This is a genomic window from Micromonospora sp. DT228, from assembly GCF_049841595.1.
Lineage (GTDB): Bacteria > Actinomycetota > Actinomycetes > Mycobacteriales > Micromonosporaceae > Micromonospora.
Map to the genome: position 1 here is coordinate 414,686 of NZ_JBNCKO010000005.1, position 55,754 is coordinate 470,439.

Below are 55,754 nucleotides of genomic sequence, written 5' to 3' on the forward strand. Positions count from 1 at the left end.
GCAACGCTGCGGTCCGGCAGTTGCTGGCTCGGGCGTACTTCCAGTCGGCCCAGCTCAACCGGGCCGAGGAGCACCTGCGCGAGCTTGTTGAACGGGACCCGAGCGACCACTACGCGCACCACGTGCTCGGGCGGACGCTGGAACGGCTGAACCGGCACACCGACGCGCTGCGGCACCTGCGGATCGCCGCCGCCATGTACGCGACCAACGACGACTACCGGACCGCGCTGCAGCGGGTGGAAACCCGGGTGGGCGGCACGCGCTGAGCGTGGACGTGCGGGGGCGGTCCTTCGGGGCCGCCCCTTCGTCGTCCTGTGGTCGTGCCCGTCGTCGTCCGGCGGGCGGGCTCTTCGTCGTCCGGCGGGCGTGCCTCGTCGTCCGGCGGGTGGGCCACCTGGCATGCCTAGGATGGCGGGCATGGGACCTGACCGGGCGGGGGCCGTGGCATGAAGCTCAAGCTGGACCTGCACGAGATCTTCAACAAGGGGCAGGACATCGACCGCGCGTTGCGCGGGATCATGGACGAGGCGGTGGCGAAGAAGGCCACCCTCGTCGAGATCATCCCCGGCAAGGGGTCGGGTCAGCTCAAGAAGCGAGTGCTGCGGTTCCTCGACCAGAAGGACGTCAAGCAGCTCTACCACCGCGTGGAAAAGGACTCGAAGAACTTCGGCCGCCTCTTCGTCCACTTCCGCTGGAAGTAGCGACGGCGGAACTGAAGCCGTCAATGAGTCGCGGCAACCGTAGCTCAATTCCCTTCGCTGGGGCGCATGCGGGGGCGGGGGGACATGGCCCGTGAATACGTCGCCGACTGGCTGCTGCGTCATCCGGCCAGTGGCCCTCGGTCGGCGGGAGCCGCAGCAGCGCGGCGCTCGCAGCACACGTTCTGACCGGTCGGGGGCTGCAGCGTCGACACAACGGCCCTCAGCGTCGAGACGCGTAGCGGCCCCGCTCTCACCGCGAGCGGGGCCGCTTGCTGTTACATCGTGGGTCGGCCGGTGCCGGGGCACGTGCCCCGGCTGCCCATCGCCTGGTGGGCGGGGGCGGGCTTGCCGGGGGCTACGCCGACACGGGCTCCGGACGTGCCGCACTGGGACTGAGGTGCCATGACTGGACTCCCTGGGGGATTTGGTAGTCCGGGTGAGGGTCGGTCTCGGGTTCGCGCATCGAGCCCGAGGCCGCAAGGCCCCGCAGGTAGATCACCGAGCCGTCACGGGCGGCGATCCGGATCGCCGCGGCGACCGGCGCCTTCGTGCCTGGCTCACCGCAGAGTTCCCACGAGGCGAAGACCTCCGGGCGAGTGGCGTCCAGCAGGTGGTGCGCGAACACGAGCATTCGAGCTGCCCGGTGCTGCATCGACAGCGGCTCCGTGGGCAGCTGCACCGACGTGGCGTCACGCGGTGCGGGGAGGGCCGTGAGCAACGCCCGCGTGTCCGACGACCGGTGCAGCACCGAGATTCCGGGAGGGGACTGGCCCCCCACCTGAGCGTCCCGTCCGTACCGCTCGATCGCGGTGATGTCCGGGTGTTCGGATGCCCGCAGTAGGGCCTCCATCACGTCCAAGGCCTGGGATACCTGCACGGTGCTCCCCGATCTGATGGCGGGATCTGAGCAGCTCACGGGCCGGGTCAGTCTAGCCGCGGCAGTGGGCGGTCCTCTGCTCCTGGCCGTGGTGGCGGTCACCGAGTCCAGGACACGAACCGCTCGTGCAGCTCCGCCGCCGGGGTGTCCGGCACCTCGATGAGGGCGGCGTCCAGCAGCGACGCCAGGTACATGGACAGGCTGACCCGGTTCTCACCGTTCGGCGCGGGTCGCACTCAAGCCGTAAGAGCGGTGGGTTCGAGGGAACCTAGCGACCGAGCCTGCTGCACCTTCTGGTGCCGAACCCTTAATTCCTCCCGACGAGGTTCGACATGAGGTGGTGCCGAACCTTCGTGATGAGGCGCGGCAATGCTTACTCGCCAGTGGTCGGATACTGGGCGGGTGACGGAGGAGCAGGTTACCGAGTCGACGCGGTGGACGATTCACGGTGAGCGGGTGGTGGACGGCAGCCGGCGGGCGCGCTTGAGCATTGCCGACGTGGAACTGCCGGATGGGGTCCGTTTCGAGCAGTACGTGATCAGGGCACCCCGGTCAGCCATGGTTGCGGTGCTTGACGAGCAGGAGCGCCTGTTGCTGATGCGGCGGCACCGGTTCGTGTTCGACCGGTGGGTGTGGGAGCTGCCTGGGGGTTACGTCGACGACGGTGAACAGCCGGCAATATGTGCGGTCCGGGAGGTTGAGGAGGAGACCGGATGGCGTCCAGGTGCGGTGGAACCGATGCTGTCGTTCCAGCCGTGGGTGGCGACTGCGGACGCGGAGAATCTGCTGTTCCTTGCACGCGACGCGGTACATGTTGGTTCGCCGGTGGACGTTAACGAGGCCGAGCGGGTGGCCTGGATGCCGCTGGTGGAAGCGCGGGACCTCGTGTCCCGGGGTGAGATCGTGGGATCCGGCACAGTGATCGCGGTGTTGGAGCTGGTCGCGCGCAAAGCCCGGGGTGAGCTGTAGTCAGCGGCGTTGACCGAGGGCCACGTCGACGCGGTTGATGAAGTGTCGGACGGCTGGCCTGCGGCGGTGCACGGTGAGGTCGGTTTGCAGGTCGCGTAGGTACCGGACGGCTCGGGCCGATCGCAGCTGAGAGGTCAGCGTGAGCGCTTTGACCCCGATGGCGCTGGCGCGATCGGGCTCGCCGCGGTGGGCGTGAATGGAGGCGAGGAGGGTGAGGTTGAAGGCCTTCCCGCGTATGTAGCGTTCGTCCATGTCCAGTGAGCGGACGGTGAAGCGTTCGGCCTGCTGGTGGTGGCCGAGGGCATGGAAGCAGTGGCCGAACTTGGCTGACAGGTATGCCTCGTCGAAGTAGCCGAGCCATTGTGGGTCGCTGCTGCGGTCGGCGCGGTCGAGGGTCTGTTCTGCCTGGTGCAGTGCGGTGGTGCAGGCGCGTTCGTTGCGCGCGGCGGCGTGGGCATGAGCTTCCATGACCAGCGCCTCGGCGGTCAGCACCGCGAGGCCGGCGCGTTGTGCCGTCTGCCGGGCGGCGCGGGCGAGATCGACGCCAGCGGCATTGTGACCGAGGTAGGTGGCTTGGTGGCTCATCGCGGCGAGGATTTCGGCGCCGAGCCCAGCATCGTCGGCAGCTCGGGCGAGGTCGAGGGCGTGGGTGAGGTAGCGCTGGGCGAGGCCGTGTTCGGCCGTGTCGTATGCCTGCCAGCCGGCGAGCTGAGTCAGCTCGGCGACGGCGGCGAGTAGCTTTCGGCCGGTTGCCGGATCGTAGTGGCCCTCGGTTAACAGGGGCGTGACCTCGTGGTTGAGGTAGCGGGCGAGGGTTTCCCGGGCGTGGCCGCCTCCGTGCTGGTTGTCGAGTCGCCGGTAGGTGGAGGTCATCTCGCGGATGATGTCGAGGTCGGGCTGGCCGACTGATCGGTGACCTGTCTGTGTGACGGGTTGTGTGGTGGGGGCGGTGAACCAGCGCAGCGCGGGCAGGGCGTAGCCACCGGAGCTGAACATTGTCTGACGGAGCATGTCTCGGCGGTTTACGTCGCCTTCCCACAGCTGCGTGGCGGCGCGGACGCTCTCGCGCCAGGATTGGTCGTTTGGCACGTCACCCCGTGGGCTGCCGGAGGTGGGATGACGTGCTTGGTGGCGCGGTGCAAGGCCGAGTGACATCCGGGTCTCGTCAGGCATGTCGCAGCCGTCGGCGATCCGCTCCAGTACGTCGATGGAGGTCACCTTCCGGCCGGCGATCACCCGGCTGACGTAGCCCTGTTCTAGGCCGACCACGGCCCCGATACGCGTCTGACTCGCCCCCGTATGCCGGGCAAGCAGCCGGAACAGAGTGCCGATGTCGCGGACACGCACTGCGGTCCTGACGTCCGCGCGCGCCCAGAAGCCGTCCGGAGTCCGAAGATGGCCGAATAGCACAACCGCTCCAACCGTCGTCGAGTGACTACGCATCGTGCTCAACGTGGAGCCTAAGTTCGGTGACCGTGCAGGTCGAGCCCGCTCATGTCACCGTGACATGGCTAGCGGCCATGGCCGCGAGACCGCAGCCCGCAGGACCGTCTTGGGCATGTTGTTCAATGTCGATAACCCACCGGTCGAGCCACCTGACGGCTGCCGCCACCGGCTGCTGTGGCGTCTGTGCCGAGCGCTGTGGGAAGACCACCGCCCCGACCGTGCCGGCCACTACCTCATCGTCGGCTGCGTGCACGACGACCAGCTTGTGCCGTGCCGCCTGGCACGCCTCGCCGTAGAAGGTCTGCGAACCGCTAGCGGCGAGCAGGCCGACGCGTCACCGCTGTGGCGCGATGTTGCCCGGAGCCGCATCGCCACGGGCGACATCAACCTCGCTGCCCTCATTGCGGAGGCACGCTGGCACCGTCGCTGTGCAGACCTGGCGGGGTGAGGATGGCTGCCATTTACGGCCCAGAGGCCCTCATCGACCACGCCCAGGCTCAAGTCGACGCTGCCGACGAACTCTTGGCCCGCCACGACCAGGTCGGACTCGACCTGTGCCGGTGTGGTCGGCCCCACCCCTGCCCAGAGCGACTGCGGTGGCTCCAAATGCGGGCGCACTTCGGCCACCTTCTCGGCGGCCCACGGTGACCACCCACGGCCCGATGATGCCGATCTGGACCTGCGGGGGCTGCAACGCGCCCTGGCCCTGCCGGATCCGACAGCATGAACTACGCGTTGAGTACGAGGGCGCATCTGTCTCCCTGGCGCTCTACATGAGCGCTCAACTGGTCTGCGCCTCAAGGGACCTGACCTGGGTGCCGGCGGGGGTCCTGCACCTCCGCTTTCTCGGTTGGATCCGATGAGCATCCTTCGGCGGGGCGAACAGGTCCGCCAGCACAAGCAAGCCCACCTGAGGAACGAGCACCCGAAGGTACGCATCCAGCGTCTCGTCTGAGGCCAGCAATTGTGCAGCTCGTGCCAGCAGAAACGGGCCGGGATGCGCCCGACCAGGCGGATGGCCTCGCGGCGGGGTTTAGGTAGACAGAGCCGAAGTTAGATTGCATCTAGCTTCGCCCCGACGTCACTGCGGTGGCCGGGTGGCCGGAACCCCAGGTGGGCACTTGATCGCCACGGGAGTGATCTCGTGGGGCCCACTGGTTCCCCGGCGAACGTCGAACCGTACGCAGATGTTGTAGGACGTGTCCTCGCCTGGCCGGGGCTCCGGCATCGTCTCGGCGGTAGCTGTGGAGGGAGCGCCTCGACCAGAACGAGCCGGCATGAGCGGTGGCAGATCCGCGGCTTCGGTCCTGCGCTGGGCGTGGTTACCCGCATAGCTGCTGGTCGCTTAATGTCGGGCTATGGAGGACGTCATCGGTGGAATCGGTGGTTGGGTCTGCAGCATCATGGCTGTGCTGGCCACCACGTGGGGCGTGGTCGTACTAGTTACCGGTCGGGCTCCACGGCGAGAACTGCGCAATTTCCAATCCGTCGCGCAGTACGGATGGTTTTGTATCGGCCTTGGCGTGGCATCTGGCCTTCTGGCGCTGAGCGGTCTCGGCGGGTGGTTCGGAGTGCTGGCCATCGTCGGCCTCGGCTTGCTCGGTTGGATAACCCTTCGTACTCATCGCCTACAGCGCACGGCCACTCGCCAGCGCGGCACTACCACCGACAAGCCTTGAGGAGTCTCCGCCCGACCCGGCGGTCTGGTCTAGGTGAGGAGTTGGATGCGAGGCGCGTCGTGGCTGTGCGCGATGGGTGCCGCGCAGTGCTCGCAGGTGTGGGTCTGTGGGCGGACCAGGTTGGTCTGCGTGGAGAAGGTGCCCGACTGGACCGGTTCCGGGCAGAGATAGCCAAGATGCAGCCGGACCCAGGGGTAGCCGGTCAGCGCGAGCGAGGGCCGGTCCCGTTTGGCGTCGTGGAATGGCGCCCACCAATATTCCACCACCGCACGCAGGATCGTCCGCTCCCGTTCGGAGGTGCTGTCGAACGCGGAGATCCGCGCGGCCGCCGGGTGCCGGCGGGTCTTGCTGTCACCGGAGCAGGTGCCGTATTCCGCGCCGTGCGTCAAGCCGGTGGTGCGGCCGGTCCGCTGGCAGATGAAGCAGTCCAGGCTGAGTTCGACGTCGCTCTTCCAGTGCAGGTTGTGAAAGGACGATCCGGTGAGGGTCAGGGCGGCCGTTATCTCGACGGATCGCAGCATGGCCCGATCTTCGCAGGGGTGACGCTCAGCCGCACAAGGCGTACGGCTGAGCCGCGCCTCTCCTCCGGCCGGTTGTGCCGCTGCGGGTCAGAGTGCGCCGGCGCCGAAAACCCAGGGTGTGGTCTGGGCGATGAAGTCGGCCGGGAAACCGAGGTCGAAGCCGGTCGCCGATTCCAGCCGTGTAACCAGGTCCGGCGGCAGCGTGACCGACGTGCAACCCAGGTTGTCCTGTAGCTGGTCGAGGGTCCGCGCTCCGATGATCGGCAGCACGCCGTTGCGGTGCCGGGTCCAGGCGAGGGCGGCCTGAGCGGGGGTGACGCCCAGTTCGTCAGCGACGTCCTGCACGACCCGGGCCACACCGAGGTCCCGGTCACTTATCGCGTCCCGGTCGAGGCGCGTCTTCCCGGTCGATGGCGCGGCGGTGTACTTCCCGGACAGCACGCCGCCGCCGAGCGGGCTCCAGGCGGTCACCGTGAGGCCGTACGCCTCGGCCATCGGCAGCAGCTCCCGTTCGGCGTCGCGGTTGATCAGGCTGTACGGCACCTGTAGTCCGGCGAACGGAGTCCAGCCGCGCCACTCGGCCAGCGTGTTCGCACGGGAGACGACCCAGGCCGGTGTGTCGGACACGCCGATGTAGAGGACCTTTCCGGCGGTGACGGCGTCGTCGAGCGCCCGCATGGTCTCCTCGATCGGCGTGTGCCGGTCCCAGATGTGCACCCAGTAGATGTCGACGTGGTCGGTGCGCAGGCGGCGCAGGCTGGTCTCCAGCGACAGCCGGAGATTCTTGCGGTGGTTGCCGCCACCGTTGGGGTCAATCGGGTCACGGGTCACCGTGTACTTCGTGCCCACGACGAACCGATCGCGCCGGCCGGCCAGCAGCTCGCCGAGGATTTCCTCGCTGGTGCCGCCGCGGTAGTTGATGGCGGTGTCGACGACATTGCCGCCGGCCTCGGCGTAGGCGTCGAGGATGCGCCGGCACTCCTCGATCGGCGCGCCGACGCCGCCCTGCTCACCGAACGTCATGGCGCCGAGCACCAGCTCGGACACCCGCAGACCGGTACGCCCCAAGGTCGTGTACCTCATGCGAACATCGCCGCCACGTGCTCGGCCATCTCGTCGGCGGGGACGTCGCGCAGGTGCCGGTTGATCGCCCAGCGGTGCCCGGACGGGTCGAGGAACTGTGCGGTGCGGTCGCCCCAGAACGCGTCGTGCGGCGGCTCGAATGCGATGGCTCCGGCGGCGATCGCGCGGTCGTAGGCGGCATCGACGTCGGAGACCGGCAGGTGGAAGGCGGTCGGGCTGCCGCCCAGAGCCGCCGGCGTACGGAGGCTGCGGTCCGGCCACTCGCCCGCCACGGCGAGCACTGTGTCACCGACCCGCAGCTCCACGGTGAGCGGGCGGCCGTCGGGCAGCGGCACGCGACTGGTCTCCCGCGCGCCGAGCACCTCCGCGTACCAGGTGGCCGCAGCGTCGGGATCGTTCACCACGATATGGACGGCTATCTGTGTCATGCACCGACCATACATGCTGTCTGGTCAACTCGTCCAGATGGTTCGTACGGTATGCTCGGGACTGTGATGGCCCGACGCGACGAACCCGCGCGCGGCGACGTCGAGCTGCGCGAGCGCATCCTCGACGCCCTGCGTGAGCTGCTGCGCGAGCGCACCTTCGACACGCTCAGCGTCGCCGAGATCATTGCTGCGGCAGGGGTCTCCCGGGCGAGCTTCTACTTCTACTTCGCGGGCAAGCAGGCGGCGCTGGCCGAGCTGGTGCGTCGAGCGGTCGGCGCCGGCCACGAGGCCGCGCAGCCGTGGGTGCGGGGGAGCGCCAGCCCTGGTGACGCTCTGCGGGCTGGCATCGACGCGGGCGCCGACCTGTGGCTGTCAAACGCGGCGGTGTTGCGCGCCATCGTGGAGAGCTGGGCGTCCGACCCGCAGCTACGCGAGCTGTGGCTGGCCCAGATGGCGACGTTCACCGATGCGGCGGTCACCCGGATCGAGGCCGAGCGCCAGGCCAAGCCGGCCGTCGCGGCTCGGCTCGACGGCGTCGACGTCGGTGCGCTCGCCGCATCGCTGACGTGGACCGGCGAGCGGCTCTACTACCTGGCCGCGTGCGGCGTGCCGCCGTTCGACGACCGGAGACTGTTGGTCGACACGATGACCCACCTGTGGGTGTCCGCCCTCTACGACTAGTGCAGTGGCCGGCGGTGGTCCGGCGGGGAGCGATCCCCGCCGGACCACCGTCCGACCCGTCAGAAGGTGTACGTGCGGGCGACCGCCAGCATCTCGGAGCTGTGCGACCCGACGACGCCCACGCCCGGCGGTCGGGGGCGGAAACCGGGCAGCGCGTCCAGCCCGTCGCTGGCGTCCATCGCCCGCAGCGACACCAGCGGTGCTCGCGGCACCACGGTCAGCGTCACCTCGATGCCCTCCGGCGGCGGGGCGTGGAAGACCACCCCGAAGCCCCACCGGTCCAGACCCGCCTCCTCGACGGTCGGCTGCCGCTCCACCGGAACGGCCCGACCCGCGACCTCCGCCCGCTTCACCTCGGCGGTCTTCGCGTCCACGTGCAGCGACACGAGGCGCACCTGTCGCTGCGGCACGACCTTCACCCGCAGCGTGCGCTCACCGCCGACGGTGCTGTCCGACAGCAGTTGCACGGTCGGCGCCGGCAGGTTGGCGTTCGGAGCCGTGCCGACCCGCAGCGACTCGTCGCCCAGGGCGGGGAACCACCAGCGCAGCGACTCCCGCGCGACCGGGTCGACGTGTTCGGCCGTCCACGGTTGCAGTTCCTCCTCGTGGCTGACCCACTGCGCCTGGCCCGTGTCGGTGTCCAGGGCGTACATCAGGTGGGTCGGCGCGGGATGGGCGGCGTCGAACCGGTCGACGCCCAGCCCGACCCCGGCGAGCACCACCGTCGCCACGGTGGCCGCTGCCGCCGGCAGCAGCCCGAGCCGGCGGGCGCGCAACGCCCGCAGGCCGCGCTGGCCGCCGGCCTGCGGGTGCAGCAGGTCGACCACCGGCAGCGCGGTCAGGCCGAGCAGCACCGCGACCAGCGCCGCCACCCCGCCCATGCCCATCCCCAGCGCGGGGAAGAGCAGCACCACAGTGGGCAGCAGGATGACCACACCGACCGCCGCGGCGGCGGTCACCGCCACCACCGGCCACGGCCCGGTCTGCCGGGTACGCAGCGCGACCAGCCCGCCGAGGGCGCCGGCCAGCGCCGGCAGGGTGGTGAGGTACGCCCCGCCCGGCACCGCCACGGCGAGCAGCACCCCGAGCAGGGCCAGCCAGGCCAGCCCGCCCACGGCCAGCGCGGCCGGGCCGATCCGGCGGCGCAGCAGCGCGTACCAGGTGAACAGGGTGGCGGCGGCGAGCGCCACGACGGCCAACCGGTACCAGATCGGCCGGTACGGGTCGAGCAGTTCCGCGTACCCCGGTCGGATCTTGGTGATCGCCAGCCAGAGCAGTTGCGCGGCGACCGGCGCGACCACGATCGGCACCAGGGCCAGCCCGAAGCCGGCGGCCAGCCGGCCGGTGCTGGCCCGGCCCCGCCGACGGACCAGCCAGCCCAGCGCGGCCACCGCCGCCACCGCGAGCAGGGCCAGCGGCAGGGTGAGCGTGCCCGGGTAGCGGACCAGGCCGCCGGGGACCGGGAAGTAGGTCGCGTCGTGCCCGGAGCGCAGGTCGGTCAGGTCGGTGCGGCCGAACTCCCGGGCCAGGCCCAGCGCGTTGTCCCCGTGCTGCTGGAGGCTGCTCCGGTCCATGGCCGCCGGCGTGTCCAGCGGCGTGTGGTAGATCGCGCCGCCGTCGATGTACGCCGAGTTCAACCCAACGAACTTCTGGTCCAGGAACGCGGTGAAGTCGGTGTCGTTGGGCAGCGCCCGGTAGATCTCCACCGCGAACGAGGTGCCGACCGGGTGCGGGGCGGCCCGACCGAAGGCGTCCACCAGTTTCGCGTTGTTCCGGGACGTCTCGAACATGATCACTGGGCCGGTGGAGCCGCGCGCCTCCAGGTTGAGCACCACCCCGCCGTCGGCGGCCAGCGGGTGGCTGGCGGCGAACGCGGACGCGCCGCAGAGGCACGCCTCCTCCGCGTCGGTCAACACGAAGACGATGTCGTTGCGGGGCCGCGGGCCGGTGGTCAGCGCGCGGGCCACCTCCAGGATGGTCGAGGTGCCGGCCGCGTCGTCGTTGCCGCCCGGCCCGGTCTGCACCGAGTCGTAGTGGGCGACCAGGAAGACCCGGCCGGTCGAGTCGGTGCCGGGCAGCCGGGCCACCACGTTGCGGACGCGGGCCAGGGTCGCCCCGCCCGCCGCGCCGCTGAGCTGCCCGGCCTCCGGGGCCACGGTGTCCTGCACCTCGGTCTCCAGGCCCAACCCGCGCAACTGCTGCTCGAGGTGCGCGCGGACCTGGTCGTTGGCCGGGCTCCCGGCGACGTGCGACCGGGCGGCGATCACCTGCACGTCCTCGTACGCGCGAGCGGCGCTGAACTCGCCCACCGGGGCGTCTGCCGGTTTCGGCGTCGGCGTGCGCAGGTCGAGCAGGCTGCCGGCGCCGACGGCGGCCAGCGCCACGAGCGCCGCCGCGGCGGCCACGAGCCGGCGGTGCGGCCTGGTCAGCGCACGATCCGCAGGGGGTACGCCCGGAGTCGGACGGGCCGGTGTGCCCGTCGTGGCCGGGGTGGGGGGTGCGCCCACGGAAACTCCTCGGGGGGTGGTGGGGCCTGGGGTGGCACCATCCTGCCCTCCGGCGGTCCCGGATGGCATGGCCGGTCGGCCGGGCACCGATCACCCGCGTGGTTTGTCCGCCGGCGGGCAGTGATGCGGCCCATCCCCGCCCGTGCCACGGGCATCGTGTTGTGTGCGACCGTTGTCTAATACAGGATCAGCAGGGCACTCGGAAGGAGCCCGACATCACCAGCGAACTCCCGCGTCTCGCGGCGGTGACCCGGCCGCACCGGGGGTCCGGCTCGGCCGGGTCCCCAGTTGTGCCGTACCCGCACGGTGGCCTGGCGCGGCACGCGAACCTGCCGCCGGGCGAACGGTTGCGGGTGCTGCTGGTGGAGGACGACGAGGGCGACGCCTTCCTCGTCGGGGAACTGCTCGCCGAGACCAACTCGATGATCGACCTGCTGGTCGCCACCAGCCTGCGCGAGGCGCGGCAGCGGATCAACGACGTCGACTGCGTCCTGCTCGACCTGGGCCTGCCCGACGCGCAGGGGCTGGACGGGCTGCGTCAGGTGCTGGAGATGTCCAGCGGCGCCGCGGTCTGCGTGCTGACCGGCCGCTCGGACGAGCACCTCGGCGTCGTGGCGGTCGCCGAGGGCGCACAGGACTACCTGGTCAAGGGTCAGGTCGACGGGGTGCTGCTGACCCGGGCGCTGCGCTACGCCGTGGAGCGCAAACGCGCCGACGAGAACGCCCGCCGGCTGCGGGAGGTCGAGCTGCGGCAGGCCGAGTCGGCCCGCCTCGAACGCGGTCTGCTGCCCCAGCCGCTGATGACGACCGACCAGGTGGCGGTGCACACCTTCTACCGGCCCGGCCGGCACGCCGCGCTTATCGGCGGGGACTTCTTCGACGTGGTGCAGACCCGTCCGGACCGTCTCGACCTGATCGTCGGCGACGTCTGTGGGCACGGGGTGGACGAGGCCGCGCTCGGCGTCGAGCTGCGGGTGGCCTGGCGGGCCCTGGTGCTCGCCGGAGTGCCGGACGACGAGGTGCTGCCCGCGCTGGAGCAGGTGCTGATGAGTGAGCGCCGCCTTCAGGAGATCTTCGCGACGGTGGCCACCACCAGGCTGGACCTGGACGCCAACCGCGCTACCGTCCGACTCGCCGGGCACCCGCCGCCGCTGCTGCTCTCCGGCGGCCGGGTCGCCCCGGTGCCCGCGCCCGGCGGCCGACTGCTGGGCGTACGACCCCGCCGGCCGATCGCCTACGACCTGGAGTTCGACACCGATGACTGGTCCCTGCTGATGTACACCGACGGCCTCATCGAGGGGCGGGTGGGAGCGGGCAACGATCGCCTCGACGTGTTGGGGCTGAGCGGGCTGCTCGACGAGCCGGCCAACCGTTCGGTGTCGCTGCCCGAGCTGCCGGCCTGGCTGGTCGGCAGGGCCGAGCGGCTCAACGGCGGCGCGCTCGCCGACGACGTGGCAATGCTGCTGGTGAGCCGTGGTGGTGGCCGGTGAAGCCGGTGGTTGGCGGCTGGAGTCTGCGCCGCCGGGTCATCACGCTGCTCACCGTCGTGGGGGTGCTGCTGATCGCCCTGGCCGGCGCGGAGGCGGCGATGGCCGCCCGCAACCGCACCCAGATCGACGCCGTCCTCAACGAGACCGGCCCACTGCGGGTGCAGTCCCAGGAGCTGCTCAACGCGCTGCTCGACCAGGAGACGGCGATCCGTGGGTACGCGGTCAGCGGTGACCCGGACGACCTGATCCCCTATCGGGAGGGGCTCGCCCAGGAGCAGAGCGTCAGCGTCTCGATGCGGGCGCTGCTCGACGACTATCCGCAGATCAGCCAGGAGCTGCGGACCGTCGAGGAGCGCACCGCGCAGTGGCGGCAGTCGGTGGCCGAGCCCGTGATCACCACCACCGAGCGCAGCGGCACCAGCGCGGGTCAGGCACTCGTCACCGAGCGGGCCCGGCAGCAGTTCGACGAGGTGCGCACGGCGGTGAACGACCTCCAGGAGGAGGTCCTGGCCGCCCGGGAGCAGACCGCCGACAACGTGCGTACCAGCAGCAACGTGCTTGTCGTGCTGCTGATCGTCGCCGCCCTGGTGGTGGTCGTGGCCGGCGCGGTGCTGCTGCTCTCGCTGGACCGGATGGTGATCCGGCCACTGACCGGCCTGGCCACCCAGGTCCGTGAGGTTGCCGAGGGCGACTACCAGCACCGCATCGCCACCACCGGCCCACCGGAGTTCATCCGGCTCGGCGACGACGTGGACGCGATGCGGCAGAAGATCGCCGCCGACCTGGCCGAGGTGCGGGGTGCCCGCGAGCGGATCGAGTGGGTCAACAGCCAGCTCCAGAAGCAGGCGGAGGAGTTGACCCGCTCCAACCGTGACCTGGAGCAGTTCGCGTACGTGGCCTCGCACGACCTGCAGGAGCCGCTGCGCAAGGTGGCCAGTTTCTGCCAGTTGCTCCAGCGTCGCTACGCCGGGCAGCTCGACGAGCGGGCCGACCAGTACATCGCGTTCGCGGTGGACGGCGCACAGCGGATGCAGCGCCTGATCAACGACCTGCTCGCGTTCTCCCGGATCGGCCGGCTCACCACCGGCTTCGTCGAGGTCGACCTCAACAAGGTGATGGGCGACGTGGCCGGCCAGACCGAGGCCGCGCGGCAGTACGCAGACGCCGAGCTGACCTGGACCGATCTGCCGGTGATCTCCGGTGAGGAACCGCTGCTCACCAACCTGCTGGCCAACCTGGTCAGCAACTCGATCAAGTTCCGCCGGGCCGACGTGCCGCCCAAGGTGCACGTCTCGGCCCGGCTGGTGGACTCCGAGTGGGAGATCACCTGCCAGGACAACGGCATCGGGATCGAGCCGGAGTTCGCCGACAAGATCTTCGTGATCTTCCAGCGGCTGCACTCGAAGGACGCGTACCCGGGCACCGGCATCGGGTTGGCCATCGTCAAGAAGATCGTCGAATATCACGGCGGCCGGGTCTGGGTGGACACCGACGTGCCGGAGGGCACGGCGATCCGGTTCACCCTGCCGGCGCTTCCGGCGGACCTGGAGGCGGCCGCCCCCGTCGACTCGTCGGAGCAGCCGCAGGCCCTGCCGGCGGGCGACGCCACGCCCTCGAACGAGACTCCGGCAGCGCCGGCCGAGCAGTCCGAGGGGTCGGACCGGCCGGACCGGGCCGACAAGTCGCCGGAAGGCGGTAGAACGGGTGACATGAGGGAGACGGTGGGATGACCGCGCCTGCGGATGGCAAGAGCCCGATCGAGGTCCTGCTGGTCGAGGACGATCCGGGCGATGTGCTGATGACCCAGGAGGCGTTCGAGGAGCACAAGCTGCGCAACCGGCTCACCGTCGTCTCCGACGGCGCCGAGGCGCTGGCCTACCTGCGCCGGGAGGGCCAGTACGCGGACGCGGTGGCGCCCGACCTGATCCTGCTCGACCTCAACCTGCCCCGGCGCGACGGCCGGGAGGTGCTGGAAGAGATCAAGAACGACCCGGAACTGCGTCGGATCCCGGTGGTGGTGCTCACCACCTCGCAGGCCGACGAGGACATCCTGCGCAGCTACCAGCTGCACGCCAACGCCTACGTGACCAAGCCGGTGGACTTCGAGCGCTTCATCGCGGTGGTCCGCCAGATCGACGAGTTCTTCGTCAGCGTGGTCAAGTTGCCGCCGCGTGGCTGACACCCTGCTCGACGACGTCGGCGACCTCCTGCGGGAGGCCGCCGACCAGGTCGTGCTGCCGTTGTTCCGCAAGCTCGACGACGCCGACGTGTCGGAGAAGGCGCCCGGCGAGGTGGTCACCGTCGCCGACCGCCGGGCCGAGGAGTTGCTGTCGGCGGGGTTGCGCCGGCTGCGGCCCGGCTCGACGGTTGTCGGTGAGGAGGGTGTCGCCGACGACCCGGGGTTGCTGGGGCACCTGCGCGACGCCGGTGATGTCTGGCTCGTCGACCCGGTCGACGGCACCGCCAACTTCGCCGCCGGTCGCCGGCCGTTCGCGCTGATGGTGTCGTTGCTGACCGACGGACGGCCGGTCGCCGGCTGGATCCTCGACCCGCTCGCCGACACCCTCGCCGTCGGCTCGGCGGACGACGGCACCCTGCTCAACGGCCGACCTGTCGACGCCACCGCCGCGCTGCCGCCGCTCGGCGAGCTGCGCGGCGCGGCGATGACCACGTTCCTGCCGCCGGACATGAGGGACCGGGTCCGCGCCGGCGGTCGCCGCCTCGGTGAGCTGCTGCCCGGCCAGCACTGTGCCGGCCGCGAATACCTGGACATCCTCACCGGTGAGCAGCAGTTCGTCCTCTTCTGGCGCACCCTGCCGTGGGACCACGCTCCGGGCACCCTGCTGGTCCGCGCGGCCGGTGGCGTCGCCCGCAGGTTCGACGGCGCCGACTACCACCCCTCCGACGACGGCCGCGGGCTGCTCGTCGCAGCTAACGAGCAGATCTGGGACGAGGTACGCGACGCCCTTCTCGCCCCCTGATCCGGGCACTGCGCGAGGCGTCTGAGGGGCTTCTGGACGCTCTGCGTGAGGCGTCTGGACGCTCTGGGCGATGGCGCTGGAACGCTCCGTCGACATCGGGACGTCCCAGGCGTCAGGGGGCTGGTCACCGGCTCGCAGTCCGGTATCGTGACCGGCGGTCTCCGCCAGCAGGCCGCCGACCGGCGCCGGCGGGGACGCCGCCGCGCAGTTGTTCACCGGGGGCCGGCGGTCGACGGAAGGACGCTTTCGTGCCCAGGACCAGGCTCCACCCGCGGCTCGGTCGCCGCGCCCTACTCGCCGTGCTCGCCGCCGTCGCCCTGGTGCTCGGCGGTGCCGCCGTTCCCGCGTACGCCGAGCCCGGTGAGGGCGGCAGCAAGAAGCTGCGGGACGCGTTGGAGCTGACCGCCAAGGGGCACATCGAGGCCAAGGCCAAGCTCGACAACTCCAAGCGCCGCCAGACGGCGTTGACCGGCGAGCTGACGGCGATCGAGGGCCGCATGGGTGGGCTCACCGCCCAGGTCGGCGAGGTCGCCGCACAGTCCTACCGGATCGGTCGGCTCGGCCCGGCGTCGATGTTGCTCAACACCGCCACGCCGCAGGCGTTCCTGGAACGCGCCAGCGATCTCGACCTGATGGCCCAGCGGGACAGCAAGCGGCTGCGTGATCTCGTCGAAGCCCGGCAGGAGGCGCAGCAGGCCAAGGTCGCCATCGACGCCGAGGTCCGTGAGCAGCAGAAGCAGCTCGCCGTGATGGCGAAGAAGAAGAAGGAGGCCGAGGAGGCGCTCGCCGAGGTCAGCTCGGGCAGCAGCAACGGTTTCAGCGGGGGCAGTTCCGCCTCGGCGAAGCCCGCCCCGCGTAACTCCGACGGATCCTGGCCGTCGGAGTCCTGCTCGGTGAAGGACCCGACCACCTCCGGCTGCATCACCCCGCGCACCCTCAACGCGCTCAACCAGACCCAGGCGGCCGGCTACAAGCGGCACGTCTCCTGCAAGCGTGAAGGTGGCGGCGGCGAGCACCCGAAGGGGCGTGCCTGCGACTTCGCGGCGGCCACCAACGGCTTCGAGGATCGCAACGCGACAGGCGGCGACAAGGCGTACGGCGACAGCCTGGCCGCCTGGCACGTGCGCAACGCCGACCGACTGGGCGTGCTCTACGTGATCTGGTACCGGCAGATCTGGCATCCCGGCACCGGGTGGCGGTCGTACAGCGGCAGCGGCAGCCCCGCCGCGTCCCACACGAACCACGTTCATCTATCGCTGTACTGACCCTGAACGTCAGCTTCGCTGCGTACCATCGCGACGATGAGTTCCCCACCGCCCGACGTCGCGGCCCCGCCGGCCGCCGCAGCCCCGTCCGTGCCGGTCACCGGCCGGGCGCTGCCCAACGGCCTGGCCGCCTTCCTGGTCTTCTTCTCCAGCGGCGCCGTGCTGGTGCTGGAGACCGTCGCGCTGCGCCTGGTCGGCCCGTACGTCGGGGTGACCCTCCAGGTGACCAGCTCGGTGATCGGCGTCGCGCTGGCCGCGATCGCCTACGGGGCGTGGACCGGCGGCTGGCTGGCCGACCGGCGTAACCCGCGTGGCCTGCTGGCCCCGGCGCTGGTCCTGGCCGGCATCGCCACCGCCGTCACCCTGCCCGTGGTCCGGTACGCCGGTGAGGTGCTGCGCGGTGGCGCGGCCAGCGGCATCCTGCTCCTGGTCTCGCTTGCCGTGTTCGTGCCGGCCGCGCTGTTGGCCGCGGTCACCCCGTTGGTCGTGAAGCTTCAGTTGGCCGACCTGCGCCGCACCGGCCAGGTGGTCGGTCGACTCTCCGGGATCGGCACCCTGGGCGGCATCACCGCGACCCTGCTCACCGGGTTCGTGCTGGTAGCCGCGCTGCGCAGCACCGTCATCCTGGTGACCCTGGCAGTCGCGCTCGGGTTGGTGGGCATCGGCCTCGGCTGGTATCTGCGCCGGCAGGAGCCCGCCGACGTGCCCGGTCCGGCGCGGACCCGGGCCGCGCTTGCCGTGCTCGGCCTGGTCGGGGCGGGCCTCAGCACCGTGGCGCCGAACCCGTGCGACATCGAGACCGCATACCACTGCGCCCGAGTCACCACCGACCCGTCCCGGCCCACCGGCCGGACGTTGCTGCTCAACTCGGCCCAGCACTCGTACGTGGACCTCGCCGACCCCACACACCTGGAGTACGCGTACACGAAGTGGATCGGCGCGGTCGCCGACGTCGCCGCGGCGGCCGGTCAGCGGCTGGACGCGTTGCACCTGGGCGGCGGCGGATTCACCGTGCCGCGCTACCTGACCGCCACCCGGCCGGGCACCGAGAACGTGGTGTTCGAGATCGACGGCGGGCTGGTCGAGCTGGGCGAGCAGGAGCTGGGCGTACGGACCGGGCCGGAGCTGCGGGCGGTGGTGGGCGACGCCCGGATGCTCGTCGGCGGCGAGCCGACGGACAGCCGCGACCTGGTGGTCGGTGACGCGTTCGGTCACCTGGTGGTGCCCTGGCACCTGGCCACCCGGGAGATGGCTGCCGAGATCCGCCGGGTGACCCGCCCCGGCGGAATCTACGTGCAGAACGTCATCGACTACCCGCCGCTGCGGTTCATCCGCGCCGAGCTGGCCACGGTGGCCGCCGAGTTCCGGCACGTCGCGTTGATCGCGCCGCCGGAGGCGCTCGCCGAGGAGCAGGGTTCCAACTTCCTCATCGTCGGCTCCGACGCGCCGCTGCCGCTGGCAGCCGTGCGGACCCGGCTGGACGAGGTGGATCCGAAGGTCAGCCTGCTGTCCGGCCCGGCCCTCACGGACTTCGTCGGCGGGGCCCTGGTGTTGACCGACGACTACGCCCCGGTGGACCAGTTGCTCGCGACCGCCTGATCGGGTGACAACTCTGACCGATTCCGATACTCCAGGTGTAGGACGGTTGATCCTGGGCAACATCGGTCACCATGGGTGGTGGGGACCGAAACGGCGCGCAGCTCCTCGATGAGCGGTACCGACTGATCGAGCAGCTCGGCGCGGGCGGCATGTCGGTGGTGTGGCGCGGCTACGACGAGGTGCTCGGCCGTCAGGTCGCGGTGAAGGTGCTGGCCTCCAGGCTGGCCAGCGACCGGGCGTTCCGCCACCGGATCCGGATCGAGGCGCAGGCCGCCGCGCGCCTCTGCCACCCCAACATCACAAACGTGTACGACTACGGCGAGTCCGAGCAGGTCGGTCTGACCGTGCCGTACGTCGTGATGGAGCTTGTCGACGGCACGTCGCTGGCCAGTCGACTGGGCCGGGAGAGCCAGCTCCCCTGGCGCGAGGCGGTCACGATCGGCGCGGAGGTCAGCTCGGCGCTGACCACCGCCCACGCCCGGGGTGTGGTGCACCGCGACGTCACCCCGGGCAACGTCATGCTCACGTCGACCGGGGTCAAGGTTGTCGACTTCGGCATCTCCGCGCTCGTGGGGGAGAGCGAGAAGGGGCCGGACGGCGCGCTGTTGGGCACTCCCGCGTACCTCGCCCCGGAACGGCTGGACAACGGCCAGGTGTCCCCGGCCACCGACGTGTACGCCGTCGGGCTGCTGCTCTACCGGATGCTCACCGGCCGGCTGCCGTGGCGAGCCACCACGACCACCCAGATGTTGCGCGCCCACATGTACAACGACCCGGAGCCGATGCCCGCCGTCGACGGCCTGCCCGCCGAGGTGACCGACCTGGTGGGGCGCTGCCTGGCGAAGGGGCCCGCCGATCGACCGGCAACCGCCGAGGTGGCCCGGATCCTCGCCGACGCGGCCGGGATGCTCGCGGCCGTGCCGGTCTCCCCGGCCGCCGGCCCCCTGGACCCGGCCCTGCTGGGCAGTGCGCGTACCACGATCCTGCCCTGGTCGGCGGCGACCGACGCGTTGCCGCTGTCGCGTACCCGCAATCGCGACCGGCGCGCCCGGCAGCGGGTGACCAGGCGTCGGCGCGTGGAGGCCGGGGTGGCTGCCGTCGGGCTGATCGCGGTCACCGGGGCGATGTGGGGGTTCACCTCACGCAGTCCGGCCAGCGGCGAGGGCCGGCCGACGACCGAGGCCCGAATGGGCCTGCCGACGAAAGTGCCGTGCGAGGTGGCGTACGCGCTGCGCACGGACTCCGGCACCGACTTCGCCGCGGACCTCACGCTCACCAACACCGGTGACCGGGAGCTGCGGGACTGGGCGATGAGCTTCAGCTTCCCCGGTCAGCAGACGGTGACGAAGTCGGAACCCGCGCCCGTGCACCAGCAGGGGAGCACCGTGGTGGTCCGGCCGGCGGACCAGCGCGCCGCACTGGCACCCGGCGCCGCCGAGAAGCTGACCCTCACCGGGACCTACAGCGGGGCGAACCCGCTGCCTGTGGAGTTCCGGCTCGGCGAGGTGGCCTGCGGGGTGCGCGTCTCCGGGGTCGCCGGCAGTACGCCGTCCACGGCCCCGCCGACGATCAAGGCGGCCACCACGCCGAAGAAGGCGACGGCACCCGGCGGCGCCGGCGGTGGCGCGCCGAAGGCGAAGCCCCCGAAGGGTCCCGCGAAGCCCGGTCACGGCAAGGGGCCGGGTGGTCCGGGAAAAGGGTGAAAGCCCCGGAGGGGCACCGCGGTGGGCCCAGGAGATGACCGTCAACGTCGTTCCGCGAACCGTTGCACCTGGTTGATGCCACCCTCCACCACCAGCAGCCCACCCTGGGCCAGCGCCGTGTCGTCCGCGGCGTACCGGAAACGCTCACCGGGCGCCTTCGCGCCGATCACCCGGACCCCGGAACGTTCCTCCGGACGTAGGTCGAGCAGGGTGCGCCCGACGAGCGACTCCGGCACCCGGACGGTGGCGATCGCGAAGTCGTCGTCGAACTCGATGAAGTCGAGCAGCCGGCTGACGATCAGGTGCGCCACCCGGTCGCCGGTCTCCGCCTCCGGAAAGATCACGTGATGCGCGCCCACCGACGACAGGATCTTGGCGTGTTTCTGCGAGGTGGCACGTGCCCAGATCTGCGGCACACCCAGCTCGACCAACGCCAGCACGGTGAGGACGCTGGCCTCCACCGACGCCCCGATGGCCACCACCGCCCGGCCGAAGCTGGTGACGCCGAGCTGCCGTAACCCCCCCTCCTCGGTCGCGTCGGCCTGGACCACCCGGTCGAGTTGGTCCGAGAAGCGCTGCACCTTCTCCGGGTTGCGGTCGACGGCCAGCACCTCGCGGTCCATCCGGGTGAGCGACGCGGCCAGATGGCAGCCGAAACGACCCAACCCGATCACCACGACGCCGCCGCCGTCCGATCGTCTCGCCGACACCTCGACCCTCCTCGCTTCCTGAGCCTGCTCCATAAGGGCGGTCGGCCAGTGCTTGTGAAACAGGCCTCAGCCGACAATTGGTTGTTCCTGCGGATAGCGGTAGAGCTTGCGCCTGGTGTTCAGGGCGATCGCCGACCCGAGGGTGAGCGGCCCGACCCGGCCGATGAACATCAACACCGTCAACACCAGTTGACCACTGGGCGGCAACTCGCCGGCCAGACCGACGGTGAGGCCGGTGGTGCTGAACGCGGAGGTGACCTCGAACAGGGCCGCCACGAACCGCACGCCCTCGGTGAGCAGCAGCAGGAGCATGGTTCCGACCGTGACCAGCGCGACGCTGAGCAGGGCCACGGTCACCGCCTGCCGCTGGCTCGCGGTGGCCACCCGGCGGTGCCCGACCGTCACGTCGGGCTCGCCGCGCAACTCCGCCCAGATGGTGAACGCGAGCAGGAAGAACGTGGACACCTTGATGCCGCCGGCCGTGCTGGCGCTGCCGCCGCCGATGAACATCAGCACGATCAGCAGCGGGTAGCTCTCCTCCTGGAGTTCGGCGATGTTCAGCACGTTGTAACCGCCGGTGCGGCTCAACGCGATCTGGGTGAAGGACGCGAGCACCTTGCCTCCGGCGTCGTACGAGCCGATGGTGCTGGCGTTTGTCCACTCGGCGGCGAGCAGGCCGACGAAGCCGAGCAGCAGCAGGGCGATGCTGCCCCAGATGGTCAGCTTGGTGGCCACCGCCCACCCCGCCGGCTTGCGCCACTCCCGGACCGCCTCGAACAGGGCGGGGAACCCCAACCCGCCGACGATGGCCCCGAAGGCCAGCGGCAGCGACACCCACGGATCGCGGTCGAAGGCCAGCAGGCCGTCGGTGTAGAGCGCGAAGCCGCCGTTGTTGAATGCCTGGACGGCGTGGAACACGCCCGACCAGAGGGCCCGTCCGGGTGGATAGTCGTACGCCCACCAGAGCCGGCCGGCGACCAGAGCGGTCATCACGGCCTCGCAGGCGAAGACGGTGATCGCGATCCGGCGCAGCAGCCGGCCCACGTCACCGATGCCGAACTCCGCCGACTCGGCCTGCACCAGCAGCCGGTTGCGCAGGCCGAGCTGGCGCGCGACCACCAGGATGACAAGCGCCGCCGCGGTGAGGATGCCGAGACCACCGAGCTGGGTGAGCAGGGTGATCACCAGCAGTCCCCAGCCGGACCAGTAGTTGGGGGTGTCGGTGATGGCCATGCCGGTGACCGACACCGCCGAGGTGGCGGTGAAGAGGGCGGTGACCAGCGGGGGGCGCTGGTGATCGACAGTCGCCCACCGTGCCATCAGGAGCCCGGCGCCGAGCAGGATCGGCACCAGGAAGGCGAACGGCACCAGCCGCACGGGGTTGCGGAAGAACCGGCGCACCAGACAATCTTCCTTTTCCGCCCGTCGCCCGGCGGGGGAACGCGCATTCCGGAGATTCACCTTCCGGCCAGCCATCGACCAACTGCCGGTCAACCCGGGGCGATCTGCTGAAGCGGCTTCCCCCGACGACAGGAGACGGCGATGCGACGTACCCTTCCGACCCTCGGCCTGGCCGGCGTGCTGCTCGCCGCCGCCGTGGCCGTGCCCACCATGGCCGAGGCCGGTCCGGCGACCGACGCGGACCGCTCCCGGCCGAACGCCCGGCCGATTGTGATCGCTCACCGGGGCGCCAGCGGTTATCGACCGGAGCACACATTGGAGGCGTACCGGTTGGCGATCCGGATGGGCGCCGACTACATCGAGCCGGACCTCGTCGCCACCTCCGACGGGGTGCTCGTCGCCCGGCACGAGAACGAGATCTCCGGCACGACCGACGTGTCGACGCACCCGGAGTTCGCGGCCCGTCGGGCGACGAAGACCATCGACGGCGTCGCCGTGACCGGCTGGTTCACCGAGGACTTCACCCTGGCCGAGCTGAAGACGCTGCGGGCCAAGGAGCGACTGCCGCAGGTCCGCGTGGCGAACACCGCGTTCGACGGCCGCTTCGAGGTGCCCACCCTCCAAAAGGTCATCGACCTGGCCCGGACCGAGGGTCGGGCACGGGGCCGCACCATCGGCATCTACCCGGAGACCAAGCACCCGACCTACTTCACCTCGATCGGCCTGCCGTTGGAGGAGCCGCTGCTGAAGGTGCTGCGGCAGAACAAGCTGGACCGGAAGAACTCGCCGGTCTTCATCCAGTCGTTCGAGACGGCCAACCTGCGTCGCCTCAGCCGGCTGACCGACGTGAAGCTCGTCCAACTGCTCGACGCCACCGGCCGCCCGTACGACTTCACCGCCGCCGGTGACACCCGCAGCTACCAGGACCTGGCCACGCCGGCCGGGCTGAAGTGGATCGCCGGGTACGCCGACGGCATCGGCGCGAACAAGAACCTGATCGTGCCCCGGAACGCCGCCGGTGCCCTGCTCGCCCCCACAAACGTGGTACGCGACGCGCACCGCGATGGGCTGCTCGTGCACTCCTGGACGTTCCGCGCGGAGAACCAGTTCCTCCCCGTGGACTTCCGCATCGGCACCGACCCGAACGCGCGCGGCGACATCACGGCCGAGTACGAGCTCTTCCTCGGTCTGGGTCTGGACGGCGTCTTCAGCGACCACCCGGACACCGCCGTCGCCGCCCGCGCCGGCCTCTGACCCAGTCCGAGCCCCGGCGGGCGTCTCCGCCGAGCTGACCTCGGCCCGGAGCTGATCAGCTCCGAGTCGACCGTCGGGCCGATCACGCCCGGCCCACCCGCTGGCCCGTCGTCCGCCACCCGGACGACGGGCCAGCGACACATTCGGCCCGCCCAGGCACCCGCCGAGGTGCCCGGTCAGGTGGCCTCGTGGGCGTGGGCAGGTGGCTTCGCGGGCGTGGGCAGGTGGCTTCGCGGGCGCGGGCCGCACTTCGCGGACGCTATGGAGCTGATGCCGTAAACGAATCGCACTCGATCTTGACGAGGCGAGGCGAGAGGATCCTGCGGCAGCAAATTCCTGGATGTTGCCGTCTCGCCGTGGGCCGGGCAACGACATCGGTGCAGCTTTGACGGTCTTCGAGCGCGCAGGTCTCATTCGGTCTGCGCAGCCCGCCCCGCGTGCTTTGCCGGCGCATGGCTGGCGGTCTCGTAGCCAGTGAAGATGACGGGCCGACACGCCGCGCAACCCTTCCCATGCGTACGGTTGTTCGACAGTATTGGCCCGTCGAGTGGAAGGAGAGGTGCATGGCAGACAAAAGCGCCATCGAGTGGACGGAAGCAACCTGGAATCCCACCACCGGTTGTGACCGCATCTCGTCGGGCTGCGACAACTGCTATGCCATGACTCTCGCCAAGCGCTTGAAGGCCATGGGCTCGGCCAAGTATCAGACCGATGGTGACTCCCGCACCTCTGGGCCGGGTTTCGGTGTGGCGCTCCACCCTGACGCCCTCGATATACCGCGACGCTGGCGTGACCCCCGGACGGTCTTCGTCAACTCGATGTCGGACCTCTTCCACGCCAGGGTTCCTTTTGCTTACGTGCAGCAAGTCTTCGACGTCATGCGCGAGACGCCACGCCACACCTTCCAAGTGTTGACGAAGCGCGCAGCTCGACTCGCCAAGGTTGCTCACGATCTTGACTGGCCGGCGAACGTCTGGATGGGTGTAAGCGTCGAGGACGACAGTCAGCGATCCCGGATTGATTTTCTTCGGCAGGTGCCGGCGGCGGTTCGCTTCATCTCGGCCGAGCCCTTGCTTGGTCCGCTGCCGCGGCTCGACCTCGCCGGAATTGACTGGTTGATCGCGGGTGGCGAGTCGGGCCAGGGCTGTCGCCCGATGAACCCGTCTTGGGTTGCCGATCTCCGCGACCAGTGCGGCCAGGCGGGAACCGCCTTCTTCTTCAAGCAGTGGGGTGGTCGCACACCCAAGGCGGGCGGTCGCAGTCTCGATGGCCGGACCTGGGACGAGATGCCGACTCCTCGGACCCTTACCGCAGCTTGATCCTGGTCCTGAGAGCTCTTCCCGTCGTTAAGGGCGTCGCAGCACAGCGTTCCAGAATTTACCCGTCCCCGAGTTGATGACCCGGCCTTCTCCGTAGAGCTGGCGGATCGCTGCTCCGACGTTGACCGCCGAGGCCTGTCCGAGCACCTTGCCGTACACCTCGGGAACGCGGTCGGCAGCCCGAAACGGGTGGTCCCGATCGAGGAGCGCATCAAGGTTCTGCTTGATCTCCCGCACCCAGGCCGGGGAGTGTGCCTGTACGTACTCAGCCGCGTCGAACCGTGGCATGCCAAAGAGTGGAGGGGCGTCGGCCTCCCCGCGTCGCCACTGTTCCTCCTGCCATGCCTCTTCCCACTCCACCCCCGCCTTGCCGAGCGCGTCTGCGAAGTGCCACGCCCCTTCGCTGTGGGTGGTGAACAGAGCGAGGACGTACTTCGGCGCGAGATCAGGGCGTGGCCGCACAGGCATCCGAACGGCGCTGTACCTCGTGCCGCCCGTCAGCTTCTTCTCATATTCCTGCCACACCTGTAGGGCGACGTCGGTTGCACGCTTGTCGTCGCGGTCGTCGGTCACCTTGGCAAAGTGATCCCGCCACCACCCACCGCCGAGGAAGCGGTCGAGTTTGTCGGCGTTCTTCCGGTCGGCTCCAGTGAGCTCATCTTGCTTCTGCTGGGCTTTGTGGACCGCGCTACCCATGCGAGCCACCGACAGCACGCTGAAGTGGAGCAGAACCTCAGTCGGCGGCCACTTTTCACGGCCAAGCAGATGAGTCTTGATGAGGTTGAAATCCAGGGCGGGTCCGAACGGATCCAGGAACGCGAAGAGGGAAGCGCCCTTGGCCAAGGTGAGCAGTTCGGGGAGATGCCGGTCCAAGCTGCCTTGGCGTAGCTCGCGTTGCATGGCCCCACCCTGCTTGGCAAGAACCTGCTGCAGGTTCTGAAAGTTGCCGGGGTCTTGCTCGACGAAGAAGCCTCTGACGTCACGGTACTTGCCAACGAAGTCCGCGCACTGGCTGAGAAGTAGAGGGGAGCCCGGCTGGCCATCGTCGTACTCGCCGGCTCCGGCGTAGCCATCGAGGAATACGACCGGATTCTCTCGGCCGGTCTTGGACGCGAAGACGACCGGGTAGCGCTTCAGGATGCCGTGCTTGAGTACGGCGGCGGCCTTGCGGGACCGGAAGAAGTCGTCATTCGCCGACATCGAGCCTCCCTCGCGTCACCAACGGTGATGCAAAGGTAGCGAAGAGTGTGATTCTCTTTGGCCCCGCTGTTCGCGTCGAGCGCGGCACCCGACACTGTCACCCCGCCTACCAGTATCGATGGCAATGAGTGTTAGTTCGAGGCACCCGCCAAGTCCTTGATCTGACAGTGCGACGAGTCAGTCGCGTGGTCGCTCGGCTACGTAGGTGCCGCGGCCGGACTGACCGATGATGAGGTTCCGGTCGTGCAGCAGCGAGAGCGCGCGATAGACCGTGCCCGTGCTGACGTCATACATGTCGGCGAGCTGGCTGGTCGAGGGCAGCTTGTCGCCAGGCTTGAGGTCGCCGGTCCTGATTCGTTCGGCGATCTCGTCGACGATGCGACGGAACGACGGCTGTGCAGTGGGCATGGTGAGGACTCCGGTTGGTTCGGCACCTCTGATCATGCCCGACCTGCTCTAGCTACTGCAATAAGTCGCCCGGCGATTGCGCTGCGGGGTCGACCTACTACACCTGCTGTAGTAGGTTGCTGGTGTCCGGCTCCGGTTGGTTCGGCAAACCCTCGGGGCGCGGGCGTGAGATGGGCTCCGCGTTCGTACCGCCGTCTGGGCTGCGGGTGTGGGGCCGGGCGGTCCGGTGGGCGTCCCCTACCCGCACACCGGACCGCCCACCAAGCCGACGAGGAGCCGACGAGGCGAGGGTGGACGAGGTGAGGATGGGCGCGGGGCGGGAACGGTTCGTGGTGCATCTGCCGGTGGTCGCGGAGGACCTGTCGGGAGCGGTGCGCTTCGCTCGAGCGATCACGCGGGCGCTGGGTTTCCTCGCCGACGTGGACCGTGCCGAGACGACGGTGTCGGAAGAGGATGCTCAGGGCGTACGACATCGGGTTTTCTGTGACCGTTTGCTCGGCGGGCGTCGGCGGTGTCCTCGACCGGCCGACCACGACGGGCCCTGCGGTTGACCGGGCGGGCCGGATGGCGCGAGGCGACACACGGCTCGGACTGTCCGTGGCGGTTCGGGCCATCGAGGGCGCGGGTCGCCGGGTTGATAGGGCCGCAGGCTGTAACCCTCGGCCATCCCCCTCCCGTTACTTGTGTGTTTCCGCCACATAGCCCGTGGGTGACGTCACTTCTAGCGTGAGCCGACAACACAGCATCCTGTCCTCACCCTGGAGTCGCGATGACGGTCCGGCACACGCGGCGGGCGTTCCTCTCCGCCGCCACGATGATGGCTGCGGCACTTGCCGCCACGGCCTGTGGTAGCCCGCAGGACACCGCCACCGGCGGCGGCGACAACGCCGCGCCGGTAAAGGTCGGCCTGGTGTACTCCCAGTCGGGAGCCCTGGCCAGCTACGGAAAGCAGTACATCGAGGGGTTCAAGGCGGGGTTGGACTTCGCCACGAAGGGCACCGGCAAGGTCGGTGACCGGAAGATCGAGCTGACCGAGGTCGACGACGCGGGTGACCCGGCCAAGGCGGTCTCCGCCGCGAAGGACCTGATCGGCAAGGGCACGAAGATCATTGCCGGTTCCACCGCCTCCGGCGTTGCGCTTCAGGTCGCGCCGATCGCCGCGCAGAACAAGGTCATGTTCATCTCCGGCCCGGCCGCCACCGACGCGGTGACCGGCGCGAACAAGTACACGTTCCGGTCCGGGCGGCAGTCCTACCAGGACGTGGTGACCGCCAAGTCGTTCATCGGCGACCCGACCGGCAAGAAGGTGGTGGTCTTCGCCCAGGACGGCGCGTTCGGCGACGCCAACGAGGCGGCCGTCAAGGCCGTCATCGGCGGCGCGGGCGCCAGCGTGAGCAGCGTCCGGGCACCGGCCAGCGCCACCGAGTTCACCCCGTTCGCCAGCCAGATCAAGGCGGCCAAGCCGGACCTGCTCTTCGTGGCCTGGGCCGGCACCACCGCCCCGGCGATGTGGCAGAGCCTCGACCAGCAGGGCGTGCTCTCGTCCACCACCGTCGTCACCGGCCTGGACATCCGCTCGTCCTGGCCCACCTTCGGCGCGGCCGGCACCAAGATCTCCTTCCTGTCGCACTACTTCGACGGCGCCAGCGACACCGAGGCCAGCAAGGCGCTGAAGGCCAAGGTCAGCACCATCGACCTGTTCCACCCGGACGGCTTCGCCGCCGCCCAGATGGTGGTCCGCGCGGTGCAGGAGGGTGGGGACGACGTCGACAAGATGGTCACCGCCCTGGAGGGGTGGAGCTTCGACGGGGTCAAGGGCAAGATGACCATCCGCGCCGCCGACCACGCGCTGCTCCAGCCGATGTTCCAGGCCAAGCTGACCGGCAGCGGCACCGCGTTCACGGCGACCGCGCAGAAGAGCCTCACCGGTGACGAGACCGCGCCGCCGGCCGTGGCCATGAAGGGCTGAGCCATGCTCGCCACCCGCGGTCTGACCTGGCGGATCGGTGAGGTCGCCATCGTCGACAGCGTCTACCTCGACCTCGCGCCCGGGGAGTTCCTGGGCGTGATCGGGCCGAACGGCGCCGGCAAGACCTCACTGTTCAACCTGATCACCGGCCTGCGCCGGGCCACGGAGGGCCGGATCGTCCTGGACGGGCAGGACATCGGTGCGCTTCCGCCGCACCGGCGGGCCCGCCTCGGGCTGGGCCGTACCTTCCAGGCGTCCTCGGTCTTCGGCTCGCTCAGCGTGCGGGAGAACGTCCGGCTCGCCGTGCAGGCGCACCGCGGGGGCTCGATGGCACTGTGGCGGCGGGCGGCGGCCGACCGGGAGGTCGCCGCCGCCGCCGACGCGGCGCTCGACCGGGTCGGCCTCGCCCACCGGGGTACGGCACTCGCCGGCACCCTGGCCCACGGCGAGAAGCGCAAGCTGGAGATCGCCCTGCTGCTCGCCGGTGAACCGCGGGTGATGCTGCTGGACGAACCGATGGCCGGCGTCAGCGCCGAGGACATCCCCGAACTGGTGGCCGTCATCAAGTCTCTGACCGGCGACAGCGGCCGGGCGGTGCTGATGGTCGAGCACCACATGGACGTCATCCTGGAGCTGGCCGACCGGATCGCCGTCATGCACCACGGCGCGCTGCTGGCCTGCGACACCCCGGAGACGGTAATGGCCAACCCCACTGTGCAAGAGGCCTACCTCGGGGAGTCGCTCTGATGGAACCAGTTCTCACGGTGGAGGACCTGTCGGTCCGGATCTCCGGGCTGCACATCCTCCAGGGGGTGTCCTTCACGGTCGCCCCGACCGGCGTGACAGTCCTGCTCGGCCGCAACGGCGTCGGCAAGACCACCACGCTGCGCGCGATCGTCGGCCTCACCCCACCCGCCGGAGAGGTCCGCGGCACCATCCGGATGGGCGCGCAGAGCCTGCTGGCCCAACCCACCCACCGGCTGGTCCGCGGTGGGCTCGGCTACGTGCCCGAGGACCGGTGTGTGTTCGCCGGCCTCACCGTCGCCGAGAACCTGCGGCTCGCCGAGCGGCGCGGCACCAGCCCGGCGTACGACAAGGTCTTCGCGCTCTTTCCGGAGCTGGACCGGCGCGGACGGCAACGGGCCGGTTCGCTGTCCGGCGGGCAGCAGCAGATGCTCGCCATCGGGCGGGTGCTGCTCAACGGCAACCGGCTGCTGCTGATCGACGAGCCGACCAAGGGGTTGGCGCCGAAGGTGGTGACCGAGGTGGCCGAGGTGTTGGAACGGGTCGCGGAGTCGGTGCCGGTGCTGCTCGTCGAGCAGAACCTGGCGGTCGTACGCCGGCTGGCCCGCGACGCGGTGGTGCTGGCCGCCGGCAAGGTGGCCTGGACCGGCGACGCCCACGAGTTGCTGTTGGAAACGGCGCTGACCAAGTCGCTGCTCGGGGTGGGCTCGGCGGAGGTGAACCACTGATGGGCACCGTGATCCTGTTGGCGTTGACCGGGCTCGGCCTGGCGGCGCTGTACTTCCTCGTCGCGTCCGGCCTGTCGCTGGTCTTCGGCCTGGCCGACGTTCTCAACTTCGCGCACGGGTTGTTCCTCGGTGTCGGCGCGTACGGCACCTGGTGGGCGGCGGGCAACCTGCCGGGCGCGGGCTCCGACGGGTTCGGCTTCGTGCTCGCGGTCGCCTTCGGGGTGGCCGCCGGCACGCTCGTGGCGATCCTGGTCGAGCTGGTGCTGATCCGCCCGCTCTACTCCCGCACCATCGAACAGGTGCTTGTCACCGTCGGCCTGTCCCTGGCTGGGGTGGCGTTGTTGCAGGCCACCTGGGGTGCGGACGCCAGGCCGTTCCCGCGTCCGGACTGGACCCGGCAGGTGACCGGCATCCTCGGCGCGCAGGTGCCCAACGGGGGCCTGCTGCTGATCATCGCGGCGGTGCTGGTGCTCGGCGCGATCCTGGCGTTCCTGCGCTGGACCCGGTACGGCCTGGTGATCCGGGCCGGGGTGGAGAACCGGGAGATGGTGACGGCGCTCGGCATCGACGTGCGCAAGGCGTTCACGCTCGTCTTCGCGATCGGTGGGGCGGCCGCCGCGCTCGCCGGAGCGCTCGGCGGCGTCTACTTCGGCACCGTCTCGCCCGGCCAGGGCAGCTCGCTGCTGATCTTCGCGTTCATCGTGGTGGTGATCGGTGGGATGGGCTCGGTGGTCGGCTCCGCGTACGCGGCGGTCGTCGTCGGGCTGGTGCAGCAGTTCGTCAACTACTACGGCACGTCCGGACTCGGCGACATCTGCGTGGTCGGGCTGCTGGCCGTGGTGCTGCTGCTGCGCCCGCAGGGCATCGCCGGAAAGGTGGCAACGGCATGACGCTTCTCGACGTGACCCCGGCACCGGCACCCACGTCGCCGCGACCAGGCCGGGTGCACCGCATCCGCCCGTTCCTGCCGCTGGTCGCGGTGGTGGTGTTGGCGATCCTGCCGTACTCGACGATCTCCCTGCCGGGGATCTTCGAGGGACCGGTCAACTCACCCGGCACCCTGCAACTGCTCGCCATCTGCCTGATCTTCGGCGGCCTGGCCGCCGGGTACGACCTGCTCTTCGGTCGGACCGGCATGCTGTCCTTCGGGCACGCGCTGTACTTCGCCGCCGGCGTGTACGGCACCGACATCCTCATCACCAGGGCCGGCCTGCCGCTGTGGCAGGCGGCGCTGTTGACCATCAGCGGCGGCACGATCCTCGCGGCGCTGCTCGGCGCGGTGGCGTTGCGGACCGTGGGGATCGCGTTCGCCATGGTCACGCTCGCCTTCGCGCAGGTCGGGGCGATCCTGGTGGCGCGGGACTTCGGTGGGCTCACCGGTGGCGAGGAGGGCCTGCCGCTTGACGTGTCCGGGTTGCCCGCCGGGCTGGTCGGGGTGACGAACACGGTGAACCTGTACTGGCTGGCACTCGCGTACCTGACGCTTGTGGTCTTCGTGGTGCACCGGGTGAGCGGTTCGCCGACCGGCCGGGTGCTGGCCGGGCTGCGCGACGACGAGCGGCGAATCGGTGTGCTCGGGCTGGACCCGTACCGCTACAAGCTTGTGGCGTTCACCCTGGCCGGCGGGCTGGCGTCGGCGGGCGGGGTGGTCTACGTCCTGATCGTCGGCGGCGCCTCACCGCACATCACGTCCTCCGAGCTGACCCTGTCGCTGCTGGTCATGGTGGTGCTCGGCGGGCCGGGCACCCGGTGGGGACCAGTGCTCGGTGGCGTCCTCTACATGTACCTGGACCACCGGCTCACCGCGTTCGGCACGAGCGACGCGGTGGACAACCTGCCGGCCGTCCTCAGCCGTCCGCTGAGCCAGCCCCTGTTCGTCCTGGGCACGGTCTTCATCCTGGCCGTCTACTTCTTCCCCGGAGGCCTGACCAGCCTCGCCCCCCGCCTAACCAAAACCCTCCGCCGCCCCCCACCCTGACCCCTGCCCCCTTTTGACCCCGTCGATCATGGCGTTATAGCCACGACACGCCGTCGCGAATGGCGATATCGTCATGATCGACGGGGTTCTCTGTCTGGGGAGGTTGGGACCATGGGCGCGCGGGTTGCTGTTGTCAGTGGGGGCGGGACCGGGATTGGGGCGGCCGTTGCGGGTTCGCTCGCGCGGGACGGGTACGACGTTCTGATCGTCGGGCGGCGGCACGATGTGGTGACTGCCGCCGCCGAACGGATCTCTGCCGAGTGTGGGCGGCCGGACGCCGTGACGGCCGTGACCGCGGACCTGACCGAGGCGGCGCAGCTCGACCGGGTGCTCGCGGCGGTCGACGGTCGGCCGGTCGACGTGGTGGTCAACAACGCCGGTGGCTACCTGGGCGGGGACACCGGCACGTTGGAGGGGACCGCCGCGCACTGGCGGGCCAACCTGGACGCCAACGTGCTCACCGCCGTGCTGCTGACCGAGGCGCTGCGGCCGGTCCTGCGTCGGCCCGGCGGGCGGGTGATCCTGGTCAGCTCGATCGCCGCCCAGCGTGGCGGCGGTGGGGCGTACTCGGCCGCGAAGGCAGCCCTGCACGGTTGGGCGTACGACCTGGCGGCCAAACTCGGCCCGGACCAGATCACGGTAAACGTGGTGAGCCCCGGCTATGTCGCGGAAACCGAGTTCTTCGGCGACCGGATGACCGCCGAGGGGCACGCGCAGCGGGTGGCGGCGACCCTGGTCGGGCGGGCCGGGCTACCTGATGACATCGCCGAGGCAGTCCGCTATCTCACGAGCCCGGCCGCCGGTTATGTCACCGGCCAGGTCCTCGGCGTCAACGGAGGATCGGTCCTCGGCCGCTGACCACGCGAGCACAGACGGACGCGGAGGACGGCGACCCCCCGTGTGGTCGCCGCCCTCCTACGTGGTCGGTCAGCCGTTCAAGATTTCGTACGCCATCTTCGGCGCGATCGTCGCGGCGGCGCCGGTCGGCACGCTGATCTTCGGCGCGGTGCCGTAATCGGCGTAGTTGACGACGTAGTCGTACGCCTTCGTCTTGCCGGCGGCCGGGATCTTCAGCGTCAGTGAGGACAGGCGCTTGTCCGCGCCGACGACAGCGGTGAACGGCACCGTCTTGCCGGCCTCGCCAAGCGCCGCCGCCTCACCCTCCTCCAGCACCTCAGCGGCGTTACCGGTGCTGACGTCGATGAGCCCGGCGTACTGCCCGGGGCTCTTCTCCTGCACCGAGGTGGCCGCCTGGATGAGCGGACCCGCGTTGCCCTGGTCGACACCGTCGTAGGCCGGAATGGTCTCGCTGTCGGCGAGCTTGGTGCGGTCCAGCTTCATCCACTTGTCCGGGAACTTCGGCAGGCCCGCCTGGCCGGTCAACTTCATCTTCATCCAGGCCTCCTCCGCAATGATCAGCACCGACATCTTGACGGAGATGCCATCGGCGCCGGCCGGAATCGTGGTGTTCAGCTCGACGCCCTTCGCCTCCGGGTCGACTCGTCCGCTGATCGTGCTGGACGCGTCCCTGCCACTGAACCGGAATGTCCCCTCGGCCCCGTCCGGAACGGCATCGAGGAGTGCCTGCTTCGGATCGGCGGTCGGGCTGGCGCTCGGGCTGCTCTGCGGTGCCGAGGCCGGTTCGGTCTTGGGCCCGCACCCCCCGAGCAGGGTGGTCGTGGCCAGCATGGCGGCGATCACGCCGACCGTGCGTCGGGTGGTGCTCGCGCTGCCCGTTGCCTGTGTCATCACATTTCTCTTTCTCGCTGCGTGGCTGGTGCCGATGACCATGGTGGCGGCAGGCACGGCGGTGCGGCTGCCGATATGCTGCCGTCCGGCTGCCGGGCACTGCCGTCCGGCGCTGCCGGAGGTGTCAGGAGCGGAAATTCGCATGTCAGGAACGCTGCGTTTCGAGATCCTCGGGCCTCAGCGGGCCTGGTACGCCGGCCGCGAGATCGACCTCGGTCCCGGCAAACAGCGTGCGGTACTGACCGTGCTGCTGCTCTCGGCGGGCCGTCCGGTGTCCACCGGGCAGATCGTCGAGGCGGTCTGGCCGGAGGATCCGCCCGCGAACGGCCCCAACGTGGTGCAGAAGTACGTCGCCGGTCTGCGTCGGGTGTTGGAGCCGGACCGGTCGCCGCGTACACCGGGGCAGGTGTTGAGCCTCACCGATGCCGGATATCTGCTCCGCGTCGATCCGGACGCGCTCGACGCGGTCCGTTTCCAACGGGGAATCCACAGCGCCCGGCAGCGACGGGCCGAGGGTCGTGCTTCCGAGGCGCTTACCGAGTTGTCCACCGCCCTGGCGCTCTGGCAGGGAGAACCGTTCACCGGCTTCACCGGGCCGTTCCTGGAAGCGGCGCGGCAACGGCTGGTCGAGCTGCGGGCCGTGGCGTTGGAGACCCGGGCCGATCTGATGCTGGACCTCGGCCGGCACCGGGAGATGGTCGGGGAACTGGTGGAGTTGGTGGCCGAGTTCCCGGTCCGGGAACGACTGCGGCAGCAGCTCATGCTGGCGCTCTATCGCAGCGGGCGGCAGGCGGAGGCGCTCGCGGCCTACCGTGAGTTCGGCGGCCTGCTCCGGGAGGAGTACGGCATCGGGCCGGGCGAGGCGCTTCAGGAACTGCACCGGCGCATCCTCTGCTCCGACCCGACCCTCGCCGTGGCGAAGCCGTCGAGCGAGCCGCAACCGCCCCACCCCCCGCCCGCTCCCAGCCCTCGCCAACCAGCCGACCCGCCCGCGCCACCGGCTGTGCCGCCGCCCGCGCCAATGCCGCCCGCGCCCGCGCCGGCGACAACGCCGGCCGCGCTTCCCGTGCCGCCCACGCCACCGCCGGCCGCGCCGACCGCACCGCAGGCCGCGCCGACCGCACCGCAGGCCGCGCCGACCGCACCGCCGGCCGCACCGCCGGCCGCGCCGCCGGCAACGCCGAACGCGCCGCCGCCGACCGCGCAGCCCAACCCGCCCGGGCCGCCGGCTGTCGCGGTCACCCCGCAGCCCGTGCCGTTTCCGGTCGCGGTGCCCCCGAATGGGCATTCGTCCCGGGACACCCGGGGGCAGTCGGCGCCGAGCTGGCTGAGTGTCAGCGTGACGGTCGTCGGCACGCTGACCGCCGTGTTCTCCTTCGGTCTGCTCACCTGGCTGGTGGTGCTCCTCTACGCCAGTTGGCGGCGAAGCTGGCGCAACGGGCTCACCGGTGTGGGTTACCTGTCGCTGACCGCCACGATCATCGTGATATTCGGCAACAGCGACTCGGAGGAGATGAGCGACTCCGAAGGTCTCCTGATCGTGGCCTGGATGCTCGTCTGGCTAGTCGGGGTCGTGCACACGATCCTGCTCAACGGCGCGCTCTGGTCGGCCCTCTCCAATCGGATCGCAGGGTCGCCCCCACCGGTGGTCGACGACCGTCGGGTCCGTCGTGAGCAGGCTCGCTACCTCATGTACCACTACCCGGCAGCGCGGCAGGAGCTGCACATCGGCCGGCCCGACCTGCCCCGCACCTTCGACGACGGTGGCCTGGTGGACGTCAACGCGGTCCAGGAGCAGACGATCGCCGAGCTGCCCGGAATGACCGCCGGGCAGGCGCGGCAGGTGGTGATGGACCGTTGGCTCCGTGGCCCGTTCGGCTCGATGGAGGACCTGGCGGCCCGGTGCCTCCTCCCGCCGGTGCTCACCGACTCCCTGCGCGACCTGCTCGTCTTCCTTCCCCCGCCGGCCGTGCCCGCCCCGCACACGGCCCCGCCCGGCCGGGGCGAGTGAGGCGACCCGCACAGGGCGCGACGGGGAGGGATGTCTCCCGTTGCTGGTAGAAATGCCGGATGGGCGACGAGCGGGCAGCGGTACGGGAGCGGGCCGAGGCGGTGCTGCGTCGGCTGGCCGGCGACCACGCCCGGCTGCGTGAGGATCAGTGGCGGGCGATCGAAGCCCTGGTCGTCGACCGGCGGCGGGTGCTCTGCGTGCAGCGCACCGGTTGGGGCAAGTCGGCTGTCTACTTCGTGGCCACCGCCCTGCTGCGGGAGGGCGGCGAGCACGGCCCGACGGTCATCGTGTCTCCGCTGCTGGCGTTGATGCGCAACCAGGTCGAGGCGGCCGCGCGGGCCGGCATCCGGGCGCGCACGATCAACTCGGCAAACCTCGACGAGTGGGACGAGATCACCGCCGAGATCCAGACCGGTGCGGTGGACGTGCTGCTGATCAGCCCGGAGCGGCTCAACAACCCGGACTTCCGCGACGGTGTGCTGCCGAAGCTTGCCGCGACCACCGGGCTGCTGGTGGTCGACGAGGCGCACTGCGTCTCCGACTGGGGGCACGACTTCCGGCCCGACTACCGGCGGCTGCGCACGTTCCTCGCCGAGCTGCCCGAGCGCACGCCCGTGCTGGCCACCACCGCCACCGCCAACACCCGGGTGACCCAGGACGTGGCGGAGCAGTTGGGTGACGCCCTCGTCCTGCGCGGGACGCTGGACCGCGAGTCGCTGCGCCTCGGCGTGCTCGACCTGCCCAGCCCGGCGCACCGGTTGGCGTGGCTCGCCGACCACCTGGACCAGCTGCCCGGCTCGGGCATCGTCTACACGCTGACCGTGGCAGCGGCGGGGGAGACGGCCGAGTTCCTGCGCTCCCGCGGCTACCCGGTCTCCTCGTACACGGGACAGGTCGAGGACGCCGACCGGCGGGCCGCCGAGCAGGACCTGCTCGACAACAAGATCAAGGCGTTGGTCGCGACAAGCGCCCTCGGCATGGGCTTCGACAAACCCGATCTGGGCTTCGTCGTCCACCTGGGCGCGCCGCCCTCGCCGATCGCGTACTACCAGCAGGTCGGCCGCGCCGGTCGCGCCGTCGAGCACGCCGAGGTGCTACTGCTGCCCGGCGTCGAGGATGCCGCGATCTGGCGCTACTTCGCCTCGCTGGCGTTCCCTCCGGAGCAGCAGGTGCGGGCCGTGCTGGCCGCCCTGCACACCGACCGCCCGCTCAGCACCCAGGCCCTCGAACCCCTCGTCGACCTGCGCCGGGCCCGGCTGGAGCTGATGCTCAAGGTGCTCGACGTGGACGGCGCGGTCCGCCGGGTGCGCGGTGGTTGGCTCGCCACCGGCGAGCCCTGGGTCTACGACGAGGCCCGGTTGCGGCGCGTCGCCGAGGCGCGCACCGTCGAGCAACAGGCCATGCGGGAGTACGCGACCACGTCCGACTGCCGGATGCGGTATCTACGGGAGTGCCTGGACGACACCGGGGCGGCCGACTGCGGGAGGTGCGACAGGTGCGCCGACCCGCTCTTCGCCGCCGACGTGTCGACGGCCGCGCTCGCCGCCGCGCAGACGTTCCTGGGCCGACCCGGCGTGGAGATCGCTCCCAAGAAGCTCTGGCCGACCGGCTTGGACGCGGTGGGCGTACCCCTGAAGGGCCGGATCGCCCCCGCGGAGCAGGCGCTGCCCGGCCGGGCCGTCGGGCGCCTCTCCGACCTGGGCTGGGGTGGCCGGCTGCGTGATCTCGTCGGCCCGGAGGCGCCGGACGCGCCGGTGCCCGACGACGTCGCCGGCGCGGTGCTGGAGGTGTTGAAGGCGTGGGCGCACGGCGACGACCCGTGGCCGCGCCGGCCGGTGGGGGTGGTCGCGGTCGGTTCCCGGCGACGGCCCCGGCTGGTCGGCTCGTTGGCCGAGCGGATCGCCGCCGTGGGCCGGCTGCCGCTGCTCGGCGAGGTCACCCCGGCCGGTCCGGGCGGCCCGGCCGGGCCGCGCGGCAACAGCGCCCAACGGGTACGCGCGCTGCACGACACGTTCACCGTGCCGGCCGACCTGGCCGACGCCGTGGCCGGCCTGGACGGCCCGGTGCTGCTCGTCGACGACCTGGTCGACTCGGGCTGGACGATGACCCTGGTGGCCCGAGCCCTGCGCCGGGCGGGCGCACCCGACGTGCTTCCGCTCGCCCTCGCCGTGGCCGGTTGACCCGCCGGCACCCCGGCGGACCGCTCCGCGCACGTCGGTGCGGGAAAGTTCCCGGGCCGCGGCGAGTGCGACAGTCGCCACGCCGTCCGGGCGTCAGCCTGGGGTGGTCCGACTCGGCGGTACGGTGGGCGGCATGACCGACCAGCACCCCGCCGCCGTGCCGGTGGTGCCTGACCAGGTCCCCGACGAGGCGGCGGTGTCCGAGCCGGTCTCCGGCGGGGCGGTGGGGTCCGACCCGGAGCACGGCGGGGTCGTGGTGCCTGACCCGGTGTCCGCAGCGCCGGACCGGAGCACGCTGCGGCTGGCGTTGGTGGTCGGCGGGCTGGTGCTTGCGGTGCTGCTCGGCTTCGGCCTCGGCCGGGTGAACGCCACCGGGACCACCACCGGCGGCCCGTCCCTGGCCGCCGAGCACTCCGACCCCCCGGGCACCGGGCCGCACAGCCACGGCACCACCACGAGCACCGATCAGGGCGCGGCCACCGAGCTGGGCGGGCTGGCGGTCAGCTCGGCCGGGTTCACCCTGGCCACCCTGGCCCCCCTGGCTGCCGAGTTCGCCGCCGGTCGCCCCGGGCAGCTCCGCTTCCAGGTGCGGGACGCGCAGCGCCGGCCGGTGACCCGCTTCGCGGTCGTACACGACAAGCCGATGCACCTCATCGTCGTCCGCCGCGACCTGACCGGCTACCAGCACCTGCACCCGACGATGGCGGCCGACGGCACCTGGTCGGTGCCGTTGACCCTCGCGCAGCCCGGTGTCTGGCGCGCGTACGCCGACTTCACAGTGGTCGCCGACAACGGCGCGCAGACCGCGGTGACCCTCGGCGCGGACCTGGTCGCGCCCGGTGACTACCAGCCCCGGTCGCTGCCCGCGCCGGCCACCTCGACGACTGTGGACGGGTTCACCGTCGGCTATCAGGGCACCCCGCAGGCCGGGACGACCGTGCCGTTGACCTTCCGGATCGACGGGGCCGGCGGTGCCGCCCCGCTGGAGCGTTACCTCGGGGCGTACGGGCACCTGGTGGCGTTACGCGAGGGCGACCTCGGTTACCTGCACGTGCACCCGGAGCCGGAGCTGGTGAACGGCCAGGTCAAGTTCTGGTTGACCACCCCCGGCCCCGGCCGTTACCGCCTCTACCTCGACTTCCAGGTAGGAGCCGACGTCCATACGGCCGAATTCACCCTAACTGTCCCCTAGTCCCGCCCCACCCCCTCCCCGCGCCCACCCCCCTCCCGCGCCCACCCCCCTCCCGCGCCCTCCCCGCGCCCACCCCTCCCGCGCCCTCCCCGCGCCCACCCCTCCCGCGCCCTCCCCGCGCCCACCCCCTCCCGTTGATCATGAGGTTATTGCCACCTACCGCGGCGTGTCGGGGCAATAACCTCATGATCAACGGGGCCGGGCCGGGCCGGGCCGGGCCGGGCCGGGCCGGGCGGGGCGGGGCCGGGCGGGGCGGGGCCGGGCGGGGCGGGGCGGGTGGGTTAGCTGGCGCGGCGGATTGGGCGGCGGGCCAGGTAGCGGAGGAGGTCGCGGATGTGGTGCTTTTCCTCGGCGGGGACCGTGGGGTCGGCCAGTCGGTCCAGGATGGCGCGGACGTCGGCCTCGACCGGGCCTTCGTCGTGGCGTCGGCGGGGCGTGGGGCCGGCGTCGGGCAGGCCGAGCGCGCGGAACGCGGCGGCGACCGGCAGATCCAGTGCGGCGCAGAAGCCGCGTACCTTTGCCAACTCGGGATAGTCCTGCCAGTCACCGGCCAGCCAGCGGAACACGGTGGACCGACCCACACCTGTGTGCGCGGCAAGGTCGGTCACGGTCCAGCCACGTTCGTCGCGAGCGTCGTCAATGGCGCGCCGGACGAAGCGGGCGAAGGCCATCTGCGGTGTTACGTCGGCTGATCCCATCCCTGTGTGTCTTTCCCCCTGCCGGAACACCGGGACAATGCGCCTTCGAGGGTAGTACGCCCGGGGCCCGAAACAATTGACTGAGCGCACAAACTGTCCCGTGGATGAGACTTTCTCTGCAGCGTGTGTGCAGAACGAAAATTGCACTGAGCGATCATCATCGTTCTTCTACTAGGCTCGGTGCCCGTCCCCGGCGTGGCGTCCGCATGCCAGCCGTGTTCGACCGGACCACCGCCGAGGAGCACCATGGCCGAATCGAGCCGCCCCCAGCCGTACCAGCCCGGTGCGGTCAGCCTCTTCTTCGTCGCCAAGGCTGGCGTCTTCGCCGCCGGGTTCTGGATCTGGTTGCTGGTCCTGGTGCTCCGCACCGATTCCGCGACCGGCCAACACGTGCTGGCGGCCACCGGCGCGATCACCACCACGCTTGTCGGCGTGGTGCTGGGCGCCCGGATGGCGTTGCAGCACAACGCGGCCATCCGGCACGCGGAGATGAAGAAGCTGCTTGTGGACATCTCCTGGAACGCCTTCGCGGCTGCCGGCAACGCCGAGAGTGTGGGCAAGGTGGTGCCGTTCCCCACCGCGCCGGCCGATGGCGGATGGGCCGGCCAGCGCAGCGGTGGTGAGCGGGTGACTGTCCTCGACCGTGGTGCCGGCGAGCGCACCGGCCGGGATCGCGGCGGCAGCGGCGAACGGCGTCGCTAGCCGCCGCCCGGGCGCCGACTACGCCGCCCGGGCGCCGACTACGCCGCGGGCTGCCGATCCGTCGGCTGTCCGTCGGCGGCCAGCAGGGTCGCCAGCCGGGGGGTGACCCGCCACTGGTCCACCAGCTCGCGGTACTCCTCGTGTTGTGGCCCGGTCGCCTCGGCGCCGGTGCGGCGGGCGCGGATCAGCAGGTTGCGGGGCGTGTGCTGGGAGTCCACGAACTCCACCACCTCGGCCCGGTAGCCGTGCGCCCGCAGCAGTCCGGCCCGCAGCGCGTCGGTGAGCACGTCCGCGAAGCGCTCGCGCAGGATGCCCTGCCGGGTCAGCAACTCGTACGGGGTCGGGGCGGGATGGGCGCGGAGTTGCTTGGCCAGGTCGTGGTGGCAGCACGGTGCGGCCAACACCCAGCGGGCCTCCCAGCGCACCGCGCGGGCCAGTGCCTCGTCGGTGGCGGTGTCGCAGGCGTGCAGCGCCAGCACCAGGTCGGGGGCGGGGTCGACGACGGCGTCGGCGATCGTGCCGGCCACGAAGCTGATCCGGTCGGCCCAGCCCAGCCGCTGCGCCAGCTCGGTGTTGCGCCGCCGCTGGTCCTCGCGGACGTCCACGCCGACCAACTGGACGTCGAGCCCACGACTCGTCAGGTAGCGGTAGGCGGCGAACGTCAGGTAGGCGTTGCCGCAGCCCAGGTCGACCACCCGGAGCGAACCGGTCAGCTCGTCGGGCAGGGTCGCGGCCAGAGCGCGCAGGAACGCGTCCACCTGGCGGCGCTTGGCCGCCGAGCCGCCGATCTCGGCGAAGATCGGGTCACCGGGGTCGAGCAGATATTCCTTGGCCCGGTCATTGCCAGCGGGTGTCGCCGCCGGACGGGCGGTCGCGGCCCGGTGCACCTGCGCCTCACCGGACTTGGTCACCCGTAGTTGCAGCGTCGCGGCGGTCGTCTCGACGTGCCAGTTGCCGAACGGCTCGGCCAGCAGTTCGTCGACCGCCGCAGCGGCGTCGGGACCGGAGGCGATGTTGCGGGTGTACGGGCGAGCGCCGTCAGACGTGGTGATCTGCATGCGGGGGCCGGCCTTGAGCGTCACCGGCCGCAGTTCGGCCCGCGCGACGGTGGGGCGGCGCCCGCGGCGACGTCCGGCGGCAACCGCCCGGGTCAGCGCGGGGTCGAGCAGCAACGCCCGGACCTCGGTCAGGGCGGCTTCCAGTGATTCCGGCATCGTTCCATCTTCGGCAGGTGGGGTGGGAGAAGGGAACATCCCCCGTACCGCGCGAGGCGGTGCGGGGGATGTCAGGTGTGGCTGGTGGTCAGTCGGCGGTCGCCTCGGCCGGCGTACCCGCGTCGGAACCGCCACCACGGCGGCGTCGACGGCGGCGCGGCTTCGACGGCTCGCCGTCGGACGCTGCGGCCGGCTCGCTGGGGCCGGCGTCAGCGGCGATCACCGCGGTCGGCTCGCCCGCGACCGCCTCGCCGGCACGGCGGCGACGCCGGCGGCGGGGGGTACGGGTGCCTTCCTCGGTCGCGTCGGCGACGGGCGCCTCGGCGACGGCCGGGGTGCCGGAGTCGGACCGGTCCCGACGACCGTCACCCCGCCCACGGCGCTCGCCGCGGCCCTCGCCTCGGCCGCCCTCGCCGCGGCTCTCCCCGCGTCGGCCACCCCGGCCAGCGCTGTCGCCCCGGCGGGAGCGGGTCGTGCCACCCAGATCCTCTTCGATCTCGGCGGACAGCCCGGCCCGGGTGCGCTCGGCGGTGGGCAGCGTGCCGCTGACCTCGGTGGAGATGTGCAGGTCGGTGTAGAGGTGCGGCGACGTGTGGTACGTCTCCGGCGGCTCCGGCATCTCCAGACCGAGGGTCTTGTCGATGATCCGCCAGCGCGGCATGTCGTCCCAGTCGACGAAGGTCACCGCGACGCCCGTCGCGCCGGCCCGGCCGGTACGACCGATCCGGTGGGTGTAGGTGTCCTGGTCTTCCGGGCAGTCGTAGTTGATGACGTGGGTGACGCCTGTGACGTCCAGCCCACGGGCGGCCACGTCGGTGGCGACCAGGATGTCGATCTTGCCGGCCCGGAAGGCGCGCAGTGCCCGCTCGCGGGCGCCCTGGCCGAGGTCACCGTGCACCGCGGCGACCGCGAAGCCGCGGAAGTCGAGGTCCTCGGCGACCCGGTCGGCGGCCCGCTTGGTACGGGTGAAGATCATGGTCAGGCTGCGCCCCTCCGCCTGGAGGATGCGCGCCACCACCTCGACCTTGTTCATCGAGTGGGTGCGGTAGACCAACTGCTGGGTCTGCGGCGACGGGCCGGTCTCGGCGGTGTGCCCGGCGTGGATCGTCATCGGCTGGCGCAGGAAGCGCCGGGACAGCGTGACGATCGGGTCCGGCATGGTGGCCGAGAAGAGCATCGTCTGGCGGTCTTCCGGGAGCATCGCCAGGATCTTCTCGACGTCGTCGAGGAAGCCCAGGTCGAGCATCCGGTCGGCCTCGTCGAGGACGAGCGCGTGCACCCGGTCCAGCCGGAGGTGCTTCTGCTTCTGCAGGTCCATCAGTCGGCCGGGGGTGCCGACCAGGATCTCCACGCCCTTGCGCAGCGCGTCGATCTGCGGCTCGTACGCCACGCCGCCGTAGATCGGCAGCACCCGGACGCCGCGCGTCCGACCGGCGGCGGCCAGGTCCTTGGCGACCTGGATGCCCAGCTCGCGGGTGGGGACGACGACAAGCGCCTGGGGGACGCCGTCGCTGCCCTCGCCCGGGGCGAAGACCCGGTCCAGCAGAGGAACGCCGAAGCCGAGGGTCTTGCCGGTGCCGGTGGGCGCCTGACCGATCAGGTCGACGCCGCGCAGCGCGATCGGGATCGCGTACTCCTGGATGGCGAAGGCGCGGGTGATGCCGGCCGAGGCCAGGGCCTCGACGGTCTCGGCGCGTGCGCCGAGTGCGGCGAACGTGGGGGCCTCCGGTCGGACCGGGGCGGTGGGGGCCAGTTCCTGGCCGTCCAGCAAATCTTGAGTCAGGTCGCTCATGTGGATGTGGGGGTGCCCTCTCGTGGGTGCGCCCGTCATGTCCTCAGGGCGCGTTCGGTATGACGCGGGCCACACGGTCGGCGGCAGATTGCCGAGCCGGACCGGGCCGCACGCGCGCCGCGGGCTGAGCTTCGATCAGATCGGCGCCCACGGCAACTGCTCCATGCTACCTGAACAGGCATGGCTTCGTCCCGATTCCCGGTCGGCCAGGCGACACGCGGGGGCGGGGATTGTGACCTGTGTCACAGATGTGTCGCTGGGGCGTACCCCGCGCGAGTCGCCGGCGCGCGTTTCACAGCGCGGCGGGCGTCCCGGTCGGGCGGGGGTGGTGCGACGTCATCCGAGCGTTGCGCGGGAACCGAGCGGGCCGTGCCGGGCGAGGTGTCGGCCGTTCGCGGGCGCAGCGTCGCGCGGAGGGTCGTTGCCCGCCGGAACTGTCGAGCACCGGCACCGGCCCGCGGCAGGTGGTCGAACGCCTACCTGCCGCGATGGCCGGACCGGTCAGCGGACGGTGAAGCCGACCGCCCGGGACGACGCCTCGGCGATCTCGACGTAGGCGACCTTCTCGACCGGAACGATGATCCGCCGGCCCTTCTCGTCGGTCAGGGAGAGCGTGCCGCCGTCACCGGCGAAGGCGTCGGTCACGATCTGCTCGATCTCGGCCGGCGACTGCGCGCTGTCCACTACCAGCTCACGCGGCGCGTACTGCACGCCGATCTTGACCTCCACTGTGCCTCCTCAACTGGGGCGAAAGAACCGCCCTGGAAAGGCTATCCGATCACGGGGTCGGCGGTCAGGCTGACTCACCTTGCAGCGGGAAGCTCGCGATGCCCCGCCAGGACAGCGCGGCAACGAGTGCCTCGGCCTCGGCCTTCGGCACCTGGCGTCCACCGGCCAGCCAGAACTGCGCGGCCGTCTCTGCCGCGCCGACCAGCCCGGAGGCGAGCAACTCGGCGTGGGCCCGACTCACCCCGGTGTCCGAGATGATGGTGTCGGTGATCGCCGCGATGCAGCCCTGCTCGACCCGCTCCACCCGCTGCCGCACCGCCGGGTCGTTGCGCAGATCCGACTCGAAGACGAGCCGGAACGCCTCGCTCTCGTGGTCGACGAAGTCGAAGTACGCCCGCACCGACGCGCCGACGCGTTCCTTGTTGTCGCTGGTGCCGCGCATCGCATCTTGCACCTGAGCGACGATGGCGTCACAGTGCGTGTCCAACAGTGCCAGGTAGAGATCCATCTTCCCCGGAAAGTGTTGGTAGAGCACCGGCTTGGAGACCCCGGCCCGCTCGGCGATGTCGTCCATCGCGGCGGCGTGGTAGCCCTGCGCGACGAACACCTCCTGCGCCGCAGCCAGAAGCTGCTTACGGCGCGCGGAGCGGGGCAGGCGGGTGGGCCGGCCAGCGGTCTGTGCACCGTTCCCCGCAGCGGTCATGGGATCCTCCGAGTTCTCCGTACGAGCCGGCATTTTCCCCCCAGACCGGGCGAGGCCCGTGACCCCCGTCGTGGAAATGGCCCGCCGCTGTAACTTATCGCCACTGTCGGCACACGGTAGCCTCAGCGGGGGCGACCAAGGAGCGCGCGGTGAGTGAAACAGGGCAACCCGGAGCCGCCACCCCGGGAGAGCACGGTGACGGAGCGGGTCAGCACGACGACCCGGGCCGTTCCGTCAGCGGGTGGGCGCCCCCGGCGGGTGGGTGGCCCCGAGCCACCGATCGCGAGGATGCCCGGGACGAGGCGCCGCGCTGGCAACCCGACCCCGCGGCTGGCTGGCGCACCTCGTCCAGCCGACACGGCGACCTGCCGGCGCCCCTGGTCGGGCTGCCGGCTGACCTCGATCCGCCGACCCGCGCCAACGGCCACCACACGAATGGTGTGCACCACCCGGACGACGCCAACGGCGTCCGCCATCCCGGCCTCGCACCACCCGCCGGCCGCCCCGCGCCGGTGAGCGCACCACCGGGGCTGCCCGCCGAGGGTCGGCCCGAGGCGTCCGGTGACCGACTGGTGGTGCCCGCCCAACGCCCCGTGCCGCCGCAGGAGCAGGGCGCCGGCGAGCCCGATCGGGGCGGCGCCCCACGCTCCACCGTCGATCCGTCCGCCGGGCACCGCGCTCGCTGGGCCGAGCCCGGCCTGCCCACCTCCGCACCACCGGCCGTGCAGGTGCCGCCCGTCGGCACCGCCGCGTCGGGCTTCGAGGTGCCGCCCGGCTTCCGCGCGCCGACAAGCGAGCGGCTGGCCGCCGACGAACCAGCCGCGCCGCGGGACTGGCGGGACCCGCTCGCACCCGAGCAGCCGGCAGCGCCCGGCCGCCCACCGGGGCCGCCCGGGCACGCCGACGCCGCCGAGCCGCAGCGCGCCCCGGACACCTCCCGACCAGGCGAAACGCACCGTGCCGGGGAGTCGCCGGCCATCGAGCCGGACTGGTCGGGGCCGAACTGGAACCGCCCGAGTTCCGGCGGATGGGCTCCGCCCTGGTCCCGCCCGGACGACGAGCCGGCCGGCCCTCCGGCCCGCGACGAGCCCGCGCCGGGCTGGGTCGCCGAGCCCCAGCAGCCGTACGAGCCGGTGCGCGCCGAGTCGCCCCGCCCGTACGAGCCGGTGCGCGCCGATCCGCCCCGCGGGTACGACGTCAACCGGGGTGAGTCCGGGTCCGAGGCCGCGCCCGTGCGTCCCACCGAGCAGATCAGCTCGCCGCCGTCCGATCGCCCGTCCTGGGCCGCGCCGCCCGCTGTCGGGCCCCGGGCTGTCGACGCGGACGCGTCCCCCACCAGTGGGCCGCCCGCGCCGTCGTCAGGCCAGACACCACCGGTCGCCGAGCGCCCGTCCTGGGCCGGTGGTCCGACGCCGACAAGTGGCCCGCCGGCCGATCGTCCGTCCTGGGCCGGTGGTCCGACGCCGACAAGTGGCCCACCGGCCGATCGCCCCTCCTGGGCCGGGTCCGGTGCGCCCCGACTCGACCGTCCGTCCTGGGCCGGGGGGTCAGACCCCGGGCCCGCCAGCTCGGCGCCGGCGCTGCCGTCCTGGGCCGGGGGAGCCGATCCGACGCCGACAAGTGCGCCGCCGGTGCGGCCGTCCTGGGCCGGCGGGTCCGACCCGACACCGACAAGTGCCCCGTCGGTACGCCCGTCCTGGGCCGGTGGGTCCGAGGCGGCGACAAGCGTCCCGCCGGTACGCCCCTCCTGGGCCGGCGGGTCCGCCCCCGAGCCGAGCAGCCCGACGCCAGGGCGGCCGTCCTGGGCCGGCGGGTCCGACCCGACGCCGACGAGCGCCCCGCCGTCGCGGCCCTCCTGGGTCCCCGGAGCCACACCCGCCGACGCGCCACCTCCGGCACCGGCCGGGCCGCCTCCCACGCTGGCCGACGCGCCCCCGGCCCCGGCGGGCCCGCCCCTGGTGGCGGAGCGCCCCTCGTGGGTCGGCGGTTCGACAGCGAGCAACTCCCCGGCCGAGAGGCCGGACTGGTCCGAGGGTCGGATCCCCGCCGCCTCCGCCGAGCGCCCGTCCTGGCCAGCCAGCCAGCTGACAAACGCGGCCGGCGGCGGCGAGGCGGGCGAGACGTCCGGCCCGCCCCGTCCGATTGCGCCATTCCGGCTCCGGCCGGCGACACCCGAACCGCCTATCGTCGAGGCACCCCGCGCGACCGCGCCGACGAACGCCGAGACGGCGTTCTCCGCCACCGGGGCGGTCCCGCCCTCCGCCACGAGCGGGTCCGGGCGCCGGGACCGGCCGGCAGCCGCTTCCACCTCGCCCTACGCGGCTCGCCGATCCGCCCCCGACCCGACGTCGTCGACCGAGCCGGCCGACGACGGCAGGCAACCAGACCCAAGGGCGGTGGTGCTGCCGCAGCGCGTCCCCGCGGAACCGGACGTGCCCATCGTGCCGGAGCCGCCAGCCGTGGAGCCACCCGCCGAAACCCCGGAGCTCGCCCGCATCGCGACCCACCTCCGCCGTGACGACGAACCAGCCCCGCTGCGGGAGCGCCCCGAGGGGTTCGACGTCAACGCCATCCTGGACGCCGTTCGGGAGGTCGCCGGTGTCCGTGACGCGGCGCTGCGCCGTACCGCGGCGGGGGCGCACAGCCTGCGCCTGGACCTGGCCGACGGCGCCGACCCGGCCGAGGTGAGCCGACAGGTGGCCCGGCTGCTGCAGGAACGGATGGGGCTGGCCGCCGCCCCGCAGAACGTGCCCGGCCTGCCCAGCACGCCACCCCCGCCGGTGCGCCGACGCCTGGCCGAGCCCCGACCTGCCGAGCGGCGTACGGCGGAGTCACCCGGCGCGGCCCCGCGCGACGGTGGTCCGGATCCCCGTACCGGTGAGATCCGGACAGCCGAGCCGACGGCGTCGGGTCGTCCGTCGGGCGCCCCGGTGGAGGCCACACCGGCAGGCCCGGAGCAGTGGACCGGCACGGACGCCTCGCGCCGCCGCCGGCCGAACGCGCCGCACCGGGGTCGCGCCACTGTCGAGGAGCCGGGATCGGTCTCGGCCGCGCCGGCCGGCGCGGCGACCGGCAGCCCGGCCACGCTCGGCACGTCGTACTCCGGTGGTCAGGTGACCACGACGGAGTCGGCGCCGTCCCGGCCGCTGGACACCGGCGGCGTGCCGGGGCCGCGGGTGGTCATCGACCATGTGCAGGTGAGCACGTTCGGGCTGGACGCGAACGTGGAGGTCCGGCTGCTGGCCGACGGTGACAGCGCCTCCGGGTACGCCACCGGGCCGGCGGTGGACGGCTACGTGCTGCGGCTCTGCGCGGTGGCGGCGGCCGCCGCGGTGGACGAGTTGCTGCGGGGCACCGACAACGCCGAGCGGGGGCGCTGCTTCGTCGAGCACGCGGCGGTGGTGCCGTTCGGCAACTGCGAGGTGGCCACCGTGGTGGTGCTGCTCGTCTGTGCGGGCTGGGTCGAGCAACTCGCCGGCTCGGCTCTGGTCGCCGGCGATCCCCGGCAGGCGGTGGTCCGGGCGACCCTGGCGGCCGTGAACCGTCGGCTGGAGGCGCTGCTGTCCTGAGTGGTCCGAGGCAGACTGGACCGATGAGAAGCGCCACCCTCTGGCCCGACCATCTGCTCCCCGATCATCACGTTCCACCGCCCTGGCCGGGCCGGGAGGTCCGCCTCGACGGCCTGGTGACGTACGTGCGGGACACCCCGGCCACCGCCGCTGGCGCGGAACCCGCGCTGTACGTGCACGGGTTGGGCGGGTCGTCACAGAACTGGACCGACCTGGCCGGGCTGCTCGCCGACCGGCTGGACGGTCAGGCCATCGACCTGCCCGGCTTCGGTCGCAGTGAGCCGGGTCCCCGTTACACAATCCCGGCCTTCGCGGATCTTGTCGTCCGCTGGATCGAACACTCCGGTCGGGGCCCGGTGCACCTGTTCGGCAACTCGCTGGGCGGCGCGGTCGCGGTGCAGGTCGCCGGGCTCCGGCCGGACCTGGTCCGTACCCTCACCCTGATCTCCCCGGCCCTGCCGTTTCTCGACTTCCGTCGCTCGTTGCAGGGGCGCATGCTGCCGGTGCTCGCCGTCCCGCGGGGTGAGCGGCTGGTCGCCCGGCACCTCACCCAGCTCGCCCCCGAGGTGATGGCCCAGCAGGTGCTGGAGGCGTGCGTCGCCGACCTGAGCCGGATCTGCGACCAGCGTCGGGCCGAGGCGCTGGAGGAGATCCGGGTGCGTTACGAGGCGGAGCACTATGCCGCCGCGTACGTCCGGACGTTCCGCGGACTGGTCTCCAGCTTCCTGCGGGCGTACCTGCCGGGGTCGGGTTCGCTGTGGCGGCTCGCCGCGGCGGTGCGCGCGCCGACCCTGGTGGTGGGCGGCCGTCAGGATCGCCTTGTCGACGTGCGGGTCGCTCCGCAGACCGCCCGTGTCATCCCGGACAGCCGGTTGATGATGCTCGACGGCGTCGGTCACGTGGCGCAGTTGGAGGTGCCCCGCCTGGTCGCCCGGGCGGTGGTCGGCTTGCTCGCCGAAACGGAGGACACCGCCAGGCGGTCCGATCTGGCAGGCTGACCTGGATGCCCAGCTCAGTCCACCGTCCCGGTCGCCGTCAGCGACGCCTCGCGCTGCTCGCCCAACTGGTGGCGGTGGTGGTGGCGGTCGGCGCGGCGGTGATCGTGATCGCCGAAGGGCCGGCCGGGCATCCCAGCGCCGACCGGTTGGCCGCCGACGAGGTCGGCACGCTGCCGCCGCTGGTGGCCGCGCCGCTGCCGCCGTCGGTCGGTCCGTCGCCCTCCGCCTCGGTCGCGTCCAGCCCGTCGCCGGTGCTGCGGGTGCCCGGTGCGGTCCCGAGCGCCGGCACCGGGACATTCGGCTACGACGCCCGTTCCGGCCCGGTGCTGGGTCGCGCGGGTGAGCTGCGGCGGTACCGGGTCGCGGTGGAGTCGGGCAGCGACGAGGTCGCCGCGGACTTCGCGCAGGCGGTCCAGGTGGCGCTCGCCGGGCCGGGCAGTTGGGTCGACAGCGGCAGGCTACGGCTGCAGCAGGTGCCGGGGGACGCGCCTCGCGACTTCACGGTCTACCTGGCGACCGCCCGCACGGCGGGTCGGATGTGTGCCGACGGCGGGGTGGACATCCGGATCGGGGGGCGGCCGTACACCTCCTGCCGGGCACCCGGCCAGGTGATCATCAATCTGGATCGGTGGCGGCTGTCCGTGCCGCACCTCGTCTCGGCTCGCGTGCCGCTTGACGTCTACCGGACGTACGTGGTCAACCACGAGGTCGGTCACCAGCTCGGGCACCGGCACGAGCGCTGCCCGGGCGCGGGCCGGCCGGCGCCGGTGATGATGCAGCAGACGCTCTTCCTCAACGGGTGCCGGGTCAACCCGTGGCCGTACCTCGACGGACGCCGCTACGCCGGCCCCGCCCTCTGAACGGCACTCCGTCGGCCCACCATCAGGCGTCTTGCCGGAATAACGGCAAAAACGGAGATATGCCCGAATAATCTGGCAGGCTCGACGTCATGACGCCGTCGTCCCCTTACGGCCCGCCCTCGCCGCCCGACCGGCCGGGCCGGTCGGCGTACGAAGGCGCGCGTCCCACGCTCGTCCGGATGCGCCGGCGGCGTCGCCGCGCCCTGCTGCTCGGCGCGCTCGTCGTCGTACTCGCCGCCGGCATCGGCGTGACGCTCAACCGGGACGGCGAGCCGCCGGCCGACGCTCCCGTCACCAGCCAGGGCGAGATGGGCCACGGGGGTGGGGCGCCCGCGCACCCGGCACCCACCAGCTACCCCTCGGTCGGAGCCGGACGCTTCACGGCAGCCGACGGTGCGACGCCTGTGCACGGCACGGACGGTCCGCTGCGCCGTTACCGGGTGGTCGTCGAACGCGGCACCGGCCAGGACGCCGCCGCCTTCGCCGCCAAGGTGGACGAGGTGCTGACCGACAAGCGCAGTTGGATCGCCTCGGACGAGCTGCGGGTGCAGCGGGTGGCTGACGCCGGCGCGGCGGACTTCACCATCTACCTGGCCACCCCTGTCACGTCCGAGCGGATGTGCGCCGAGGGCGGGTTGACCACCGAGCGCTACACCTCCTGCCGCCTGCCCGGCCAGGTCATCATCAACCTTGCTCGCTGGATGGAGGCGGTCCCCGACTATGGTGCCCCGCTGGACACCTACCGCACCTACGTGATCAACCACGAGGTGGGCCACGAGTTCGGCGAGGAGCACGAGGCCTGCCCCGGCCCGGGGGAGCCCGCCCCGGTGATGCAGCAGCAGACGTACGGCCTGCGCGGCTGTGTCGCGAACGCCTGGCCCTACGTCGACGGCCGTCGCTACGCGGGTGACATCGTCCCCTGATCGACCGGGTCGTCGGTTATTCCCGCTCCCGCATCGCGGACCAGTGTCGTCCCTCATGGCCGAGCGGGGCTTCCGCGAGCGACAATGGCGCGGTTCACACCGCCGATCCCGGGGAGTCCACCGTGTCGTTGCCCCCGCTCGTCGAACCCGCCGCCGAGCTGACAGTTGACGAGATCCGCCGCTACTCACGCCATCTGATCATCCCGGATGTCGGCGTGACCGGGCAGAAGCGGCTGAAAAACGCCCGGGTGCTCTGTGTCGGCGCTGGTGGCCTCGGCTCGCCCGCCCTCCTGTACCTTGCCGCGGCCGGAGTCGGCACGCTCGGCATCATCGATTTCGACACCGTCGACGAGTCCAACCTTCAGCGTCAGATCATCCACGGCGTGTCCGACATCGGCCGGTCCAAGGCCGAGTCCGCCGCCGCGTCGATCCGCGAGATCAACCCCCTGGTCCAGGTGGAGATCCACAACACCGCGCTGGACCGGGAGAACGTCCGGGAGATCTTCGCCCAGTACGACCTGATCGTCGACGGCACCGACAACTTCGCCACCCGTTACATGGTCAACGACGCGGCGGTGCTGCTCGGCAAGCCGTACGTCTGGGGCTCGATCTACCGCTTCGACGGCCAGGCGTCGGTGTTCTGGGCCGAGCACGGCCCGTGCTACCGCTGCCTCTACCCGGAGCCGCCACCGCCCGGCATGGTCCCCTCCTGCGCCGAGGGCGGCGTGCTCGGTGTGCTCTGCGCGTCGATCGGCTCCATCCAGGTGAACGAGGCGATCAAGCTGCTGACCGGCATCGGTGAGCCGCTTGTCGGCCGCCTGATGGTCTACGACGCCCTGGAGATGGAATACCGCAAGATCAAGGTCCGGAAGGACCCGAACTGCGCGCTCTGCGGTGACAACCCGACGGTCACCGACCTGCTGGAAGACTACGAGGACTTCTGCGGCGCGGTCTCCGAGGAGGCCCAGGAGGCGACGCTCGACGCGACGATCACCGCGCTCGAGCTCAAGGAGTGGCAGGACGCCGGCAAGGACATCTTCCTGGTCGACGTACGGGAGCCCGCCGAGTACGAGATCGTCCGAATCCCGGGCGCCACCCTGATCCCCAAGGGCGACATCATCTCCGGCGAGGCGCTGGCGAAGCTCCCGCAGGACAAGCAGATCGTGCTGCACTGCAAGTCCGGCGTCCGCTCGGCGGAGGCCCTCGCCGCGGTCAAGGCGGCCGGTTTCCGCGACGCCGTGCACGTGCAGGGCGGCGTGCTCTCCTGGATCAAGCAGATCGATCCCTCGCTGCCCGCGTACTGAACGACGACCGGGGCCGGCGGCGGGCCACTCACCCGCCCCGGCCTCGGCCGATTCCCCGAGGCGCGACGACCTTCACGCAGGTAGCGTGACCGCCGTGGTGGACATGGACGCCGCTATCGGCTTCGTCGTGGCGCACGGGGACGCGGTCGACCGTGCGCGTCTCTCCCGGCTGCGCACCGGTGCGCCGGTGCCGGACCGGGTGCTCGACGCCGCCGAGGCCGGGCAGACTCCCGACGGCGGCTGGCCAGCCGTCCTGGACGGTGCCGTCGGCTCCGTCGACGCGACCTGCTTCCGCCTGGCCGAGCTGGACGACCTCGGTGCCCTCGGCCGCCCGGCAGCCCGGCACGCGTTGGACTGGCTCGCCGCCTCCCAGCTGCCCGACGGTGGCTGGGACGAGGACCCGTCGCTGGCCGACCTCGCCCCGGAGTGGGCCCGGCCCGGCGACCCGGAGGCCCGCCTCTACCTCACCGCCAACGCCGGCTTCTGGCTCAGCGTGGGCGGGCTGGACGCCCGGGCCGCCGGGCCGCTGGACCACCGGGTCGGCGGGTCGTACGCCGGGGTGGTGCAGGCCGCCGCGCAGGCGCTCGCCGCGCAGCTCGCCCCGGACGGCCGGTGGCCCTCCTTCGTGCCCGCCGGTTGGCTGAGCGCGGCCGTGCTGCACCGGCAGGAGATGTACTACGAGTCGGCGCTGATCCAGTCGGTGCTCGCCGAGCGAATTCCCCAGCTGTCCCCGGCGGACGTGGCCTGGCTGGCGGGGACGCTACGCCGGGTCGACATGGGCGAGGAGCACTGGTTGCTTGTCGCGGCCCGTGAGCGGCTCACCAGGACCCAGCGCAGCGACGGCGGCTGGGACAGCGACGACGGTCACCAGTTCGACGTGCACACCACGCTGCGGGCGATCCGGGCCTGTCAGCCGGTCACGTCAACTGGCTGATCACAAGCGGCCACCAGCCGTCCGGGGCGAAGGCGGCCGGATCGATGCTCTCCAACACCGTCCGCAGCGTCTCGGCCCGCTCCGCCCGGCCCGCCTTGCCCTCGTCCGCCTCGACGAAGAGCGCGAACTGGTAGAGGAACTCGACGAACGTGCGGAAGCTGCTGTTGACGCCCTGGATGTCCTTCTGGTTCAGATCGAACTGGAGGATCTCACCGTTGCGTGGGTCCAGCACGTAGAGCAGGTCGGGGTTGTCGGCGACCGCGCCCACCACGATCAGCCGGATGTCGAGCGAACCGTCCTCGGTGCTCAGCTGCATGGTGTCGTACAGCTCGATGTCGTCTTCGAGGAAGGCCGTGTAGACGACCGCCACGTCGAGCGGGATCTCGTCACCGGCGGGGAGCAGGTCGGGGCCGAGGCCCCCGTCCAGCCACGCCTCACGCGGGTACGGGATGAGCTCGTCCTCGTGCCACAGGGCACGGAACCGAGGGTCAGCGGCCATGACGATCCTTCGTGGTCACAGGAGTCGGGTCGGTCAGGACGACAGGCCGGCGGCGATCAGCAGACGCCGCCAGTTGTCGGCGTACTCGCCGGCGTGCCGGCCCTTGCGCAGCCGCTGCTCGGGGGCGGCGGGACCGAGGACGATGGCCGTCAGCTCCGGGTAGCGGGGGCCGAGGACGTGTTCGTCGAAGAACGTGTCGACGCCGGGGGCGATGATGGTGAACTCGACGTCCTCGTCGGGGTGCTCGTACTGGTAGACGTAGGCGCTGGACTCCATGTAGTACACGTCCAGGTCTTCCCGGTCGAGGTAGAGCGGGTCGCCGCCGCGGATCTCGGACCGTAGGCCGGTGGGGACGCTGTCGATCTCGTAGCCGACGATCAACGGGCTGCCCATCGGGTCGGTCGGGTCGACCTCGTCCTCCGCCCAGGCCTGCGGGGTGAGGATCTCCTTCGGCGCGTGGAACCGGAAGTTGTCGCCCTCCAGGCGCTGGAACAGGGCGTAGACCTCGGCGACGCCGGGCAGGTCGGCGATCGGCTCCAGCGGGGCCGCCCCCTCGATACGCACACCGAAGCCGTGTTCGGCCTCGACCCGGGTGAGCAGCTCCAGCTTTTCGGCGATCCGGGCGAGGACGGTGGGGTCCGCGCCGGTCATGGCAGGAACTTCACGATGATCGGGGTGCCCTCGGGGACGTCGCGCAACGCCACGGAGATATCGCTGCCGAGCTGGCGGTTGGTCCAGGCGTCCATCAGCCTGAGGTTAGCGTATTCGTCCTTTCCGTCGAGTTGCAGCTCGTGGATATGGTCCGGGTCCAGTCCCTCGCCCCGGGCCCGGATCGGCCCCCGGCCGTCGTAGAGGCGATCGACGAGTTTCTTGTTGGCCAGGTACTGGTTGGTCGTCCGGTCACCGTGCTGCTGGGTCAGCTTCTCGTTCTTCGTCAGCCGACGGATCACCCGGTCCCGGAAGACGTTGGTGCGGGTCCGGGTGCCCGGCTTGGTCCCTCGGCCCCCGCGGTGGTAGACGTTGTTGGCCGTCCGGTCCGACTTCGCCTTGCTCAGCCGGCCCTCCTGGCCGAGCCGGACCAGGTCCCTGGCCTTGCGGTCGAAGTCCTTCTTGTCGAAGTCCGGGCGGTTGCGCAGCACCAGCACGGCCGGGCCGCGGGGGGTGGTGCCGGCCGTCTTGGCGGTGCGGAACACGTCGGCGTTCTCCAGGAACGCCGAGACGATCCTGGCGCCTTTCGCCTGCGTCTGCCGGGGCGGCGAGGTGCGCTTCTTAGCCATTGAGCACCGCGTCCACCGCCATGCCGATCAGCTGGTCGATGATCAACCCGGTGATCATCTTGAAGATCGGGATTTCCAGCAGCGACGCACCGAAGGTGACCACAGCTGTCGCGATCGCCTGCGCGATCTGGATCGCCAGCAGGATGAGCTGCACGATCACCTGGATCTTCAACGCCAGCACGATGCCCGCCCCGGCCATCAGCCCGATGGCGATGATGTTCGTCGGGTCGGTGGCGTCGGCGATGTTGCGCGCGGCCGACTCCCCGTCGTTCCACTCGTCGGCGAAGGCGGTGAAGCTCTCGCCCCGGTTGGTGTCCAGCACCATCCGCGCGGCCGACTCCAGCTGGGCGACCGACCCGTTGATCCGGTCGGCCATGCCGGTCCACTCGCCGGCGAGCTGGAACAGCGCCGTCTCGTCCGACTCCGGCCAGTCGTACCCGATCATCGAGAGCAACGACACCAGCTCACCCGGAAGCGTCAGGCCCACCGTGACTCCTTTCCCCGTGCGGCGGGCTCAGCTGCCGAGCTTGCCGAGAATTGACTGGAAGAGGTCGCCGACGCCCTCCTCGACGGCCCGGTACCCGTCCGCCATCGAGTGCAGACCGGCAGCGTAGTTGTCCAACTCGACGAGGTTGGTGCTGAGGCACTCGGTCAGCCCGTCCACACAGGCCTGGTGGGCAACGCCGAGCAGCATCCCGATCTCGTCGCCGCCGAAGGCCTGCGGGTAGCTGCCCACCGCCGCCTGGAACGCCTCGAAGGCCTGCCCGACCTGCTCCTTG

Annotated in this window: 53 protein-coding genes (2 of these 53 running past the window's edge); 31 read left to right on the forward strand and 22 right to left on the reverse strand. The window is 71.4% G+C overall.

The window, feature by feature from the left end; translation table 11 throughout:
• Both ACLQ29_RS13735 and ACLQ29_RS13740 read left to right on the forward strand, forming a co-directional pair.
• Window positions 1-266: the 3' portion of a tetratricopeptide repeat protein gene (locus ACLQ29_RS13735; protein WP_425771956.1), read on the forward strand. 103 nt of this gene lie to the left of the window's left edge; the window shows 266 of its 369 coding nt (coding positions 104-369); its start codon lies beyond the left edge, outside the window; its stop codon occupies window positions 264-266.
• 180 nt (window positions 267-446) lie between these two features.
• Window positions 447-701 carry a Smr/MutS family protein gene (locus tag ACLQ29_RS13740; protein ID WP_007465523.1) on the forward strand — a complete coding sequence of 85 codons (255 nt, stop codon included), beginning with the start codon at window positions 447-449 and terminating at the stop codon, window positions 699-701.
• 355 nt (window positions 702-1,056) lie between these two features.
• Here ACLQ29_RS13740 and ACLQ29_RS13745 read toward each other — a convergent pair whose 3' ends face one another.
• Both ACLQ29_RS13745 and ACLQ29_RS13750 read right to left on the reverse strand, forming a co-directional pair.
• On the reverse strand, window positions 1,057-1,578 hold the full coding sequence (locus tag ACLQ29_RS13745) for a hypothetical protein (RefSeq protein ID WP_425771957.1): 522 nt from the start codon (window positions 1,576-1,578) through the stop codon (window positions 1,057-1,059).
• Between the two features lie 98 nt (window positions 1,579-1,676).
• A complete protein-coding gene (locus tag ACLQ29_RS13750; protein WP_425771958.1) occupies window positions 1,677-1,814 on the reverse strand; it encodes a hypothetical protein in 138 nt (45 codons plus the stop codon).
• 166 nt (window positions 1,815-1,980) lie between these two features.
• Between ACLQ29_RS13750 and ACLQ29_RS13755 the strand changes: the two genes are divergently transcribed.
• Complete coding sequence (locus ACLQ29_RS13755) at window positions 1,981-2,547, forward strand: NUDIX hydrolase (protein WP_425771959.1); 567 nt, start codon at window positions 1,981-1,983, stop codon at window positions 2,545-2,547.
• Here ACLQ29_RS13755 and ACLQ29_RS13760 read toward each other — a convergent pair whose 3' ends face one another.
• On the reverse strand, window positions 2,548-3,957 hold the full coding sequence (locus ACLQ29_RS13760; RefSeq protein WP_425771960.1) for a helix-turn-helix domain-containing protein: 1,410 nt from the start codon (window positions 3,955-3,957) through the stop codon (window positions 2,548-2,550).
• A 148-nt stretch (window positions 3,958-4,105) separates the two neighbouring features.
• Between ACLQ29_RS13760 and ACLQ29_RS13765 the strand changes: the two genes are divergently transcribed.
• Both ACLQ29_RS13765 and ACLQ29_RS13770 read left to right on the forward strand, forming a co-directional pair.
• On the forward strand, window positions 4,106-4,441 hold the full coding sequence (locus tag ACLQ29_RS13765; RefSeq protein WP_425771961.1) for a hypothetical protein: 336 nt from the start codon (window positions 4,106-4,108) through the stop codon (window positions 4,439-4,441).
• Window positions 4,442-5,351: 910 nt separating this feature from the next.
• On the forward strand, window positions 5,352-5,672 hold the full coding sequence (locus ACLQ29_RS13770; RefSeq protein ID WP_425771962.1) for a hypothetical protein: 321 nt from the start codon (window positions 5,352-5,354) through the stop codon (window positions 5,670-5,672).
• 29 nt (window positions 5,673-5,701) lie between these two features.
• Here ACLQ29_RS13770 and ACLQ29_RS13775 read toward each other — a convergent pair whose 3' ends face one another.
• The 3 genes from ACLQ29_RS13775 to ACLQ29_RS13785 all read right to left on the reverse strand — a co-directional run bounded on the left by ACLQ29_RS13775 (window position 5,702) and on the right by ACLQ29_RS13785 (window position 7,704).
• Window positions 5,702-6,193 (reverse strand): hypothetical protein, encoded by a 492-nt coding sequence (locus ACLQ29_RS13775; RefSeq protein ID WP_425771963.1) that lies wholly within the window; start codon window positions 6,191-6,193, stop codon window positions 5,702-5,704.
• An 87-nt stretch (window positions 6,194-6,280) separates the two neighbouring features.
• Entirely contained in the window at window positions 6,281-7,276 is a 996-nt protein-coding gene (locus ACLQ29_RS13780; RefSeq protein WP_425771964.1) for an aldo/keto reductase, read from the reverse strand.
• Window positions 7,273-7,704, reverse strand: coding sequence for a VOC family protein (locus ACLQ29_RS13785; RefSeq protein ID WP_425771965.1), 432 nt, complete (start codon window positions 7,702-7,704; stop codon window positions 7,273-7,275). Before ACLQ29_RS13785 ends, ACLQ29_RS13780 begins: the two co-directional genes overlap by 4 nt.
• Before the next feature lie 66 nt (window positions 7,705-7,770).
• Here ACLQ29_RS13785 and ACLQ29_RS13790 point away from each other — a divergent pair, with 66 nt between their 5' ends.
• On the forward strand, window positions 7,771-8,385 hold the full coding sequence (locus ACLQ29_RS13790) for a TetR/AcrR family transcriptional regulator (protein WP_425772044.1): 615 nt from the start codon (window positions 7,771-7,773) through the stop codon (window positions 8,383-8,385).
• 59 nt (window positions 8,386-8,444) lie between these two features.
• On the opposite strand, the gene ACLQ29_RS13795 is transcribed toward ACLQ29_RS13790, so the two are convergent.
• Window positions 8,445-10,892 (reverse strand): M28 family peptidase, encoded by a 2,448-nt coding sequence (locus tag ACLQ29_RS13795; RefSeq protein WP_425771966.1) that lies wholly within the window; start codon window positions 10,890-10,892, stop codon window positions 8,445-8,447.
• 290 nt (window positions 10,893-11,182) lie between these two features.
• On the opposite strand from ACLQ29_RS13795, the gene ACLQ29_RS13800 reads away from it, so the two are divergent.
• The 7 genes from ACLQ29_RS13800 (at window position 11,183) to ACLQ29_RS13830 (ending at window position 19,930) form a co-directional block, all read left to right on the forward strand.
• Window positions 11,183-12,382: a PP2C family protein-serine/threonine phosphatase gene (locus ACLQ29_RS13800; protein ID WP_425771967.1), complete on the forward strand. Its 1,200-nt coding sequence runs from the start codon at window positions 11,183-11,185 to the stop codon at window positions 12,380-12,382.
• Window positions 12,379-14,112: a sensor histidine kinase gene (locus ACLQ29_RS13805; protein ID WP_425771968.1), complete on the forward strand. Its 1,734-nt coding sequence runs from the start codon at window positions 12,379-12,381 to the stop codon at window positions 14,110-14,112. The genes ACLQ29_RS13800 and ACLQ29_RS13805 overlap by 4 nt, the downstream gene beginning before the upstream one ends.
• Entirely contained in the window at window positions 14,109-14,561 is a 453-nt protein-coding gene (locus tag ACLQ29_RS13810) for a response regulator (RefSeq protein WP_358109695.1), read from the forward strand. Before ACLQ29_RS13805 ends, ACLQ29_RS13810 begins: the two co-directional genes overlap by 4 nt.
• The gene (locus ACLQ29_RS13815; RefSeq protein WP_425771969.1) at window positions 14,554-15,363 is read left to right on the forward strand and encodes an inositol monophosphatase family protein; all 810 of its coding nucleotides are present in this window, start codon (window positions 14,554-14,556) and stop codon (window positions 15,361-15,363) included. The genes ACLQ29_RS13810 and ACLQ29_RS13815 overlap by 8 nt, the downstream gene beginning before the upstream one ends.
• Before the next feature lie 248 nt (window positions 15,364-15,611).
• Window positions 15,612-16,628, forward strand: coding sequence for a coiled-coil domain-containing protein (locus ACLQ29_RS13820; RefSeq protein ID WP_425771970.1), 1,017 nt, complete (start codon window positions 15,612-15,614; stop codon window positions 16,626-16,628).
• Window positions 16,629-16,664: 36 nt separating this feature from the next.
• Window positions 16,665-18,227, forward strand: a complete 1,563-nt coding sequence (locus tag ACLQ29_RS13825; RefSeq protein WP_425771971.1) for a fused MFS/spermidine synthase — start codon at window positions 16,665-16,667, stop codon at window positions 18,225-18,227.
• Between the two features lie 71 nt (window positions 18,228-18,298).
• Entirely contained in the window at window positions 18,299-19,930 is a 1,632-nt protein-coding gene (locus tag ACLQ29_RS13830; protein WP_425771972.1) for a protein kinase domain-containing protein, read from the forward strand.
• Between the two features lie 41 nt (window positions 19,931-19,971).
• Here ACLQ29_RS13830 and ACLQ29_RS13835 read toward each other — a convergent pair whose 3' ends face one another.
• Together ACLQ29_RS13835 and ACLQ29_RS13840 are read right to left on the reverse strand one after the other, a co-directional pair.
• Entirely contained in the window at window positions 19,972-20,640 is a 669-nt protein-coding gene (locus tag ACLQ29_RS13835) for a potassium channel family protein (RefSeq protein ID WP_425771973.1), read from the reverse strand.
• Between the two features lie 66 nt (window positions 20,641-20,706).
• Entirely contained in the window at window positions 20,707-22,041 is a 1,335-nt protein-coding gene (locus ACLQ29_RS13840) for a TrkH family potassium uptake protein (protein WP_425771974.1), read from the reverse strand.
• A 141-nt stretch (window positions 22,042-22,182) separates the two neighbouring features.
• On the opposite strand from ACLQ29_RS13840, the gene ACLQ29_RS13845 reads away from it, so the two are divergent.
• Entirely contained in the window at window positions 22,183-23,295 is a 1,113-nt protein-coding gene (locus ACLQ29_RS13845) for a glycerophosphodiester phosphodiesterase (RefSeq protein WP_425771975.1), read from the forward strand.
• Window positions 23,296-23,858: 563 nt separating this feature from the next.
• Window positions 23,859-24,614 carry a DUF5131 family protein gene (locus ACLQ29_RS13850; RefSeq protein WP_425771976.1) on the forward strand — a complete coding sequence of 252 codons (756 nt, stop codon included), beginning with the start codon at window positions 23,859-23,861 and terminating at the stop codon, window positions 24,612-24,614.
• 27 nt (window positions 24,615-24,641) lie between these two features.
• Here ACLQ29_RS13850 and tcmP read toward each other — a convergent pair whose 3' ends face one another.
• A complete protein-coding gene (tcmP, locus tag ACLQ29_RS13855) occupies window positions 24,642-25,814 on the reverse strand; it encodes a three-Cys-motif partner protein TcmP (protein ID WP_425771977.1) in 1,173 nt (390 codons plus the stop codon).
• A gap of 177 nt (window positions 25,815-25,991) precedes the next feature.
• Window positions 25,992-26,222 (reverse strand): GntR family transcriptional regulator, encoded by a 231-nt coding sequence (locus ACLQ29_RS13860; protein WP_425771978.1) that lies wholly within the window; start codon window positions 26,220-26,222, stop codon window positions 25,992-25,994.
• A 769-nt stretch (window positions 26,223-26,991) separates the two neighbouring features.
• Between ACLQ29_RS13860 and ACLQ29_RS13865 the strand changes: the two genes are divergently transcribed.
• The 6 genes from ACLQ29_RS13865 (at window position 26,992) to ACLQ29_RS13890 (ending at window position 32,499) form a co-directional block, all read left to right on the forward strand.
• On the forward strand, window positions 26,992-28,191 hold the full coding sequence (locus ACLQ29_RS13865; RefSeq protein ID WP_425771979.1) for a substrate-binding domain-containing protein: 1,200 nt from the start codon (window positions 26,992-26,994) through the stop codon (window positions 28,189-28,191).
• 3 nt (window positions 28,192-28,194) lie between these two features.
• Complete coding sequence (locus tag ACLQ29_RS13870; RefSeq protein ID WP_088950298.1) at window positions 28,195-28,938, forward strand: ABC transporter ATP-binding protein; 744 nt, start codon at window positions 28,195-28,197, stop codon at window positions 28,936-28,938.
• Window positions 28,938-29,663 (forward strand): ABC transporter ATP-binding protein, encoded by a 726-nt coding sequence (locus ACLQ29_RS13875; RefSeq protein WP_425771980.1) that lies wholly within the window; start codon window positions 28,938-28,940, stop codon window positions 29,661-29,663. The genes ACLQ29_RS13870 and ACLQ29_RS13875 overlap by 1 nt, the downstream gene beginning before the upstream one ends.
• Window positions 29,663-30,553: a branched-chain amino acid ABC transporter permease gene (locus ACLQ29_RS13880; protein ID WP_088950297.1), complete on the forward strand. Its 891-nt coding sequence runs from the start codon at window positions 29,663-29,665 to the stop codon at window positions 30,551-30,553. The genes ACLQ29_RS13875 and ACLQ29_RS13880 overlap by 1 nt, the downstream gene beginning before the upstream one ends.
• Window positions 30,550-31,641 (forward strand): branched-chain amino acid ABC transporter permease, encoded by a 1,092-nt coding sequence (locus tag ACLQ29_RS13885; RefSeq protein ID WP_425771981.1) that lies wholly within the window; start codon window positions 30,550-30,552, stop codon window positions 31,639-31,641. The genes ACLQ29_RS13880 and ACLQ29_RS13885 overlap by 4 nt, the downstream gene beginning before the upstream one ends.
• A gap of 111 nt (window positions 31,642-31,752) precedes the next feature.
• Window positions 31,753-32,499: an SDR family NAD(P)-dependent oxidoreductase gene (locus ACLQ29_RS13890; protein WP_425771982.1), complete on the forward strand. Its 747-nt coding sequence runs from the start codon at window positions 31,753-31,755 to the stop codon at window positions 32,497-32,499.
• A 69-nt stretch (window positions 32,500-32,568) separates the two neighbouring features.
• On the opposite strand, the gene ACLQ29_RS13895 is transcribed toward ACLQ29_RS13890, so the two are convergent.
• Window positions 32,569-33,390 carry a hypothetical protein gene (locus ACLQ29_RS13895; protein ID WP_425771983.1) on the reverse strand — a complete coding sequence of 274 codons (822 nt, stop codon included), beginning with the start codon at window positions 33,388-33,390 and terminating at the stop codon, window positions 32,569-32,571.
• A 142-nt stretch (window positions 33,391-33,532) separates the two neighbouring features.
• Here ACLQ29_RS13895 and ACLQ29_RS13900 point away from each other — a divergent pair, with 142 nt between their 5' ends.
• From ACLQ29_RS13900 to ACLQ29_RS13910, 3 genes are all read left to right on the forward strand, one after another.
• Window positions 33,533-35,401 (forward strand): BTAD domain-containing putative transcriptional regulator, encoded by a 1,869-nt coding sequence (locus ACLQ29_RS13900; RefSeq protein WP_425771984.1) that lies wholly within the window; start codon window positions 33,533-33,535, stop codon window positions 35,399-35,401.
• 59 nt (window positions 35,402-35,460) lie between these two features.
• On the forward strand, window positions 35,461-37,581 hold the full coding sequence (locus ACLQ29_RS13905; protein ID WP_425771985.1) for a RecQ family ATP-dependent DNA helicase: 2,121 nt from the start codon (window positions 35,461-35,463) through the stop codon (window positions 37,579-37,581).
• A gap of 133 nt (window positions 37,582-37,714) precedes the next feature.
• Entirely contained in the window at window positions 37,715-38,773 is a 1,059-nt protein-coding gene (locus ACLQ29_RS13910; RefSeq protein WP_425771986.1) for a hypothetical protein, read from the forward strand.
• Window positions 38,774-39,054: 281 nt separating this feature from the next.
• On the opposite strand, the gene ACLQ29_RS13915 is transcribed toward ACLQ29_RS13910, so the two are convergent.
• Window positions 39,055-39,471 (reverse strand): helix-turn-helix domain-containing protein, encoded by a 417-nt coding sequence (locus ACLQ29_RS13915; protein WP_425771987.1) that lies wholly within the window; start codon window positions 39,469-39,471, stop codon window positions 39,055-39,057.
• 246 nt (window positions 39,472-39,717) lie between these two features.
• Between ACLQ29_RS13915 and ACLQ29_RS13920 the strand changes: the two genes are divergently transcribed.
• Entirely contained in the window at window positions 39,718-40,173 is a 456-nt protein-coding gene (locus ACLQ29_RS13920) for a hypothetical protein (protein ID WP_425771988.1), read from the forward strand.
• 38 nt (window positions 40,174-40,211) lie between these two features.
• Here the strand turns inward: ACLQ29_RS13920 and ACLQ29_RS13925 are convergent, their stop codons facing one another.
• The 4 genes from ACLQ29_RS13925 to ACLQ29_RS13940 all read right to left on the reverse strand — a co-directional run bounded on the left by ACLQ29_RS13925 (window position 40,212) and on the right by ACLQ29_RS13940 (window position 44,611).
• The gene (locus tag ACLQ29_RS13925; RefSeq protein WP_425771989.1) at window positions 40,212-41,387 is read right to left on the reverse strand and encodes a class I SAM-dependent methyltransferase; all 1,176 of its coding nucleotides are present in this window, start codon (window positions 41,385-41,387) and stop codon (window positions 40,212-40,214) included.
• 88 nt (window positions 41,388-41,475) lie between these two features.
• Window positions 41,476-43,179 carry a DEAD/DEAH box helicase gene (locus tag ACLQ29_RS13930; RefSeq protein WP_425771990.1) on the reverse strand — a complete coding sequence of 568 codons (1,704 nt, stop codon included), beginning with the start codon at window positions 43,177-43,179 and terminating at the stop codon, window positions 41,476-41,478.
• A gap of 501 nt (window positions 43,180-43,680) precedes the next feature.
• Complete coding sequence (locus ACLQ29_RS13935; RefSeq protein ID WP_393370091.1) at window positions 43,681-43,908, reverse strand: DUF3107 domain-containing protein; 228 nt, start codon at window positions 43,906-43,908, stop codon at window positions 43,681-43,683.
• Window positions 43,909-43,972: 64 nt separating this feature from the next.
• The gene (locus tag ACLQ29_RS13940) at window positions 43,973-44,611 is read right to left on the reverse strand and encodes a TetR/AcrR family transcriptional regulator (RefSeq protein ID WP_110563158.1); all 639 of its coding nucleotides are present in this window, start codon (window positions 44,609-44,611) and stop codon (window positions 43,973-43,975) included.
• 149 nt (window positions 44,612-44,760) lie between these two features.
• Between ACLQ29_RS13940 and ACLQ29_RS13945 the strand changes: the two genes are divergently transcribed.
• The 6 genes from ACLQ29_RS13945 (at window position 44,761) to ACLQ29_RS13970 (ending at window position 53,199) form a co-directional block, all read left to right on the forward strand.
• Complete coding sequence (locus ACLQ29_RS13945; RefSeq protein WP_425771991.1) at window positions 44,761-48,180, forward strand: hypothetical protein; 3,420 nt, start codon at window positions 44,761-44,763, stop codon at window positions 48,178-48,180.
• Window positions 48,181-48,203: 23 nt separating this feature from the next.
• Window positions 48,204-49,178 (forward strand): alpha/beta fold hydrolase, encoded by a 975-nt coding sequence (locus tag ACLQ29_RS13950; RefSeq protein ID WP_425771992.1) that lies wholly within the window; start codon window positions 48,204-48,206, stop codon window positions 49,176-49,178.
• 5 nt (window positions 49,179-49,183) lie between these two features.
• The gene (locus ACLQ29_RS13955) at window positions 49,184-50,038 is read left to right on the forward strand and encodes a DUF3152 domain-containing protein (protein WP_425771993.1); all 855 of its coding nucleotides are present in this window, start codon (window positions 49,184-49,186) and stop codon (window positions 50,036-50,038) included.
• Between the two features lie 89 nt (window positions 50,039-50,127).
• Complete coding sequence (locus tag ACLQ29_RS13960; protein WP_425771994.1) at window positions 50,128-50,961, forward strand: DUF3152 domain-containing protein; 834 nt, start codon at window positions 50,128-50,130, stop codon at window positions 50,959-50,961.
• Window positions 50,962-51,083: 122 nt separating this feature from the next.
• Window positions 51,084-52,265 carry an adenylyltransferase/sulfurtransferase MoeZ gene (gene moeZ, locus ACLQ29_RS13965; RefSeq protein WP_425771995.1) on the forward strand — a complete coding sequence of 394 codons (1,182 nt, stop codon included), beginning with the start codon at window positions 51,084-51,086 and terminating at the stop codon, window positions 52,263-52,265.
• An 85-nt stretch (window positions 52,266-52,350) separates the two neighbouring features.
• On the forward strand, window positions 52,351-53,199 hold the full coding sequence (locus tag ACLQ29_RS13970) for a squalene--hopene cyclase (protein ID WP_425771996.1): 849 nt from the start codon (window positions 52,351-52,353) through the stop codon (window positions 53,197-53,199).
• On the opposite strand, the gene ACLQ29_RS13975 is transcribed toward ACLQ29_RS13970, so the two are convergent.
• The 5 genes in view from ACLQ29_RS13975 to ACLQ29_RS13995 are tightly spaced (at most 33 nt apart) and all read right to left on the reverse strand, a layout consistent with a single transcriptional unit that may run on beyond the window.
• Entirely contained in the window at window positions 53,183-53,698 is a 516-nt protein-coding gene (locus ACLQ29_RS13975) for an SUKH-4 family immunity protein (protein ID WP_425771997.1), read from the reverse strand. The two genes, ACLQ29_RS13970 and ACLQ29_RS13975, sit on opposite strands and share 17 nt — an antisense overlap.
• A 33-nt stretch (window positions 53,699-53,731) precedes the next feature.
• Entirely contained in the window at window positions 53,732-54,349 is a 618-nt protein-coding gene (locus ACLQ29_RS13980) for a hypothetical protein (protein ID WP_425771998.1), read from the reverse strand.
• The gene (locus tag ACLQ29_RS13985) at window positions 54,346-54,975 is read right to left on the reverse strand and encodes a hypothetical protein (RefSeq protein WP_425760366.1); all 630 of its coding nucleotides are present in this window, start codon (window positions 54,973-54,975) and stop codon (window positions 54,346-54,348) included. The genes ACLQ29_RS13980 and ACLQ29_RS13985 overlap by 4 nt, the downstream gene beginning before the upstream one ends.
• Entirely contained in the window at window positions 54,968-55,462 is a 495-nt protein-coding gene (locus ACLQ29_RS13990) for a hypothetical protein (RefSeq protein WP_425771999.1), read from the reverse strand. The genes ACLQ29_RS13985 and ACLQ29_RS13990 overlap by 8 nt, the downstream gene beginning before the upstream one ends.
• A gap of 27 nt (window positions 55,463-55,489) precedes the next feature.
• Window positions 55,490-55,754: the 3' portion of a hypothetical protein gene (locus ACLQ29_RS13995; RefSeq protein WP_425772000.1), read on the reverse strand. Its footprint extends 62 nt past the window's final position; only the last 265 of its 327 coding nucleotides appear in the window; its start codon lies beyond the right edge, outside the window — the gene reads right to left on this strand; the stop codon is at window positions 55,490-55,492.

Coding starts and splice junctions, on each gene's coding strand:
- ACLQ29_RS13740 (WP_007465523.1), top strand. CDS start 447: ATGAAGCTCAAGCTGGACCTGCACGAGATCTTCAACAAGGGGCAGGAC.
- ACLQ29_RS13765 (WP_425771961.1), top strand. CDS start 4,106: ATGTTGTTCAATGTCGATAACCCACCGGTCGAGCCACCTGACGGCTGC.
- ACLQ29_RS13770 (WP_425771962.1), top strand. CDS start 5,352: ATGGAGGACGTCATCGGTGGAATCGGTGGTTGGGTCTGCAGCATCATG.
- ACLQ29_RS13775 (WP_425771963.1), bottom strand. CDS start 6,193: ATGCTGCGATCCGTCGAGATAACGGCCGCCCTGACCCTCACCGGATCG.
- ACLQ29_RS13780 (WP_425771964.1), bottom strand. CDS start 7,276: ATGAGGTACACGACCTTGGGGCGTACCGGTCTGCGGGTGTCCGAGCTG.
- ACLQ29_RS13785 (WP_425771965.1), bottom strand. CDS start 7,704: ATGACACAGATAGCCGTCCATATCGTGGTGAACGATCCCGACGCTGCG.
- ACLQ29_RS13790 (WP_425772044.1), top strand. CDS start 7,771: ATGGCCCGACGCGACGAACCCGCGCGCGGCGACGTCGAGCTGCGCGAG.
- ACLQ29_RS13810 (WP_358109695.1), top strand. CDS start 14,109: ATGACCGCGCCTGCGGATGGCAAGAGCCCGATCGAGGTCCTGCTGGTC.
- ACLQ29_RS13825 (WP_425771971.1), top strand. CDS start 16,665: ATGAGTTCCCCACCGCCCGACGTCGCGGCCCCGCCGGCCGCCGCAGCC.
- ACLQ29_RS13830 (WP_425771972.1), top strand. CDS start 18,299: ATGGGTGGTGGGGACCGAAACGGCGCGCAGCTCCTCGATGAGCGGTAC.
- ACLQ29_RS13845 (WP_425771975.1), top strand. CDS start 22,183: ATGCGACGTACCCTTCCGACCCTCGGCCTGGCCGGCGTGCTGCTCGCC.
- ACLQ29_RS13850 (WP_425771976.1), top strand. CDS start 23,859: ATGGCAGACAAAAGCGCCATCGAGTGGACGGAAGCAACCTGGAATCCC.
- tcmP (WP_425771977.1), bottom strand. CDS start 25,814: ATGTCGGCGAATGACGACTTCTTCCGGTCCCGCAAGGCCGCCGCCGTA.
- ACLQ29_RS13860 (WP_425771978.1), bottom strand. CDS start 26,222: ATGCCCACTGCACAGCCGTCGTTCCGTCGCATCGTCGACGAGATCGCC.
- ACLQ29_RS13865 (WP_425771979.1), top strand. CDS start 26,992: ATGACGGTCCGGCACACGCGGCGGGCGTTCCTCTCCGCCGCCACGATG.
- ACLQ29_RS13870 (WP_088950298.1), top strand. CDS start 28,195: ATGCTCGCCACCCGCGGTCTGACCTGGCGGATCGGTGAGGTCGCCATC.
- ACLQ29_RS13875 (WP_425771980.1), top strand. CDS start 28,938: ATGGAACCAGTTCTCACGGTGGAGGACCTGTCGGTCCGGATCTCCGGG.
- ACLQ29_RS13880 (WP_088950297.1), top strand. CDS start 29,663: ATGGGCACCGTGATCCTGTTGGCGTTGACCGGGCTCGGCCTGGCGGCG.
- ACLQ29_RS13885 (WP_425771981.1), top strand. CDS start 30,550: ATGACGCTTCTCGACGTGACCCCGGCACCGGCACCCACGTCGCCGCGA.
- ACLQ29_RS13890 (WP_425771982.1), top strand. CDS start 31,753: ATGGGCGCGCGGGTTGCTGTTGTCAGTGGGGGCGGGACCGGGATTGGG.
- ACLQ29_RS13895 (WP_425771983.1), bottom strand. CDS start 33,390: ATGACACAGGCAACGGGCAGCGCGAGCACCACCCGACGCACGGTCGGC.
- ACLQ29_RS13900 (WP_425771984.1), top strand. CDS start 33,533: ATGTCAGGAACGCTGCGTTTCGAGATCCTCGGGCCTCAGCGGGCCTGG.
- ACLQ29_RS13905 (WP_425771985.1), top strand. CDS start 35,461: ATGGGCGACGAGCGGGCAGCGGTACGGGAGCGGGCCGAGGCGGTGCTG.
- ACLQ29_RS13910 (WP_425771986.1), top strand. CDS start 37,715: ATGACCGACCAGCACCCCGCCGCCGTGCCGGTGGTGCCTGACCAGGTC.
- ACLQ29_RS13915 (WP_425771987.1), bottom strand. CDS start 39,471: ATGGGATCAGCCGACGTAACACCGCAGATGGCCTTCGCCCGCTTCGTC.
- ACLQ29_RS13920 (WP_425771988.1), top strand. CDS start 39,718: ATGGCCGAATCGAGCCGCCCCCAGCCGTACCAGCCCGGTGCGGTCAGC.
- ACLQ29_RS13925 (WP_425771989.1), bottom strand. CDS start 41,387: ATGCCGGAATCACTGGAAGCCGCCCTGACCGAGGTCCGGGCGTTGCTG.
- ACLQ29_RS13930 (WP_425771990.1), bottom strand. CDS start 43,179: ATGAGCGACCTGACTCAAGATTTGCTGGACGGCCAGGAACTGGCCCCC.
- ACLQ29_RS13940 (WP_110563158.1), bottom strand. CDS start 44,611: ATGACCGCTGCGGGGAACGGTGCACAGACCGCTGGCCGGCCCACCCGC.
- ACLQ29_RS13950 (WP_425771992.1), top strand. CDS start 48,204: ATGAGAAGCGCCACCCTCTGGCCCGACCATCTGCTCCCCGATCATCAC.
- ACLQ29_RS13955 (WP_425771993.1), top strand. CDS start 49,184: ATGCCCAGCTCAGTCCACCGTCCCGGTCGCCGTCAGCGACGCCTCGCG.
- ACLQ29_RS13960 (WP_425771994.1), top strand. CDS start 50,128: ATGACGCCGTCGTCCCCTTACGGCCCGCCCTCGCCGCCCGACCGGCCG.
- ACLQ29_RS13975 (WP_425771997.1), bottom strand. CDS start 53,698: ATGGCCGCTGACCCTCGGTTCCGTGCCCTGTGGCACGAGGACGAGCTC.
- ACLQ29_RS13980 (WP_425771998.1), bottom strand. CDS start 54,349: ATGACCGGCGCGGACCCCACCGTCCTCGCCCGGATCGCCGAAAAGCTG.
- ACLQ29_RS13985 (WP_425760366.1), bottom strand. CDS start 54,975: ATGGCTAAGAAGCGCACCTCGCCGCCCCGGCAGACGCAGGCGAAAGGC.